44 protein-coding genes and 9 pseudogenes (1 of these 53 running past the window's edge) are annotated in these 57,671 nt (G+C 60.8%); 30 read left to right on the forward strand and 23 right to left on the reverse strand.

All coding sequences use genetic code 11. The features are described 5' to 3' along the window. Positions 1–147 precede the first annotated feature (147 nt). The 15 genes from HV773_RS30135 to HV773_RS30205 all read left to right on the forward strand — a co-directional run bounded on the left by HV773_RS30135 (position 148) and on the right by HV773_RS30205 (position 17,777). On the forward strand, positions 148–1,164 hold the full coding sequence (locus tag HV773_RS30135; RefSeq protein WP_246282502.1) for a GlxA family transcriptional regulator: 1,017 nt from the start codon (positions 148–150) through the stop codon (positions 1,162–1,164). Positions 1,165–1,412: 248 nt separating this feature from the next. Next, the gene (locus tag HV773_RS30140; protein ID WP_175197697.1) at positions 1,413–2,624 is read left to right on the forward strand and encodes a M24 family metallopeptidase; all 1,212 of its coding nucleotides are present in this window, start codon (positions 1,413–1,415) and stop codon (positions 2,622–2,624) included. 65 nt (positions 2,625–2,689) lie between these two features. Continuing rightward, on the forward strand, positions 2,690–3,949 hold the full coding sequence (gene glyA, locus HV773_RS30145; protein ID WP_175197698.1) for a serine hydroxymethyltransferase: 1,260 nt from the start codon (positions 2,690–2,692) through the stop codon (positions 3,947–3,949). Positions 3,950–3,956: 7 nt separating this feature from the next. After that, positions 3,957–5,333, forward strand: coding sequence for an L-serine ammonia-lyase (locus tag HV773_RS30150; protein WP_175197699.1), 1,377 nt, complete (start codon positions 3,957–3,959; stop codon positions 5,331–5,333). A gap of 11 nt (positions 5,334–5,344) precedes the next feature. Beyond that, a complete protein-coding gene (locus HV773_RS30155; RefSeq protein ID WP_175197700.1) occupies positions 5,345–6,589 on the forward strand; it encodes a sarcosine oxidase subunit beta family protein in 1,245 nt (414 codons plus the stop codon). 28 nt (positions 6,590–6,617) lie between these two features. Continuing rightward, on the forward strand, positions 6,618–6,977 hold the full coding sequence (locus tag HV773_RS30160) for a sarcosine oxidase subunit delta (RefSeq protein WP_175197701.1): 360 nt from the start codon (positions 6,618–6,620) through the stop codon (positions 6,975–6,977). After that, positions 6,974–9,982, forward strand: a complete 3,009-nt coding sequence (locus HV773_RS30165; protein ID WP_175197702.1) for a sarcosine oxidase subunit alpha family protein — start codon at positions 6,974–6,976, stop codon at positions 9,980–9,982. Before HV773_RS30160 ends, HV773_RS30165 begins: the two co-directional genes overlap by 4 nt. Continuing rightward, entirely contained in the window at positions 9,972–10,607 is a 636-nt protein-coding gene (locus HV773_RS30170) for a sarcosine oxidase subunit gamma (RefSeq protein WP_175197703.1), read from the forward strand. Before HV773_RS30165 ends, HV773_RS30170 begins: the two co-directional genes overlap by 11 nt. Then, the gene (locus HV773_RS30175; RefSeq protein WP_175197704.1) at positions 10,604–11,107 is read left to right on the forward strand and encodes a dihydroneopterin aldolase; all 504 of its coding nucleotides are present in this window, start codon (positions 10,604–10,606) and stop codon (positions 11,105–11,107) included. Before HV773_RS30170 ends, HV773_RS30175 begins: the two co-directional genes overlap by 4 nt. Continuing rightward, a complete protein-coding gene (purU, locus tag HV773_RS30180) occupies positions 11,104–11,991 on the forward strand; it encodes a formyltetrahydrofolate deformylase (RefSeq protein ID WP_175197705.1) in 888 nt (295 codons plus the stop codon). The genes HV773_RS30175 and purU overlap by 4 nt, the downstream gene beginning before the upstream one ends. Positions 11,992–12,112: 121 nt before the next feature. Beyond that, a complete protein-coding gene (locus HV773_RS30185) occupies positions 12,113–13,363 on the forward strand; it encodes a YbfB/YjiJ family MFS transporter (protein ID WP_175197706.1) in 1,251 nt (416 codons plus the stop codon). A 428-nt stretch (positions 13,364–13,791) separates the two neighbouring features. Next, on the forward strand, positions 13,792–14,010 hold the full coding sequence (locus tag HV773_RS30190; RefSeq protein ID WP_246282503.1) for a hypothetical protein: 219 nt from the start codon (positions 13,792–13,794) through the stop codon (positions 14,008–14,010). A 103-nt stretch (positions 14,011–14,113) separates the two neighbouring features. Then, the gene (locus HV773_RS30195) at positions 14,114–14,908 is read left to right on the forward strand and encodes a creatininase (RefSeq protein ID WP_175197707.1); all 795 of its coding nucleotides are present in this window, start codon (positions 14,114–14,116) and stop codon (positions 14,906–14,908) included. 24 nt (positions 14,909–14,932) lie between these two features. After that, positions 14,933–16,408 (forward strand): purine-cytosine permease family protein, encoded by a 1,476-nt coding sequence (locus HV773_RS30200; RefSeq protein ID WP_175197708.1) that lies wholly within the window; start codon positions 14,933–14,935, stop codon positions 16,406–16,408. Positions 16,409–16,616: 208 nt separating this feature from the next. Then, positions 16,617–17,777, forward strand: coding sequence for a porin (locus tag HV773_RS30205; RefSeq protein WP_175197709.1), 1,161 nt, complete (start codon positions 16,617–16,619; stop codon positions 17,775–17,777). A gap of 764 nt (positions 17,778–18,541) precedes the next feature. On the opposite strand, the pseudogene HV773_RS30210 reads toward HV773_RS30205, so the two are convergent. The 4 genes and pseudogenes from HV773_RS30210 to hemB form a co-directional block, all read right to left on the reverse strand. Continuing rightward, a pseudogene (locus HV773_RS30210) lies at positions 18,542–18,809 on the reverse strand (ISKra4-like element ISBte1 family transposase); the annotation flags it as partial. A gap of 82 nt (positions 18,810–18,891) precedes the next feature. Then, the gene (gene narL / locus HV773_RS30215) at positions 18,892–19,536 is read right to left on the reverse strand and encodes a two-component system response regulator NarL (RefSeq protein ID WP_175197710.1); all 645 of its coding nucleotides are present in this window, start codon (positions 19,534–19,536) and stop codon (positions 18,892–18,894) included. 213 nt (positions 19,537–19,749) lie between these two features. Next, positions 19,750–20,277, reverse strand: a pseudogene (locus tag HV773_RS30220) (M24 family metallopeptidase); the annotation flags it as partial. A 394-nt stretch (positions 20,278–20,671) separates the two neighbouring features. After that, positions 20,672–21,643: a porphobilinogen synthase gene (gene hemB / locus HV773_RS30225; RefSeq protein ID WP_175197712.1), complete on the reverse strand. Its 972-nt coding sequence runs from the start codon at positions 21,641–21,643 to the stop codon at positions 20,672–20,674. Between the two features lie 271 nt (positions 21,644–21,914). Between hemB and HV773_RS30230 the strand changes: the two genes are divergently transcribed. Beyond that, positions 21,915–22,457 carry a 2,4'-dihydroxyacetophenone dioxygenase family protein gene (locus HV773_RS30230; RefSeq protein WP_175197713.1) on the forward strand — a complete coding sequence of 181 codons (543 nt, stop codon included), beginning with the start codon at positions 21,915–21,917 and terminating at the stop codon, positions 22,455–22,457. A 47-nt stretch (positions 22,458–22,504) separates the two neighbouring features. On the opposite strand, the gene HV773_RS30235 is transcribed toward HV773_RS30230, so the two are convergent. Next, positions 22,505–23,578: a LacI family DNA-binding transcriptional regulator gene (locus HV773_RS30235; protein ID WP_246282504.1), complete on the reverse strand. Its 1,074-nt coding sequence runs from the start codon at positions 23,576–23,578 to the stop codon at positions 22,505–22,507. Between the two features lie 298 nt (positions 23,579–23,876). Between HV773_RS30235 and HV773_RS30240 the strand changes: the two genes are divergently transcribed. The 5 genes from HV773_RS30240 (at position 23,877) to HV773_RS30260 (ending at position 29,548) form a co-directional block, all read left to right on the forward strand. Next, entirely contained in the window at positions 23,877–24,638 is a 762-nt protein-coding gene (locus HV773_RS30240; RefSeq protein ID WP_175197715.1) for an SDR family oxidoreductase, read from the forward strand. A gap of 36 nt (positions 24,639–24,674) precedes the next feature. Beyond that, on the forward strand, positions 24,675–25,769 hold the full coding sequence (locus tag HV773_RS30245; protein ID WP_175197716.1) for a glycerol dehydrogenase: 1,095 nt from the start codon (positions 24,675–24,677) through the stop codon (positions 25,767–25,769). 64 nt (positions 25,770–25,833) lie between these two features. Beyond that, entirely contained in the window at positions 25,834–26,796 is a 963-nt protein-coding gene (locus HV773_RS30250; protein ID WP_175197717.1) for a cyclase family protein, read from the forward strand. A gap of 721 nt (positions 26,797–27,517) precedes the next feature. After that, entirely contained in the window at positions 27,518–28,906 is a 1,389-nt protein-coding gene (locus HV773_RS30255; protein WP_246282509.1) for an MFS transporter, read from the forward strand. Between the two features lie 99 nt (positions 28,907–29,005). Beyond that, a complete protein-coding gene (locus tag HV773_RS30260) occupies positions 29,006–29,548 on the forward strand; it encodes a 2,4'-dihydroxyacetophenone dioxygenase family protein (RefSeq protein WP_175197718.1) in 543 nt (180 codons plus the stop codon). A gap of 165 nt (positions 29,549–29,713) precedes the next feature. Here HV773_RS30260 and HV773_RS30265 read toward each other — a convergent pair whose 3' ends face one another. Continuing rightward, entirely contained in the window at positions 29,714–30,049 is a 336-nt protein-coding gene (locus HV773_RS30265) for a YecA/YgfB family protein (RefSeq protein ID WP_246282511.1), read from the reverse strand. Between HV773_RS30265 and HV773_RS30270 the strand changes: the two genes are divergently transcribed. The 4 genes from HV773_RS30270 to HV773_RS30285 all read left to right on the forward strand — a co-directional run bounded on the left by HV773_RS30270 (position 30,048) and on the right by HV773_RS30285 (position 37,357). Beyond that, the gene (locus tag HV773_RS30270; protein ID WP_175197719.1) at positions 30,048–30,206 is read left to right on the forward strand and encodes a hypothetical protein; all 159 of its coding nucleotides are present in this window, start codon (positions 30,048–30,050) and stop codon (positions 30,204–30,206) included. The two genes, HV773_RS30265 and HV773_RS30270, sit on opposite strands and share 2 nt — an antisense overlap. A 148-nt stretch (positions 30,207–30,354) precedes the next feature. Beyond that, on the forward strand, positions 30,355–32,034 hold the full coding sequence (locus tag HV773_RS30275; RefSeq protein WP_175197720.1) for a phage integrase family protein: 1,680 nt from the start codon (positions 30,355–30,357) through the stop codon (positions 32,032–32,034). Continuing rightward, the gene (locus tag HV773_RS30280) at positions 32,031–35,012 is read left to right on the forward strand and encodes a Tn3 family transposase (RefSeq protein ID WP_175197721.1); all 2,982 of its coding nucleotides are present in this window, start codon (positions 32,031–32,033) and stop codon (positions 35,010–35,012) included. Before HV773_RS30275 ends, HV773_RS30280 begins: the two co-directional genes overlap by 4 nt. A 53-nt stretch (positions 35,013–35,065) precedes the next feature. Further along, positions 35,066–37,357, forward strand: a complete 2,292-nt coding sequence (locus HV773_RS30285) for a heavy metal translocating P-type ATPase (protein ID WP_175197722.1) — start codon at positions 35,066–35,068, stop codon at positions 37,355–37,357. 58 nt (positions 37,358–37,415) lie between these two features. Here the strand turns inward: HV773_RS30285 and HV773_RS30290 are convergent, their stop codons facing one another. The 10 genes and pseudogenes from HV773_RS30290 to HV773_RS30335 all read right to left on the reverse strand — a co-directional run bounded on the left by HV773_RS30290 (position 37,416) and on the right by HV773_RS30335 (position 48,409). Next, a complete protein-coding gene (locus tag HV773_RS30290) occupies positions 37,416–37,991 on the reverse strand; it encodes a cytochrome b (RefSeq protein WP_175197723.1) in 576 nt (191 codons plus the stop codon). Positions 37,992–38,122: 131 nt separating this feature from the next. After that, positions 38,123–38,419, reverse strand: a complete 297-nt coding sequence (locus tag HV773_RS30295; RefSeq protein WP_175197724.1) for a DUF4148 domain-containing protein — start codon at positions 38,417–38,419, stop codon at positions 38,123–38,125. 218 nt (positions 38,420–38,637) lie between these two features. Next, entirely contained in the window at positions 38,638–39,882 is a 1,245-nt protein-coding gene (locus tag HV773_RS30300; RefSeq protein WP_175197725.1) for a hypothetical protein, read from the reverse strand. A 54-nt stretch (positions 39,883–39,936) separates the two neighbouring features. Continuing rightward, entirely contained in the window at positions 39,937–40,956 is a 1,020-nt protein-coding gene (locus HV773_RS30305; protein ID WP_175197726.1) for a hypothetical protein, read from the reverse strand. Positions 40,957–41,163: 207 nt separating this feature from the next. Then, the gene (locus tag HV773_RS30310; protein WP_175197727.1) at positions 41,164–42,087 is read right to left on the reverse strand and encodes a transporter; all 924 of its coding nucleotides are present in this window, start codon (positions 42,085–42,087) and stop codon (positions 41,164–41,166) included. A gap of 216 nt (positions 42,088–42,303) precedes the next feature. Then, a pseudogene (gene arcC, locus HV773_RS30315) lies at positions 42,304–43,187 on the reverse strand (carbamate kinase). Positions 43,188–43,274: 87 nt separating this feature from the next. Beyond that, complete coding sequence (locus HV773_RS30320; RefSeq protein WP_175197728.1) at positions 43,275–44,285, reverse strand: ornithine carbamoyltransferase; 1,011 nt, start codon at positions 44,283–44,285, stop codon at positions 43,275–43,277. 92 nt (positions 44,286–44,377) lie between these two features. Next, positions 44,378–45,634: pseudogene (arcA, locus tag HV773_RS30325) on the reverse strand (arginine deiminase). Positions 45,635–45,650: 16 nt separating this feature from the next. Beyond that, on the reverse strand, positions 45,651–47,132 hold the full coding sequence (gene arcD, locus HV773_RS30330) for an arginine-ornithine antiporter (RefSeq protein WP_175197729.1): 1,482 nt from the start codon (positions 47,130–47,132) through the stop codon (positions 45,651–45,653). Between the two features lie 323 nt (positions 47,133–47,455). After that, positions 47,456–48,409, reverse strand: a complete 954-nt coding sequence (locus tag HV773_RS30335; RefSeq protein ID WP_175197730.1) for an IS5 family transposase — start codon at positions 48,407–48,409, stop codon at positions 47,456–47,458. A gap of 137 nt (positions 48,410–48,546) precedes the next feature. On the opposite strand from HV773_RS30335, the pseudogene HV773_RS37080 reads away from it, so the two are divergent. Then, positions 48,547–48,780 (forward strand): annotated as a pseudogene (locus HV773_RS37080) (IS110 family transposase); the annotation flags it as partial. 909 nt (positions 48,781–49,689) lie between these two features. Here HV773_RS37080 and HV773_RS30340 read toward each other — a convergent pair. Continuing rightward, positions 49,690–50,235 (reverse strand): hemerythrin domain-containing protein, encoded by a 546-nt coding sequence (locus HV773_RS30340; RefSeq protein ID WP_175197747.1) that lies wholly within the window; start codon positions 50,233–50,235, stop codon positions 49,690–49,692. 547 nt (positions 50,236–50,782) lie between these two features. Here HV773_RS30340 and HV773_RS30345 point away from each other — a divergent pair. Then, on the forward strand, positions 50,783–51,130 hold the full coding sequence (locus tag HV773_RS30345) for a hypothetical protein (protein WP_175197731.1): 348 nt from the start codon (positions 50,783–50,785) through the stop codon (positions 51,128–51,130). 50 nt (positions 51,131–51,180) lie between these two features. Here HV773_RS30345 and HV773_RS30350 read toward each other — a convergent pair whose 3' ends face one another. From HV773_RS30350 to HV773_RS37575, 5 genes and pseudogenes are all read right to left on the reverse strand, one after another. After that, positions 51,181–51,486, reverse strand: a complete 306-nt coding sequence (locus HV773_RS30350; protein WP_175197732.1) for a chaperone modulator CbpM — start codon at positions 51,484–51,486, stop codon at positions 51,181–51,183. 5 nt (positions 51,487–51,491) lie between these two features. Beyond that, on the reverse strand, positions 51,492–52,427 hold the full coding sequence (locus HV773_RS30355) for a DnaJ C-terminal domain-containing protein (RefSeq protein WP_175197733.1): 936 nt from the start codon (positions 52,425–52,427) through the stop codon (positions 51,492–51,494). Positions 52,428–52,598: 171 nt separating this feature from the next. Next, positions 52,599–52,889, reverse strand: a complete 291-nt coding sequence (locus HV773_RS30360) for a hypothetical protein (protein ID WP_175197734.1) — start codon at positions 52,887–52,889, stop codon at positions 52,599–52,601. Between the two features lie 120 nt (positions 52,890–53,009). After that, a pseudogene (locus HV773_RS30365) lies at positions 53,010–53,505 on the reverse strand (sensor histidine kinase); the annotation flags it as partial. Beyond that, positions 53,453–53,611, reverse strand: a pseudogene (locus HV773_RS37575) (IS5/IS1182 family transposase); the annotation flags it as partial. The pseudogenes HV773_RS37575 and HV773_RS30365, both read right to left, overlap by 53 nt. On the opposite strand from HV773_RS37575, the pseudogene HV773_RS30375 reads away from it, so the two are divergent. Further along, positions 53,591–53,821 (forward strand): annotated as a pseudogene (locus HV773_RS30375) (DUF2252 family protein); the annotation flags it as partial. The pseudogenes HV773_RS37575 and HV773_RS30375 overlap by 21 nt on opposite strands. Positions 53,822–53,955: 134 nt before the next feature. After that, positions 53,956–55,752, forward strand: a complete 1,797-nt coding sequence (locus tag HV773_RS30380; RefSeq protein WP_175197736.1) for a SulP family inorganic anion transporter — start codon at positions 53,956–53,958, stop codon at positions 55,750–55,752. Between the two features lie 405 nt (positions 55,753–56,157). On the opposite strand, the gene HV773_RS30385 is transcribed toward HV773_RS30380, so the two are convergent. Next, positions 56,158–57,258, reverse strand: a complete 1,101-nt coding sequence (locus HV773_RS30385; protein ID WP_175197737.1) for an IS110 family RNA-guided transposase — start codon at positions 57,256–57,258, stop codon at positions 56,158–56,160. Between the two features lie 87 nt (positions 57,259–57,345). On the opposite strand from HV773_RS30385, the pseudogene HV773_RS30390 reads away from it, so the two are divergent. Further along, a pseudogene (locus HV773_RS30390) lies at positions 57,346–57,671 on the forward strand (IS3 family transposase); its annotated part runs 544 nt beyond the window's last position; the annotation flags it as partial.

Genomic DNA, 57,671 nt, shown 5'->3' on the forward strand with positions numbered 1-57,671 from the left:
CCACGAGCTTTCTCAGGTGGGCTTGGGTGGCTCCATCCAGTTTTCGGGCATCAGGTTTTGTCTTCATGCCCATATAACGCACCACGCACTATTTGGTGCACACGTCAGTAATTTCTGGACGAGCCAACTTTCAAGGCCACAACTCCAATGCAAACGCCCCCGCTCAAGCACTCGCCACCGTCGAGTGCCCGTGACGGCATGCATGACCTGCGTGTCATGCGTTACGGTTTTCTTCTGATCGAAAACTTCTCCCTGATTGCGCTTGGTTCAGCCATCGATCCGCTGCGGATCGCAAACATGATTCTCGGACGGCGCGTCTACGATTACAGCCTTGTTGGTCCGGGCAACGAGTTCGTCCGATCAAGCGACGGCATCCGCGTGGTTCCCGACGTGTCCATGTCGGACAGCGAGCCTTTCGACGTGGTGTTCGTCGTCGGGCCGAATCCCATTCCGAAAAAGGGGATTGGTTCAATCATCGACTGGCTGCGCAGGCAGGCTGGCAAAGGAACGGCACTCGGTGGGCTCGACACCGGCAGCTACTTTTTGGCGCGTGCGGGATTGCTGAACGGATATCGCTGCACGATTCACTGGGAAGACCAGGACGTACTTACCGAGCAATTTCCAAAACTCACGGTCTCAACCCGGCTGTTCGAAATCGACCGGGATCGCTACACCTGCAGCGGCGGCGTGGCGCCCCTCGATCTGATGGTGCATCTGCTCGCGAGTCCACCGGGCAGCCAGGCCCTGGCGGCGCGTGTTCTCGAATTGCTGGTTGCGGAGCCACGCAGTCGTGAGTACCGTCAGCAGACGTCCTTGCGCCAGTATATCGGCGCGGAGCATGCAAAGCTCGACGAAGCGCTGCAACTCATGGAGAGCAATGTCGAAGAGCCGCTCTCCGTGCCGGAGATCGCTTCCCAGCTGCGCGTCTCGCAACGACAGCTCCAGCGATGGTTTCTCGAACGGCTGGCCAAATCGCCCGCAGAGGCGTACCTCGAAATTCGTCTTCTTCGCGCTCGTCAGCTACTCTATCGCACTGCCACCTCGCTCGAGGAAGTGTGCGCGCGTACCGGCTTTACGTCGACGACTCACTTCTCCACGCGTTACAAGGCCCAATTCCAGATCTCCCCGATCGCCGACCGGCGTCGCTATCAGAGCGCGCTCTAGCGAGCACGCCGCATTGGCGTGCATAGCGATCCAGCAACGCTTCAGAATGAAATACTGTGGTAGCCGGCGGGCGTCGTCGTGGGCATAGCGGATGACATGTGTGCGCAGCACGCCTGCCGCCGGGCGTCATGGTTAACCCGTTTTGGCCATTTCAGGAACTAATACGGCCAGTTTGGAAATTCTCCGATTGGCCGAACTCCTATCATCTGCTCACACCCACCACGCTTTTTTCACCCAGGAGCGAGCTTATGAAGATGGAGAACCTGATTCGAATCGAGAATGGCGAGAAGGTGAAGCACACCTTTTCGGATGCGGAATACGCCAACCGTCAAGGCAAGCTGCGCGAACTGCTGGCGCGCGAAAACATCGACGCGGCGCTTTTCACGTCGTATCACAACATCAACTACTACTCGGACTTTCTTTATTGCTCGTTCGGCAGAAAGTACGGTCTCGTGGTCACGCCGTCCAAGGTCGTCTCGATCTCGGCCAACATCGACGGCGGCCAGCCGTGGCGGCGTACGGTCGGCGACTACAACGTGGTCTACACGGACTGGCAGCGCGACAATTTTTTCCGGGCCGTGCAGGGCGAAATCGACAACAAGGGCCGCGTGGGCATCGAGTTCGATCATGTGCCGGTCGAAGTGCTGGCCAAGCTGAAGGCGGCCCTGCCGTCGGTCGAGTTCGTCGACATCGGCGCGCAGACGATGCGCATGCGGATGATCAAGTCCGACGAGGAAATCGCGCTCATCAAGCATGGTGCGAACGTGTGCGATATCGGCGGCGCGGCGCTCGCGGCGGCCGTGCACGAAGGCGTGCCCGAGCACGAGGTGGCGCTGGCCTCCACGCAGGCGATGGTGCGCGAAATCGCGCGCCGCTTTCCCGATTCGGAGCTGATGGACACGTGGACGTGGTTCCAGTCCGGCATCAATACGGACGGCGCACACAATCCGGTCACCACGCGCAAGGTGCAAAAGGGCGACATTCTCAGCCTGAACTGCTTCTCGATGATCGCGGGCTACTACACGGCGCTTGAGCGCACGATGTTCTTCGACCATTGCCCCGAAGAACACCTGCGCCTCTGGAAGGTCAACGTCGAGGTGCACGAGGCCGGCCTGAAGCTGATCAAGCCGGGCGTCCGCTGTGGCGATATCGCGCTCGAGCTCAACAAGATCTATGCGGAATACGGGCTGCTGCAGTACCGCACGTTCGGCTATGGCCACTCGTTCGGCGTGCTCTCGCATTACTACGGCCGCGAGGCGGGCCTCGAACTCCGTGAAGACATCGATACCATTCTGGAGCCCAACATGGTCGTCTCGATGGAGCCGATGATCATGCTGCCCGAGGGCCAGCCCGGCGCCGGTGGCTACCGTGAGCACGACATCCTCGTGGTCGGTGAAAAGGGCGCCACCAACATCACCGCATTCCCGTACGGTCCGGAACACAACATCATCAAGGCCTGATCCGGGTATCGCTGCCCCGCGGCGTATGCCGCGGGTACTCTTTCGCTGTGGCAGGAGACGCTACCGTGTTTTCCAGGGAACAAACGATCGCCGGATTCGATCCGGATCTCGCCGAGGCGATGCGACTCGAACGCGCACGCCAGGAAGCGCATATCGAACTCATCGCGTCGGAGAACTACGCGAGTCCGCGGGTGCTCGAAGCGCAGGGCTCGGTGCTGACCAACAAATATGCAGAAGGCTACCCGGGCAAGCGGTACTATGGCGGCTGCGAGCACGTCGATGTCGTCGAACAACTGGCGATTGCGCGCGCCAAAGCCCTGTTTGGGGCGGACTTCTCGAACGTGCAGCCGCATAGCGGCTCGCAGGCCAACGCGGCCGTATACCTCGCCCTGCTCTCGCCCGGCGACACCATTCTCGGCATGAGCCTCGCGCACGGCGGCCATCTCACGCATGGCGCGAAGGTTTCGTTTTCCGGAAAGCTCTTCAACGCGGTGCAGTACGGGGTGGACGCGAAGACCGGTCTCATTGACTATGAGGAGGTCGAACGTCTCGCGCTCGAACATAAGCCTCGCATGATCGTTGCGGGTTTCTCCGCCTACTCGCGGGTACTGGATTTCGCCCGCTTCAGGAGCATTGCCGACAAGGTGGGGGCGTGGCTCTTCGTGGACATGGCGCATGTGGCGGGGCTGGTCGCAGCGGGGCTGTATCCGAACCCGGTGCCCTTTGCCGATGTCGTGACCACGACGACGCACAAGACGTTGCGCGGCCCGCGCGGCGGCCTGATTCTCGCGCGTGCAAACGACGAAATCGAGAAAAAGCTCAATGCGATGGTGTTTCCGGGCACGCAGGGCGGCCCGCTGATGCATGTGATCGCGGCCAAGGCGGTCGCGTTCAGGGAGGCACAGAGCCCGGAATTCAGGGCGTACCAGCAGCGCACGCTCGCCAGCGCGCGCGCCATGGTGGAGGTTTTCACCGCGCGCGGCTACGAGGTGGTTTCCGGCGGCACGGACGACCATCTGTTCCTCGTCAGTCTCGTGAAGAAAGGCATGACCGGAAAGGATGCGGACGCCGCGCTCGACCGGGTTCATATCACGGTGAACAAGAACGCCGTGCCCAACGATCCGCAATCGCCATTCGTCACGAGCGGCATCCGCATCGGCACCCCCGCGATCACGACCCGCGGCTTCAATGAGGATGACGCCGCATTGACTGCACGGCTGATCTGCGACGTGCTTGACCATCTGGGGGATGCGCAGGTGGAAGCCCGCGTACGCGACGAGGTCGCGCAGCTTTGCGCTCGTCATCCAGTCTATCAGGGCCTGTGAGAATGTCATGAATGTGAGCGTCTTCGATCTGTTCAAGGTTGGCATCGGCCCTTCGAGCTCGCACACCGTTGGCCCCATGATCGCCGCGTGCAGGTTTGGCGCCCGCCTGCGCGAGCGTGCGCTGCTCGAGCGCGTGTCCTCAATGCGGATCGAACTGTTCGGTTCGCTCGGTGCAACCGGCAAGGGACACGGGACCGACAAGGCGGTATTGCTTGGACTGGAGGGCAATCTGCCTGACACGGTTGATCCCGATTACGCGGAACAGCGCCTCGCCGTCATCCGTTCGGCGAAGGAGTTGGTTCTCGCCGGGGAGCGCCAGATCGCGTTCGACGAAAAGACCCAGATTGCCTTTCTGCGACGCGAGGTCTTGCCCCTGCATCCGAACGGCATGCGCTTTACGGCGCTCGATGCGAAGGGCGCCGTGCTGGATGCGCAGGTCTATTACTCGGTGGGCGGCGGTTTCGTGATTAACGATGCCGGCGACCGCCTCAACGGTCTGCCGGGTGCGAACGAGGTGCCGTACCCGTTCAGGAGCGGCGTGGATCTCCTGCGGCTGTGCGGCGAGAGCGGTCTGTCGATCGCCGACGTGATGCTGGCGAACGAGGCCACGTGGCGCACGCCTGAAGCGGTGCGCGCGGGCCTCCTGACGATTCGCGACGTGATGGCGGCATCGATTGCACGCGGCTGTTCGATCGAAGGCACGTTGCCCGGTCCGCTGAAGGTTCGGCGGCGCGCTTCCGCCATCTTCCAGCAGTTGAAGGCCCAGTCAGAAGAGTGTCTGCGTGATCCCCTGTCGATGATCGACTGGATCAACCTCTACGCGATGGCGGTCAACGAGGAGAACGCGGCGGGCGGGCGGATCGTAACCGCGCCGACCAACGGCGCGGCGGGCATCATTCCGGCTGTCCTGCAGTACTACGCCAAGTTCGTGCCGGGTGCGAACGATGACGGCGCCGTCGCTTTCCTGCTGACCGCTGCCGCGATTGGCCTGCTTTACAAGGAGAACGCGTCCATTTCCGGCGCGGAGGTGGGCTGCCAGGGCGAGGTGGGCGTGGCCTGTTCGATGGCCGCAGGTGCACTCGCGGCGGTATTGGGCGGGACGCCCGAGCAGGTCGAGAACGCCGCCGAGATCGGCATGGAACACAACCTGGGCATGACCTGCGATCCGGTGGGGGGCCTCGTGCAGATTCCCTGCATCGAGCGCAACGCGATGGGTGCAGTCAAGGCGCTGAACGCAGCACGCATGGCCCTCAGGGGCAACGGCAAGCATTACGTCACGCTGGACAAGGTCATCAAGACCATGCGCGAGACGGGCGCCGACATGAAAACGAAATACAAGGAAACCTCGCGCGGGGGCCTTGCGGTCAACGTGATCGAGTGCTGAGGGAGAAAGTCATGAGCCGCTATTCGATATTCAGTCTGTTCCGCAACGGGTTGTCGTATCACGAGAACTGGGAGCGGCAGTGGAGGAGCCCGGAGCCGAAGAAGGAGTACGACGTGGTGATCGTCGGCGGCGGCGGGCATGGTCTCGCCACCGCCTACTACCTCGCGAAAGAGCACGGCGTGAAGAACGTCGCGATTCTGGAGAAGGGCTGGATCGGTGGCGGCAACACGGCGCGCAACACCACCATCGTGCGCTCGAACTATCTGTGGGACGAGTCGGCGGCGCTCTACGAGAAGGCGATGAAGCTCTGGGAAGGGCTCTCGCAGGACCTCAACTACAACGTGATGTTCAGCCAGCGCGGCGTGATGAATCTCGCGCATACGCTGCAGGACGTGCGCGATACCGAGCGCCGCGTGAACGCGAACCGCCTGAACGGCGTGGACGCCGAGTTCCTCACGCCCGGGCAGATCAAGGAGATCGAGCCCACGATCAACCTGAACAGCCGCTATCCGGTCCTGGGCGCGTCCATTCAGCGCCGCGCCGGCGTGGCGCGCCATGATGCGGTGGCCTGGGGCTTCGCACGCGGCGCGGACCGCCACGGCGTGGACATCATTCAGAATTGCCAGGTCACGGGGATCCGCCGCGACGGCGGCCGCGTGACCGGCGTGGATACCGTGAAGGGCTTCATCAAGGCGAAGAAGGTGGCCGTGGTGGCGGCGGGCAACACCACGACGCTCGCCGACATGGCCGGCGTGCGCCTGCCGATCGAAAGCCATCCGCTGCAGGCGCTGGTTTCGGAGCCCATCAAGCCGGTGGTCAACTCGGTCATCATGTCGAACGCGGTGCACGCGTATATCAGCCAGTCCGACAAGGGCGACCTCGTGATCGGCGCGGGCGTCGACCAGTACACGGGTTTCGGCCAGCGCGGCAGCTATCACATCATCGAAGGCACGCTGCAGGCCATCGTCGAAATGTTCCCGGTGTTCTCGCGCGTGCGCATGAACCGCCAGTGGGGCGGTATCGTCGACGTCTCGCCCGATGCCTGCCCGATCATCAGCAAGACCGACGTGAAGGGCCTCTATTTCAACTGCGGCTGGGGCACCGGCGGCTTCAAGGCGACGCCGGGCTCGGGCTGGGTGTTCGCGCACACCATCGCGAACGACGAACCGCATCCGCTCAATGCGCCGTTCTCGCTGGACCGTTTCTACACCGGCCATCTGATCGACGAACACGGCGCGGCTGCCGTGGCGCACTGAATACGCACCGACGTTAGGAGAGCATCACATGCTGCTGATCGAATGCCCATGGTGCGGGCCGCGCGCCGAAATCGAATTCACCTGCGGAGGCGAAGCGGAAATCGCGCGCCCGCTCGACACCGACGCGCTGAGCGACCGGGAATGGGGCGAGTACCTGTTCATGCGCGATAACCCGCGCGGCGTGCACAAGGAGCAGTGGCTGCACACGCAGGGCTGCCGCCGCTGGTTCATGGCGACGCGCGACACCGTCACCTACGAGATTCAGGGATACGAAACGTTTGGCAAGGCCAATGCGCCTGTGAACGCACAGGCCAAAGCACAACACGGCGCACAAAACGGCGCACAGCTAGGTGCACAAAAGAGCACGCAAGGGAGCAAGCAGCGATGAGCCAGAAGAACCGACTCGGCGCCGGCGGGCGCATCAACCGCGCGATTGCGCTGACCTTCATGTTCAACGGGCGCACGTATCAGGGCTATCAGGGCGACACGCTCGCCTCGGCGCTGCTCGCCAATGACGTGCACTTCGTCGCGCGCAGCTTCAAGTACCACCGCCCCCGCGGCATCGTGACGGCCGACGTGGCCGAGCCGAATGCCGTGGTGCAGCTCGAGCGCGGCGCCTACACCGTGCCGAACGCGCGCGCCACCGAAATCGAGCTCTATCAGGGGCTCGTCGCGACCAGCGTGAATGCGGAGCCTAGCCTCGAGCACGACCGCATGGCGGTGAACCAGAAGTTCTCGCGCTTCCTGCCCGCGGGCTTCTACTACAAGACCTTCATGTGGCCGCGCAAGTGGTGGCCGAAGTACGAAGAGAAGATCCGCGAGGCGGCCGGTCTGGGCAAGGCGCCCGAAGTGCGCGACGGCGACCGCTACGACAAGTGCTTCGCCCATTGCGACGTGCTGGTGATCGGCGGCGGCCCCACCGGCCTGCTGGCCGCGCATACGGCGGGCCGCGCCGGCGCGCGCGTGATTCTCGTCGACGATCAGCGCGAACTGGGCGGCAGCCTCCTTTCGTGCAAGACGGAAGTCGATGGCCGACCCGCGATCCAGTGGGTCGAAAAGATCGAGGCGGAGCTCGCGGGCATGCCGGACGTGAAGGTCCTCTCGCGCAGCACGGCCTTCGGCTATCAGGATCACAATCTCGTGACCGTCACGCAGCGCCTGACCGAGCATCTGCCGGTCTCGACGCGCAAGGGCACGCGCGAGCTGCTCTGGAAGATCCGCGCGAAGCGCGTGATTCTCGCGACCGGCGCGCATGAGCGGCCGATCGTGTTCGGCAATAACGACCTGCCGGGCATCATGATGGCATCGGCGGTGTCGACCTATATCCACCGCTATGGCGTGCTGCCGGGCCGCAATGCCGTGGTGTTCGCGAACAACGACGCCGGCTATCGCTGCGCGCTCGACCTGAAGGCATGCGGTGCGAACGTGACGGTGGTCGATTCGCGTGCGCAGGGCAAAGGCGCATTGCAGGACGCGGCGCGACGCCAGGGCGTGAAGATCATGAACAACGCGGCCATCATGGCCGCACGCGGCAAGCTGCGCGTGAGCTCGGTCGAGGTGGTCGCGTACACGAACGGCCAGACGGGAGCGAAGCAGGCGGACCTGCCCTGCGATCTGGTGGCGATGTCCGGCGGCTTCAGCCCCGTGCTGCACCTGTTCGCGCAGTCGGGCGGCAAGGCGCACTGGAACGATGCGAAGGCCTGCTTCATGCCGGGCAAGCGCGTGCAGCAGGAAGTGAGCGTGGGCGCGGCGGTGGGCGAATTCAGCCTCGCACGCGGCCTTACCCAAGCGGTCGATGCGGGCGTCGACGCGACGAAGTCGCTCGGCTTCGCGGCCACGCGCCCGCAAGTGCCGAAGGCCGCGGAGATCGCCGAAACGCCGTTGCAGCCCCTGTGGCTCGTGGGCAGCCGCAAGGCCGCGCCGCGTGGTCCGAAGCAGTTCGTCGACTTCCAGAACGACGTGGCCGCATCGGACATCCTGCTCGCGGCGCGCGAAGGCTTCGAATCGGTCGAGCACGTGAAGCGCTATACCGCCATGGGCTTCGGCACCGACCAGGGCAAGCTTGGCAACATCAACGGCATGGCGATCCTCGCGGATGCGCTCGGCAAGACGATTCCCGAAACCGGCACGACCACGTTCCGACCGAACTACACGCCCGTGACGTTCGGCACCGTGGCGGGCCGCGAGCTGGGCGATTTCCTCGACCCGATCCGCAAGACCTGCATCCACGAATGGCACGAGCAGCATGGCGCGCTGTTCGAGGACGTGGGCAACTGGAAGCGCCCCTGGTATTACCCGAAGAACGGCGAGGACATGCATGCGGCGCTCAAGCGCGAGTGTCTCGCGGTGCGCAATGGCGTGGGTATTCTCGACGCCTCGACGCTCGGCAAGATCGACATTCAAGGGCCCGACGCCGCGAAGCTGCTCAACTGGGTCTACACGAATCCGTGGCTCAAGCTCGAAGTGGGCAAGTGCCGCTATGGCCTGATGCTCGACGAGAACGGCATGGTGTTCGACGACGGCGTGACGGTGCGCCTCGGACCGCAGCACTACATGATGACCACCACGACCGGCGGCGCCGCGCGCGTGCTCACGTGGCTCGAGCGCTGGCTGCAGACCGAGTGGCCCGACATGAAGGTGCGGCTCGCTTCCGTGACCGATCACTGGGCGACCTTCGCCGTGGTGGGCCCGAAGAGCCGCAAGGTCCTGCAGAAGGTGTGCAAGGACATCGACTTCGACAACGCCGCGTTCCCGTTCATGTCGTATCGAAACGGAACGGTGGCGGGCGTGAAGTCGCGCGTCATGCGCATCAGCTTCTCGGGCGAGCTCGCCTACGAAGTGAACGTGCCGGCCAACGCGGGCCGCGCCGTGTGGGAAGCGCTGATGGCGGCGGGCGCCGAGTTCAACATCACGCCGTACGGCACGGAAACGATGCACGTGCTGCGTGCGGAGAAGGGCTACATCATCGTCGGCCAGGACACCGACGGCTCGATCACGCCGTTCGATCTGGGCATGGGCGGGCTGGTTTCGCAGACCAAGGACTTCCTTGGCCGGCGCTCGCTCAAGCGCTCGGACACCGCGAAGGAAGGCCGCAAACAGTTCGTCGGACTGCTAACCGACGACGCGAAGTTCGTGCTGCCCGAAGGCGGCCAGATCGTCGCCGAGGATGCGCGCCAGCTCGCGGACGGCACCACGCCGATGCTCGGCCACGTGACGTCGAGCTATTACAGCCCGATTCTCGACCGCTCGATCGCGCTTGCCGTGGTGAAGGGCGGCCTGAACAAGACGGGCGAGCACGTCGTGATCTCGCTGGCCGATGGCCGGCGCGTGAAGGCGAAGATCGCCAGCCCGATTTTCTATGACACTGAAGGGGTGCGTCAGCATGTTGAATGAAACGATGGATACGGTGCCCCTTGCGGAGCGTTCGGTAGCGGTGCGGCTTGAGTCGCCTTTCGTCAGCGTGGCCGGCTTGCTCAAGGCCCAGGAGGGCCGCGCGTCGAAGGCGTTCGCCATGCGCGAGCTGCCGTTCCGCGATCTCGTGAACGTGCGCGGCGACCTGAGCGACCCCGCCTTCGTCGACGCGTTCGCCCAGGTGGTGGGCTGCCAGCCGCCCGCGCAGCCCAACACGGTCGCGCGCGGCAACGGCTACGACGTACTGTGGCTCGGCCCCGACGAATGGCTCGTGCGCTCGAACGCGCTCGTGCCGGCGGGCATGCTCGAAGCGAAGCTCGCCCCCGCATTCGGCGAGACGTACGCCGCCGCCGTGGACGTGGGCAGCGGCTACACGGTGGTGGAGATCGACGGCGCGCGCACGCGCGAGCTGCTCTCGCGCGGCTGTCCGCTCGATCTGCATCCGCGCCTGTTCACGCAGGGGCAATGCGCGCAGAGCGTCTTTTTCAAGGCCTCGATCGTGCTGATTCCCACCGGCGACGACCGCTTCGAGATCGTGGTGCGCCGCAGCTTCGCCGACTACTTCGGCCGCATCATGCTCGACGCCGTGGCGTCGCTTGCATCATGAAGATCGTCGACGGGACGTTCGATCCGGCGCTCACGGCGCTCGACGCACCGCCGGCGCGCGGGCGCGGCTGGAGCGTGTTCGTCGAGGGCTTGAGCGTGCCCGCGCGCATCGGCATTCATCCGCATGAGCACGGGCAGCCGCAGCCGCTCGTGATCGATGCGCAGCTCGGCTACCGCTCCATGCCGAAAGAGGAGAGCGACTGGATCGACTACGAAAGCTGGTGCGCGCGCATTGCCGAGTTTCTCGCGAAGAAGCCGCATACGCGGCTGCTGGAAACGCTGGTGGCCGATATCGCGGCGCTCTCGTTTCGCGAGTGGCCCGCGCTGGATTCGCTCACGCTTGAGGTGCACAAGCCGAAGATCCGGCCGGGTACGCGGCATATCGGCGTGTCGCTCGACTGGACGCGCGCCTATTATCTGCAGTGGGCGGCCTGCGAGCGTGGCGGATACGGGAAAAACACGGCACACATCCGATGTGCCAATGATGGGGAGCATTCATGAACGGGTCTTCTGCTGACGTGGCCGACAGCACGCGCCGCTTTATCCTGAACGTGACCTGCGCCAGTGCGCAGGGCCAGGTGGCTGCCGTCGTCGGCTTTCTCGACGGGTTTGGCTGCTATATCGACGAATTCTCCGTTTTCGACGATCCGCAGACCGACCGCTTCTTCGTGCGATGCGAGTTTCATGCTCCTGTGCCGAGGCGGCTGGACCGCGAGACGCTATCGGAAGGCTTTGCGCCGCTTGCGCGCCGGCACGCTTTCGAGTGGGCCATTTTCGACGCGCGCGTGAAGCCGAAGGTGCTGATGCTCGTTTCGAAGCTGGATCATTGCCTGGTGGATCTGCTGCATCGTTGGCGCATCAATGAGATGCCGATCGATATTGCGGGCGTGGTGTCCAATCATCGCGATCTCGAGCCCATGGTCCGATCTCACGGGATCGAGTTTCATCATCTTCCGGTGACGCCTGAAACGAAATCCGTTCAGGAGCAGGCGCTCGTCTCGCTGATCGAGCGCACGGGAACCGAACTGGTCGTGCTCGCCCGCTACATGCAGGTCTTGAGCGCTGGCCTGTGTGCGCGTCTCGCCGGCCGGGCGATCAACATCCACCATTCATTCCTGCCCGGCTTCAAGGGGGCGCGGCCCTATCACCAGGCCTACACGCGCGGCGTCAAGCTGATCGGGGCCACCGCGCACTTCGTGACCGGGGATCTCGACGAAGGGCCCATCATCGAGCAGGTGGTGGAGCGCGTGGATCACACTTACACGCCGGAGCGGCTGCTTGCGGCAGGGCGCGACATGGAGCGTGCTGCGCTCGCCCGGGCCGTGCAGGGCTTCATCGAGCGGCGCATCTTCATCCATGAAGGGCGTACGGTCGTTTTGCGCTAGCGACCCGATGCGCAGCATTTTCTGGCACTATCGCTGACCGTGCGGGCGACCAGCCGGTGTTCGGTCGCCCGGTCTGCAAAGCGCATGAGAGAGCAACGAAAATACGGAGAACACCACCTGGATGGAGGCGAATACCCGCAGGGGGGCTGCCGGACGTATCAAGCCGGCGCCGGCACGTCGCGAGGATAGCGAGTCTCCTGCGCCGCTTTGGCTGGCTGTGCGCCTGTCGCTGGGCAGTGCAATGGCCCTCGGCCTCGTGCGCTTTTCCTATGCCTTGCTCCTGCCAGCGATGAAGGCCGATCTCGGTTGGAGTTTCGCCGAGGCCGGTGCGATGAATACGGCCAACGCGGCGGGCTATCTGATCGGCGCGGCCGTGTTCCCCTGGCTCTCCCGCCATCGGTCGTCCTGCGCGCTGTTCGTTGCCGGTGCGTACGTGGTGATCGTGCTGATGGCATTGTGCGGGCTCGTGTCCGGCACGTCCGTGCTGCTCGCTCAGCGGCTGGTGGCCGGAATCGGTAGCGCGTTCATCTTCATCAGTGGTGGTGTTCTGGCCGCCCGGCTCGCGACGACCGTGCCGCGGCACGGTGGACTGATCCTGGGCCTTTATTACGGCGGGACCGGTTACGGCATTGTGCTGTCGTCCATTCTCGTGCCGGCCACGGTGCGTTCCGTGCCGCACGGCTGGCAGCCCGCGTGGTTCGCGTTGGCCGCTGCCTGTGCGGCCTGCACGCTGTTCGCGCGAGAAGCCGCCCGCACTATCGATGCAGCCGGCGCGGCCACCGCGAGTACGCCAGGAGGCGTAGTCAGACAGCGGACCGCGTGGTGGCGCTACGTTCCCGCGCTTGGCGGATACGGCCTCTTTGGCGTGGGGTATATCGGCTACATGACGTTCATCGTTGCCCTGTTGCGCAGCGAGGGCATGAGCCAGGGCGTCGTTTGCGCGTTCTATATCGCGTTGGGCGTCGCAACGGTTGCATCTGCACGAATCTGGTCGCGGTTTCTCGACCGCGCGCGCGGTGGTCTGGCGCTGGCGACCTTCAATGCGCTACTGGGCATCGCGACGCTCATGCCGGCCGTGTTTGGCCATCCCGTAGCGGCGGCCATTTCGGGCGTGATCTTTGGCTCGACATTCCTCTCCGCCGTCGCCTCGACCACTGCATTCGTCCGGCACAATCTTCCGTCTGACGAATGGACGTGCGGCATCAGCGTCTTCACGATCGTGTTCGCGTTCGGCCAGATCGCCGGGCCGATTGCGATCGGCTGGGTATCCGACAACGCGAGCCTCACGCGCGGGCTCGTCTATTCCTCCGCAGTTCTGCTCGTCGGCGCACTGTTCGCAGCGTGCCAGCGTCCGCTCAAGCGCCACCCCTGATCCGCCCGCTCACTGGCAAAGCCGTGGGCAACCGGACCCGTTCCGACTCACGCCTCACACCCCCTGTCCGCATGCACGGCAATGTCGCGTTCAAGCCCATTGCCTGTGCTTGCGTCTGCGCTATGCCCGCTTCCGATGCAGCGCCAAAGCCCCCGGAGTGTTTACCCTCGATGTCGAATGGAGAAAGTCGTTTGTCCGGAAAAGATATTTTCCACTGGCTGCAACTTCTACCATTGCCTTGAACGCGCGCAATTCGCAGCACCCGGCGATGTCCGCAGCGGTAGCGATCGAGACGCAATTGTCCTGACCCCAGAGCGAACCAGAAATGCCTTTGGATTCTTGGATGGTTACCAGAAAAGCGATGCCGGGAGGCCTGGAGGCGGTCAGCGAGTGCAGGATACGGTGACAGCGATGCGAGGCGCCTCGCGGTGAATGACGTTGGGCTCCTGACGCGGGCCGCACTGGCGAGCTTCATCGGCAACTTTGCGCTGTTTGGTGATACCGCGCCGCTGGGCGCCACCTGGCTGATTGCGGTGACGGGCGGCAACCTCGCGCCCGCGTGGTACCTCGTAGGTGCCGCAGGCGTGGCGCTCGTCGCGATGCTGGCGAGCCGCGAGACGTCGCGGCTTCGGCTGGTCGACGATTGACGGCGCGTGTTGCGGCGATCGCCGTTGCAAGCAGGGTCGTTTATTATTTGCGCATGCAACCATTTGTAGCTGCACAATTTCATTCAAACAAGGAGACGAGTTGATGGACGCAAAAGTGAGAATCGGAGATCTTGCATGGCCTGAATACGCGCGCCGCATCAAGGAGGATGCGCAGACCATCCTCATTCCGATCGGCGCGCTGGAGCAGCATGGCCCGCATATGTCGATGAATCCGGACGTGCTGCTGCCCACGGCGATTTCTGAAGAGGTGGCGCGCCGGATCGGCGCAATGGTCGCGCCCGCAATCGCATACGGCTACAAGTCGCAGCAAAAAAGCGGAGGTGGCAATCATCTTTGCGGCACCACGAGCCTGGACGGGCATACGCTTTCCATGACGGTCAAGGACGTCCTGAAAGAGTTCGCACGCCACGGCGCGCGCAAGATCTGCCTCGTCAACGGCCATTTCGAAAACTCCATGTTCGCGGTCGAAGGCGTGGATCTCGCTATTCGCGAATTGCGCTGGGAGGGCATTCACGATTTTCAGGTGGTCATGCTGTCCTACTGGGATTTCGTGACCGAGGAGACCATCGCACGCATCTATCCGGAAGGCTTTCCGGGCTGGGCGGTCGAGCACGGCGGCGTACTCGAGACCTCATTGATGCTGCTCCTGCATCCGCATCTGGTCGATATGACGTGCGTGCCCCGGCATGCCGCCGCCACATTTCCGCCCTACGACGTCTTTCCACCGATTCCCGAATGGACGCCCGCGTCGGGGTGCCTTTCGTCGGCCGCGGCGGCCTCGGGTGAGAAGGGCGCACTGCTGTACGAAGTCTGCGTGGAGGGCATCGCGCAGGCGCTTGGCGAAGCCTTCGAGGTCCGCGGGAAATTGGCTCAATGAATGTGTTGGCAACCGGAGAATGAAATGGCGAATCATGGAAAGCATGAACCGCGCAACGGTGTCGAGGCAGACAAGGCCTGGAGCGTGGAGCAGCACGGCATTGATCCGATTCCCCTGAAGGACCGGCACGGTACGCCGGCCGAGCTGTTCAAGATGTGGATCGGCGCCAACACGAATTACGTCGTGGTCGTGACGGGGGCGCTGGCCCTCTCGCAGGGCCTGTCACTGTGGCAGGCGCTCGGCGCGATCCTGGTCGGCAATCTGCTCGGCTGTTTTGTGCTCGGTCTCACGACGATTATGGGGCCGCGCACGGGCACGTCGGGCATCATGACCTCGCGCAGTTCGTTCGGCCAGCTGGGTTCGTTCCTGCCGAAGGCCGTGAGCCTGATCTCGGCGCTCAGCTGGTTCTCGATCAACTCCGTGGTCGCGACCCAGGCGCTGGAAACGCTGTTGAAGATGGGCGGGTTTCACAGCCACGCGGTGGTCTGGATATCACTGGCCATTATTCTCGTGGCGGAGATCCTGCTCGCGATCTTTGGTCATGCGACCATCATTGCGGCGGAGAAGTGGATCGCAGTGGCACTTGCGATCCTGTTCGGCGGGCTGGCAGCGTTCGTGTTGCCGCATACGAGCTTCGCTGCGGCGTCCGCCATCAATCATGGTGGTGGCTCTTTCAACACGTGGTTGATCGCGATGGGCATCGTCTTTTCCTATCCGATCGGCTGGGCCAACTTCGCTTCGGACTACAGCCGGTACTTTCCGGCCGAAACGAGCTGGAAGAAGATCGCGCTCGCGGCGGGTGGTGGCCAGTTCGTTGCGCTCGTGTTCTGCGAAGTGATCGGCGTGCTGTTTGCGACCGCGCTGGGCGGCACGCTCGGTGACGATCCGGTAAGCCAGTTGGGCCGGTTCCTGCCGACGTGGTTCATCGTACCGCTCCTGTTCGCAATCATACTCGGGGGGATTGCCGCAAACGTGCCCAACGGCTACACGGCGGGACTCGGCCTGCTGGCCCTGCGCATTCCGATCAACCGTGTGACGTCGCTCACCATCATCGCACTGTTCACGCTGTGCTTCCGGATCGTCACCGTGTTTTACGGGCAGTTCTTTGACATGTACCAGGTGTTCCTGAACTACATGGTGTTCTGGACTGCGCCATGGGCCGCCATTGTCATCGTCGACTACTTCATGCGCGATGGACGGTATCGCAGGGAAGACTGGATGAAATGGGGAAGCGGCGCCTACTGGTATAACGGTGGGATCTTCTGGCCCGGGGTCATCGCGTTGATCACAGGCACCGTGGCATGCGTCGCGTTTTCCAATTCGCCCACCTACGTCAGCCCGCTGATGCACAACGTCCTGGGATGGGGAGACCTGAGTTTCGAGGCTGGACTGCTGCTGGCCGGATTGACTTACTTCGTCCTCGCGCGCCGCCACCCGCTGTTTCATAAATCCAACTCGCACGTTCCGCTCAGCGCAGAAGTGCCTTCCCATTCGATCTGACTTCAATCCGGCGCTCAAGTGCCTGCGTAATCCTGCGACCCGCGTATCAAGCGGGTCGCACGGTAGCGTGTATGTTCCTGACGGCCTTCGTTCTATACATCGCTACACATCTGAACAAACATTTAGCTGATGTATGGCGATGTGCCATCGGCGGGTCGCCAACGACGTGAAGAATTATTCGTATAACTAATTAACGGACAATGAAACTATGAAAAAGGTGCTGATTGGGTCGACGATACTGGGGCTGTTCTCCATGTGTGCCCATGCGCAATCGAGCGTCACCCTGTACGGTCTCATCGATACCGGTCTTGTCTACTCGAACAATCAACTCGGTCATTCGAACTGGCAGATGATCAGCAGCGCTACCCAGAATACCGTCTTCGGGTTGAAGGGAGACGAAGACCTCGGCGGAGGACTGCATGCCATATTCAAGCTCGAGCAGGCTTTTGTGCTGAACAACGGTGCACAGGCACTTCCTGGCGACAGTTTTGGGTCGCAGGCTTTGATTGGCATGCAAAGCGATGCCTACGGGACGATGATGTTTGGCCGGCAGTTCGACGTGGTGAACGACCTCGTGGGGCCACTGTCCGCCGGATATAACACCTGGGGAGGCAGTATCGCCGCCCACCCGTTCGATAACGACAATCTGGCCTCCAACGCGGTCATCTTCAACAACACGGTCAAATACATCAGCCCGACATATCTGGGCGCAACGCTCGAGACGATGTATGCCTTCAGCAATGAGCCCGGAAATTTTGCCGTCAACCGCGCGTACGGGTTCGCGCTCTCTTACACGAAGGGGCCGGTCAATCTCGCCGCAGGCTATCTGCAGATGAACAACCCGGGCACCGGACTCGGTGCGGTGACGACGAATGACGGCAGCGCTAACTTCATCGCCCAACGCCAGCGAATCTGGTCGCTAGGGGGCAACCTGACCTTTGGTGCTGCCACGGTCGGTCTCTTATGGAGCCATACGCAGATTGACAACGCGGCAGGTGTACTTTCGTTTGGCACGGGTACGTATCTCGGTGCCAGCGATCCGTCCGCAGGTACGCTGGATGGATCGTTACGACTGGACAATTATGAGGTAAATGCGAAGTACTCACTGACGCCCGCCCTCAGCGTGTCGGGCGCATATACCTACACGCATGGTAGCTACAACGGCTCTTCGCCGGGGTGGAACACGGGCATGCTCCAGTGCGATTACGCTGTCAGCAAGCGTACCGATTTCTACCTTGAGGGGGTGTACCAGAATGTCCACGGAGCGCCCCCGAATTCTGTGCTTTCGCATGCAATGCTCAATACTCTGTCCCCCTCTTCGACGAGTACGCAGGTGGCCGTGACGGCGGGCATGCGTCACACGTTTTAGGCACACCACGAATTTACGCGGCCGATAAAGTCATGGCGTTTCTCGAAACCCACTGATTCTGCCCACCGTCGACGGCAGGGGTGCGGCCAGGAGCACGGCATCCCGGGCGTCACCTGGTAGTGCCGCGATAAACCAGCTGTATACGATTTCTCGTAGACACGGAGCTTGCCGTGCTCGAGCGCGTCAGGTTCGACCGCTGTCATCTGGTCGAACATTCAATGGGTGGTCTGACGGCGTTGATGCTGGCGCGCCGCCATCCTCCTTGCTGACCACGAGACGCGCGAGGATCCCGATGGGCAACAGGTGCCGCAGCCGCGGCAACCGGACTCAACCGCAATGAAGGAGAGAGTCGATGGCTAGTGCTGCAACGTCGCTGCGTCTATTGGTCAAGCGCTTGCTTGCTTCGGAGTTCATAGCCAAGGTACGCGTCACTTGGTCCAGAATCAGGCGCTCTGCTCGGGCGCGCGATGCATACGCTGAGACATTCAATGTGGCGGGGCAGGTTGCAATGCTTTTCTTTCGTCATCAGGACGGCACGTGGCGGCCCTATCCACCGAGTCCAGAACGACCAACCACGTGTACCTGGTGAATTTCGACGATCGCGCTTTCCAGCCGAGTGATCGAGTACGCGCGCGCAAACCTACCGTCTGGCATGTGCTTCGAGCGGGAAAAAACGCAACTGGTTGCCAGTTTCGTGGCTGCGGTCTCTGCGGATTTATTTAGTATTTCGTCTTTGTATAAAAATGGAGGTCTTTCGAGGCGCCCGCGGCAATATTCGCCTGCAGATACTGCAACTCAGGGCTCGTCCGCTCAGCTCACGCAGGCAACTGGTCAGTGGGCTGATGGACCGGTGCTCAGCTCCTGAACACGGCACTCGTAAAACCGCGGGGTGTCGATCGGCAACCGGCCAAATACCGAGCGGTAAACCAGACGATGGTGGCCCTTGACGGTCAAACGGGAACTGCACCGCTCACACACGTTCATTCGAGCGATCGCTTCAACGGCCTGCACGTAAATTATCGAACGCTGCAGCCCGGGCCTGTTCACTTACGCATTGATCATGAGCGACCGGGAAGCTCCGGCTACCTTGCTCGCCCCCCGGTACGGTTACGCCTCAGCACTCGCGTGAGCCGTGCTCGTGGCGCCACACCACGGCTTCGAGCCGCGAATGCAGGTCGAGCTTGCGCAGCACGTGCTTCACATGAACCTTGACGGTACCCGCGCTGATGCCGAGCTTGCGTCCGATGACCTTGTTGCACATGCCCTCGCCGAGGTAGTCGAGTACCTCCATCTCGCGCGGGGTGAGGTCCGATAGCGAAGGCGACATGCGCTGGCCGCCCGAGAGAGCCTGCATGAGGCTGCCCGTGACCGCGTCGCTTGGCACGGCCGCGCCCGCCAACGCTTTCTGGAGCGTGACGCAGAGGTCCTCGGGGTCCATGTCTTTGAGCAGATAGCCGTGAGCGCCCGCGCGCAGCGCGGCGACCACATCACGTTCGCGGTCCGAAACGGTCAGCATGATGAAGCGCGCGCTCACGCCGGCATCGCGCATCAGTTGAAGGGTCTCGATGCCACTGATTTCCGGCATGTTCAGGTCGATGAGCACGACCTCGGGTTTCAGGCGCACGGCCATCTCGACGCCTTCGCAACCAGTAGCGGCTTCGCCTGCGATCGAGAACAGCGGATTCATCTGGATGAGTTGCGCGACGCCTTTGCGAAAGAGTGCATGGTCGTCGATGAGCAGAACAGTATGGGGGGGCATGGAGCTTCCTTGGCGCGTTAGCCAGACTACCTGTCTCTACTGGAACGGCGTGCGATCCGTTTTGCAGCGCGTGCGTTCATTTTCGCATGTAGCCCACTGGAACATGATCTTTTCTTGATTCGGTAAGTTGAACGGTTCCATCGCTAGTCCAGCATCTCGTCGGAAGCAGTGCATCGCACGCTTCAGGTTCGTTGCATATGCACTGACTGCTACCTAGAGTTCGTGCAAGACGGTCCCGGCGAAGGAATAGATGTTCTCGTGTTTGAACCCATAGCGGCCGCCTTTGACACGGATCTGCGGTTCGAGGGTAAATAGGCCCGCCTCTCCGAGAGTATGCGTGACGTTCGGTGCGATGAAGTCGAGCGCGCTCATATCTGCCTGCACACTGTGGCCGAGATAGTCCAGTAGCTCACATTCGAGCCGGTCGGCTGCATCCTTCACGATCCCGTACAACTCATCGAAACGCAGTTCAGGCCTGGCCACACGCAGAAGCAGGGTGTGCAGCGATGCCTGTGCGTGGGCGCCCGCGAGAAACTCACCGTCACGGTGAGGCACGCACCGCACTTGTCCATCTTCGATGAAGTAAGTGCGGGCGAGATCGCCGCAGTATCCATTCATTGCCGGATTGAGGTCAATGGTCAGCACGTCGTGGCTTTTGAGGGGTGCACGATCGGGAACGTAGGCCTCGCGCGAAATGGCGAGGCAGGTATGCTCGCCGGCCAGCACGAGCGCAGGCAATGCGCGATACCAGTATGAGGGGCGGCCGGGATTCGCAAAAAATCCGCCATACTTCCAGTTAAATCACTGATCTATTTGGAGAAGTTGATAGACCGGTCGAGCTGCGACTACCGTTTCTGCGAGTCCATTGGATCGCCATGCCTGTACCATGCCGCGGCTGGTAAGCGCGCCGAGACAGAGTTGATGTTGCCGAAACTTGGTTCGGCGTAGCCGGGGGTAGCCAGACACCGTTGCGCAGGAAAGCTGGACGAATCCTTCGCCAATCAAATGACCGCGCCTCCCGCGTTGCTCGAATCGGGCGCGAAGGACAATGGCCAGCAGTTCCTCGCTCGTCACGGGGACCATGTTTTATGAAAATGGTGCCGCCTGCCTGTGGCGGCGTCAACGACCCGCGCCGTCAAATGCCCTGTTCGGCGAGGTCTAGTGCAAAGTAGGTGAATATCAGGTCGGCGCCCGCGCGCTTGATAGCACCGATGCTCTCCCGAACAACCCGTGATTCGTCGATTGCGTCGGCGGCGGCCGCGAATTTAATCATCGCGTATTCGCCGCTGACCTGGTAGCCGCCAAGCGGCAACCTTGTCGCTTCCCGGATGTCTCGAATGACGTCGAGGTAGGCGCCAGCCGGCTTCACCATCAACGCATCAGCCCCTTGCGCCTCGTCTGCGAGTGATTCCCGAACGGCCTCGCGCCGGTTCATTGGATTCATCTGGTAAGCCTTGCGGTCACCTTTCAACTCGCTCTCTGCTGCTTCCCTGAAAGGACCATAAAGGGCGGAAGCAAATTTTGTCGAGTAAGAAAAGACTGGGGTGTCCATCAAGCCGTTTGCGTCCAATGCCACCCTTATCGCGGCGACCTGACCGTCCATCGCAGTCGACGGCGCGATGACATCGGCGCCAGCCTGGGCCGCAATGACGGCTTGCTTTCCGAGATTCACCAGCGTCGCATCGTTCTCGACTTCACCGTCATGCACGACACCACAATGTCCGTGTGTCGTGTACTCGCAAAAACATGTGTCCGACATGACGACCATGTCCGGCGCTACCTTCTTGATTCGCGACGCCATGCGAGCAACCAGTCCGGCATGTTGCCAGGTGTCCGTGCCTACGTGGTCTTTGTGGTGAGAGATACCGAACGTCATGACTGACCTGATTCCTGCCCGCGCATATCGCTCGATTTCGCTTTCGAGCTTGCTTTCTGGGATTCGGAAAACTCCCGGCATGCTTTTGATGGGCACAAAGTCGGTGGCGCCTTCATCAACAAAAATCGGTAACACAAGGTCGTTCAGAGAGAACTCGGCTTCGGTGAAGATCTCTCGAAGCGCCGGTGACCGGCGTAGACGGCGATGCCGCGAAAACGTGGGGATATTCAACTTGTTACCTATCAAGCGATGGAGTTTTAGGCGGGGCGCATGCTGCGCCTCGCATTGCTGGGATGCGGCCGCCGCAGCTTGCCCGCTTATCAGTGTATACCCTATGGAAATTGCAATCCACCAAATACGGCCTCATAATTGAAGCGCTTCATATATGCTTTCAGGTCTTTTGCCGAATGTATGCCGGTGAACATAGCCCTTTCGTTGAAGCGTTTCAAATGTACGCATCACGGTTGCCGGCTTTCACCTCCAAACTAAACTGGAGCTTCTGATGTCCTCTGTTCTCAAACGAAAGCCAGACGAACTGGCGGTGCCGTATCAACTCCCCCAGGTGCCCTTCATGTCACCGGATATCGTCCACCTCGGCGTGCTCGATAAGTGGCTGGAAGACGACAAGCTTTGGGTTCCGATGACCGAGACGGTATCGTTCAAGCCGCTTCTGCTATGCGCGAGCCAAGGTTATTACGTGAACCTGCTCCGCGTTCGCCAGTCGGGCGTGCTGTCGCGGCACCGTCATACGGGTCCAGTGCACGCAATCGTCCTGAAGGGCCGCTGGTACTACCTCGAACACGAGTGGGTGGCAGAGGAAGGCTCATACGCGCACGAACCCGCGGGCGAGACGCATACGTTGTTCGTGCCGGAAGGCGTCGACGAAATGATTACGTGGTTCCACGTCACAGGCGGCTACACCTACGTGGACCCGCAGGGCGTTGCCGTTGGCTACGAAGATGTCTTCACGAAAATTGAAGCTGCCCGGAAATACTACGAAGAATCAGGCTTGGGTGCCGACTACGTGAAGCAGTTCATCCGCTAGGGCGGGGGCGTCAACGAGGAAAGCGCCGGCCGGTGCCGACGCCTGCTTCAACCGGTCTTGCGGCGAGGCTTCTTGATAGGCGTTGCGCTTTTCGCATCTGCCGGAGCTTCACCGAGGCTCTCCCGGATGACGATTGTGCATTCAACTGATAGCGGCTCCATACCTGTCCGTTTTTCCGCCAATTCAACGATACGACGAGCCGCCAGCACACCTATTTCCTTGGTTGGAACTCGAATCGTTGTGAGCGGAGGATGTGTCAGTTCCGCGAGTTCGATATCGTCCATGCCTGTGATTGACATATCCTCGGGCACGCGAATTCCTAGGATTCCGCACTCATGAATCGCTCCGATGGCTTGCAAGTCTGTATGGCAAATCAGCGCGGTAGGCCGTTCATCGAGTGCCGCAATTCTCCGAATTGCGTCCCGGCCGCCCTGGATAGAGAACGGCTCCTCAAATATCAAATCCTTCGAAAGCTCGAGGCGCACCTCTTTCATCGCGTCCGCAGTTCCGGCCACGCGCTGAAGCGCGCGCTGGTTGTGCTCCATGGAGCCGCAGACAATCGCTATCCTCTCATGCCCTCGCGCAAGCACTTCCTTGGTCATGTCATAGGTCGCGCGCCAGTTGTCAAAGCCAATGCACTCGCCATAACGTGGCTCGTCGCGCTGCCAGGTCAAAACAAGTGGAATACGTCGTTGACGCATCAGGTCGAAGACTCTGTCTTCGTGGGCGGTGCCCACCAGGACCACACCGTCTACCCCGCGCTCGACCACTGCTCGAACGACGTCATATTCGCGCTCAGGAATGTACTCATGTATGGCGAGAACAACCTGATAGTTCATTGCCCAGAGAGTCTGCTGCAGCGTATGGAGCGATTCGACGAACGCCGGGTTGTACATCGTCGGATAAATGGCGCCGATGGTCCGAGTTCGCTTCGATGCGAGCGCACGAGCAGCTCCGTTGCTCACATAGCCGAGCTGCTCTACCGCACGTTTCACCTGCGCGAGCGTCTTGGGCTTGACCTGATCGGGGACAGAAAGTGCGCGCGACGCGCTCCCCAGCGACACACCGGCGAGCTTCGCAACGTCTTCGAGGGTTGGGCGGGGTGGGTCGAGATTCGTCATAGAAGACATTATTGCAAAACGCGGATTGCCGCGCCCTCCGTGTTGCCCTTCGGGTATACACCCGTGTTGACAAAAGCGCTTGCGGATAAAATAATTGAAGCGCTTCAAGTAGGCTAGTAAGCCAGACTTAAGAGTCAATATAGCACCGCCTAATGGCGATTTGTTAACCCTTCAAAATGAAGCGCTTCAATAAAGGCAACGTTTCTGGATGACCTCACTGCTCGTCCAGAGCGCAAAGACGGCATGGCCCGGCGCCAAGCGGATGCGGATAACCCTCACATCAGGGAGTAGCAATCAAATGAACCACCAGAATAGAGTTGTTTTAGTGACGGGCGCGGCGGGCGGCATCGGTTCAGCAATCGTCGAGCGGTACATCCGTGAAGGGGCCAGTGTCGGCATCATCGACTTCAACGAGAAACTCGGCGCCGAGAAGACGGCCGAGTGGACCGAGGCAGGTGCGAAGGTTCATTTCGTTGCCGCAGACGTCGGCAAGTATCAGGATTGCGAGCGGGCGATCGAATCCATCGCGTCCAGGTTTGGCGACGTTGACACGCTCGTGCTGAACGCCGGTATCTCCCCAAAGCACGACGGCAAACCGAAGCGCATCTTCGAAATGGACCCTGCAGAGTGGGCTCAAGTTGTCGACGTGAACCTGAATAGCGCGTTCCACTTTTGCCGAATAGCTTCGCCTTCGATGGTGAAGCGCGGCTTTGGTCGCATCGTAACGATGTCCTCGGTTGCAGGTAAGGCGTACCTCGACATTGTGGGCGCCCACTACAGCACCACCAAAGGGGCACTGATTGCGTTCACGCGCCACCTTGCCGGCGAACTTGGGCCCCATGGAATTACCGTGAACGGTCTGGCACCGGGCCGAATTGACACACCGCTGCTGAGAACCGTTTCCGGCGATGCGAATGCAGCCGTCGTCGACGTCACCCCACTGCGACGGCTCGGCACCACCGACGAAGTTGCGTCGGTATGTGCATTCCTGACCTCACCCGACGCGAGCTTTGTTACCGGCCAAATCATCGATGTCGCAGGCGGATGGCTGATGACCTGAACCCAGGTCGTCCGCCAGTCAAATTAGGAGACGGATATGTTGCGCACAATGGGATTCCCCGGTCAGTACCTGCAGGGACCAAAAGCTCTGCTCGAGCTTGGTCCACTGCTCAGGAAGATGGGCTTCAGGCGCCCATTGACTGTTTGCGACGCGGTTGTTGGCGAAAAAGTGTGGCCGCTCGTATCGTCGGCGATGTCTGAAGCCGGGCTCGCTGCGGAGCGAATGGTCTTCCCAGGTGAATGCACGAAGGCTGCGATTAACGACCTGTCGGAAGAAGCGAAGAAACATCAGCCCGACGTCATTATCGGGCTCGGCGGCGGCAAGACCATTGACTCGTCCAAGGGGGTGGCCGCGAATCTCGATATTGATGTCGTGATTTGCCCGACCATCGCTTCCAACGACGCACCCACCAGTCGCCTGATTGTGCTGTACGACAACACTCACCGGGTCGCTGGCGTCGAGTATCTGAAGAGCAATCCTTCCGCGGTTGTCGTCGACACCGAGATTATCGTCCAGGCCCCCGCCCGATTCTTCGCTGCTGGCATCGGCGATGCCGTCAGCAAAAAGTTCGAAGCAAACCAGTGCAAAGGCGCGCATGGAAACAACTCGTTCGGTACGCCCCCACTAGATACGGCGCTGCTTCTCGCGAATGCGACCTACAACACGCTGGTCAATCATGGGCCGGCCGCATACGCATCCATTCTGGATGGCGAACTCGATGACGAAGTCGAACGAGTGGTCGAGGCGACGGTGCTCCTGAGTGGCATTGGCTTCGAAAGCGGAGGCCTCTCGCTCGCGCACGCCCTCATCCGGGGGCTCACTGCAGTACCCACGATGGCAGCAATGCTTCACGGCGAGCTCGTCGCATTCGGCACTCTTGTTCAGGCTGTCATCGAGGAGCGAAGCGAAGCGGAGGTGTCGGAGCTGCTAGGTCTGCTGCTGGCTGTGAAGCTTCCGGTCACATTCAAGCAGTTGGGTCAGGCTGAGGCACTTACTCCTGACGAGATGTCGACTGTCGTGAATGCGACGCTGGCCGCCGCATACAGCAAGAACATGAACCCGCCGCTCACCGCTGAGCGCCTCACGAATGCGCTGCTGGCCGCGGACCGAATCGGCGCAGCCGCCTTGTAGTTCCCACACCCCCCCGAGGGCATCGCCCCTTAGACGTATCGTCTGCAATTTTTAGGAGACAGACATGGAATCCAGAAACGTACCGTACATCGGTGAGCTTTTGAAAGAGTCGCCAAGGAACTGGGGAAAGTGGGGACCAAACGACGAAGTGGGCTCACTGAATTATCTCGGCCCGGCAGAGATTCTCAAGGGCATTGCGACTGTTAAGCAGGGTAAGACGTTCACCCTGCAAGTTCGGATGGGCGACCCGGATGGCGACCCCGTCTGGCCAGGTCGGCAAGGCGCCAAGCGCATGAGCGTGATGGACCGGGGGCATTACAACTGCGGCAAGGGTCCGGTTTTCCCCGGCTCGTATCAATACGCCGACGATGTGATGTTCATGTACCTGCAGGGCTCGACGCAATATGACGCGCTTGGCCACGTCTGGTACGACGACCAGATTTGGAACGGGTACGACGCCGACACGACCATCGGCGGTCTCGCCAAGGCGAGCGTCTGCCCGATTGGCGAGCGCGGTGTCGTCGGGCGCGGCATCCTCATCGACATTGCAAGGTATCGCAATAAAGAGGTGCTCGATCCGGGCGAAACGTTCACTCACCTCGATTTGATGGCTGCGGCAGAAGCTCAGGGCGTGACCATTGAGAAGCGCGACATCCTCATCATCCGGACGGGCTGGATTGGCTCCTTCTACAAGAAGGACCATGCCGAGTTCTACGCGAACTTCAAGGAACCGGGTCTCACCTACAGCCCCGAGCTGGTTCAATGGTTCCAGGACATGGAGATTCCGAACCTGGTCACCGACACCATTGCCAATGAGGTGACGTCGGACCCGGTGTCAGGTGTAGACCTCCCGCTGCACAATGCTTTGATGCGCAACCTCGGCATCACGCTGACCGAGATTGCGCAATTAGACCCGCTCGCCGATGACTGTGCGGCTGACGGTCAATACACGTTCCTCTACACGGCGGCCCCGCTCAAGGTCGTTGGCGGTACCGGTGCACCAGTCAATCCGATTGTCTTGAAGTGAAGAAGTGAGAGTCAGGAGAATAAGGCGCTCCTCACAAGAGCAGCGCCCCTTGCATTTGCAAATCGCATCAACCTGACCGTGCTGTAGTGCTCTCGCGATACAAGCCAGTCAAAGTCGGGGCATTCATTCGCGCCGGTATCCCTTTAATTTCGGCGCCTAAGCGACATCATCGGCATGCTCGCCGCCTCTTGGCGGGCGGCCCCAAGCACCCGACAGTACGCTCCGCTCATTGCCTGGCCATGCGCATGCCGCGCAATCGCCGGGGCCAATCCTGTCAGCTGCGCCGCCTCTGCACGGCAATCATCGTTCGCTCCGGGGCGGTCTTATGCCCGCGGAGCGGTCGATGATATATCCGAGCCGCCATTCATGTGAAGCGCTTCACTTGCTAAAAGAGTCGCTCGTGAGCCTAAAAGAACACGTTTAAGTTGACACAAATGAAGCGCAACTAAAAAACCATGTAACCCGTACCTGTCCATATACAGGTAAACACCGAGCCTGTTTACGGACATTACAGGCGAATTCTAGGGAAAACCCCGTTTGCAACAGAGCCTTCATTGACTCAAACTTGAAGCGCTTCAAATACAACCGTGGCGCTCTTGATATACCGTCTTTCGTCTTATATATGAAGCGCTTCATATACATTCTGGGCTTACAGCAGGGGATTGCTGATTGAGCCAACCAACGGTCGGCGGCGTCATTCTCAGAGTTCGTGGAGGAGTCAATGGAAACAGTCAACAAGGGCGTGGCGCCGGCGCAGGTTCGCACGGGGCCAAAAAAGCGGGGAGTCGCCTCAGAGTCGTGGATGGCACTTCTACTTCTGTGGTTGGTATATGCGATGGACGCCAACTCGCGTCAGATGTTTTTTTCGGTCTTGCCATCGATTACAAAGGAGTTCGGCACCAGCGCGGCAACGATTGGTCTCTACGCGACCGTCATCACCATGTCGACGGCACTCATTGCAATCCCCGCCATGGTCTGGGCGGACAAAGGGGGGCACGGATGGCGGCGCAAGTATCGACACCTCCCGATTGTGATTGGTTACACGCTGTTCACCTGCCTGACAGGCTTCAACGTTCTGACTGGCACGATAGGCGTCCTGGTAGCGATGCAGGTTCTGTCGCATGCCTTTGGCGGCGCCGGCGAAGCCATCGAAGTCACTTCGCTCGCAGAATGGTGGTCGAAAGAGCGTCGCGGTCTCGCTCTGGGCATTCACCACACTGGCTATCCTTGGGGCACGCTGATTGGCGGCTTCGCCATCAGCGGCTTGCTGAGCATCTACGGACCGGAGAACTGGCGTATCGCGTTCAGGCTGTTTCCGATTCCGATGGTGATTGTGTTCGCGCTCTACTGGTGGTATGCCAGCGAGAAGCGCTATGAGAAGCTGCATGCGCATATCACCGAAGCAGGTGAAACGCCGCCGCTTTCGCCGGACCTGGAGCATGGGGCAGGCGCACCAAAGGGTTCGTTTGGTGTTGCCATGCGCAACCCGAACATCGGGGTCATCGCGCTGGTTTCTCTGCTCGCCATCGTGGGATATTTTGGCATCAGTTTCTGGTTGCCGCAGTACCTGGCCTTCGTGGCGCACTACAACTTTGCAGAAGCGGCGGCCTATAGCGTCCTGTTCACAATTACAGGTGGCATCGGTCAGATTGTGTGGGGCTGGATTTCGGACCGGCTCGGTCGTAAGTTCTGCCTCATGATTGTGTTTGTCTGGCTGGCCATCGGCATGTGGCTCTTCAAGTTTTCATACATGGGCCTGGGGACGCTTGTTGCCATCCAGTTGTTCGCAGGCTTCGTGCTGAACGCCCCTTACACGCTTGTCTACGCGATTGCATTCGACTCGACCAAACCGGGTACCACCGGCATTGCTGGTTCGATAATCAACGTGGGCATCTATCTCGGCGGCTTCGGACCGTATGTTATCGGTGCGCTGATTGGCGCGGGCGGTGGATTTGGTCACGCGTCGGGCTACAACAATGCACTGTATTTCATCGCAGGACTGATGGGCATCGCGTTCTTGCTGACGGCGTTCTTCACTCGCGAGACGACTGGTTGGTTCCGGACCTATGACCGGGCGTTGGTATCCAAACAGGCGTGTAACGTCCAGTAAAAACTTCGGACAGCGAACGCGTAGTTCCAAGGGCGCCGCTCTCGATGCCCGAGTCTACCGGCGCCGGAAATTTGAGTTATGGAAAGCAAGGAGTAAAGCATGTCTACTATTTCAGAAAAGCGCGGCGACGAATCGGCCATCCCGTATCAACTTCCACAGCCGCCGTTTATGTCGCCCGACATCGTGCATCTCGGTGTTCTCGATAAATGGCTTGAGGACGATAACCTCTGGGTGCCGATGACCAAGACCGTGTCGTTCAAGCCGTTGTTGCTGTGCGCGAGCCAAGGCTACTACGTCAATCTTCTTCGTGTTCGCCAGTCGGGAGTCCTCTCACGTCATCGACACACTGGGCCGGTCCACGCAATGGTGCTGAGGGGACGCTGGTACTACCTCGAACACGACTGGATTGCCGAGGAGATGTCGTACGCACACGAACCCGCTGGCGAAACACATACGCTGTTCGTTCCCGAGGGCGTAACCGAGATGATTACGTGGTTTCACGTCACTGGCGGCTATACGTATGTTGACCCGCAAGGGGTCGCCGTCGGCTACGAGGATGTGTTCACAAAAATCGAAGCTGCTCGAGCTCACTATGACAACATCGGATTGGGCGAGGACTATGTGAAGCGTTTTGTTCGGTAGCAGATTGCCGCCGGTCCTCGCAAGTTCAATTCTTCACTTGAAAATTCATCGTCGCCGCGACCGCATCAACCTGCGCGGTGGACCGGCGATGCTTCTTGCTGCCGCGTCATATCATGTTATCGAGTGCTGCAAGGCCAGAGCCACGTGCAAGCGGATATTTTCAATTCAAGCGACACAGCCTAAAGAATTCTGGAGAACTCGGTTTTCTCGGCCGATGACTATCGGCACGTGCGATTTTGAATAACCTTGCCCACGAGACGCTGCTTGCCCTTGATCTGACAGAAATCTGGGCTGACGTGTTGCTTGCCTTGCATCCCAGATCCACGGAAGAACTGTGCATGGCATGATCACGTTCGGTCCAGAGATGACGGCGGTCAGAAAGCCGTGCAACATGACGGCGTCCATCGCATCGTCGCAAACGGCATTGCTCGAAAGAAAGCGTTCGAGGAAATCAAACTCTTTGTCAGTTAACGGCTCGTCGAATTCGGAATCGGGATTCATGGCGTTCCCACCGTGGTACACGGTAGACGCGATGCTGATCGCCTGTGCTGTCATTGTCGCTGACGTGCAACTCGATGCAGCGCTCGCACGCAATCATTTCGGCGAGCGGCGGGGTGACGACATTTTATCCGATGGGGCGATGTGTGAATCGAGCTGACGGTCCGCACACCGACGAATTTCGATGCACCCCTATCGCTAACCCTTATTATCGATAGGGATACATTTTTCGATGAAACTCCCGTTTCGGGAAACGTGCCACACCTGACGTGCCGCTCCGCTGCCATCACGTTGCCTATAATCTCCGGATGCCGAACGTTCCGTTGCCCCCGTCCTTTCCTGACATTGCGTCCCTGTCCGCGCTGCGCGCGTGGTACGCAGGCGTCGGCGCGCGCGAGGTGGTCGAACGTTATTGCCCGCAGGCGCTCGAAGGCGGCCAGTCGGCGCGCGGCGTGATCGGCCGGATTCGCCGGCAGCTTGCCGGTTTCGCCCTCAGCCGGCATCGTGCCGATCTGGCCCGGCTGTTCCAGTGCGCGGTGGGCGAACGGTCCCGTCACCGCAAGGCCGCGACCCGGGCACTGGATGTCCTGCCAACGCTTGCGATCCCGCAACCGCAGGTGAGCGATGCGGTCGATGTCTGGCTGCCAGCCCGTGTTGTCCCTATGCTGCATCAGCATGGCATCCGGACGCTGGCTGATTTGACCGTGCGCATCCCTCGTCGGCAGCGCTGGTGGCGCACGATTGCCGGACTCGGCGTGCGCAGCGCACGTCATATTGAGGCCTTCTTTGCCTCTCACCCGGAGCTCACCGAGCGCGCCCGCGCGCTGATCGTGGTGGCGACGCCGGAACCCGTGGTGCCGTGGGAAAACATTCGCGTGCCACATGACGTCGATGGCTCGCGCGGCATCTTCCGAGCTCCCAGGCCCATGTGTGCGCTCGAGGCCAATAACGACTATCAGGCGATCAGCGCCTGGCTCGAACGGCACGAAGCCGCCGAAACGCAGCGCGCCTATCGACGGGAAGCCGAGCGTCTACTGCTGTGGGCGATTGCCGAGCGCGGCAAAGCGTTGTCTTCGCTCACGAGCGAGGATGCGACCGCTTATCGCGCCTTCCTGCGCCATCCCACACCCCGCGCCCGGTGGGTCGCGCCGGCGCGCCCGCGATCGTCGTCCGAGTGGCGGCCGTTCACGGGCGCGCTGTCGCCAGATTCCATCGCCTATGCGCTGTCAGTTCTGAGTGCAATGTTTCGCTGGCTGATCGAGCAGCGCTACGTGCTCGCGAATCCGTTTGCCGGCCTTAGGGTGCGCGGCGCGCAGCGCAATGGCGAGTTGGACATCTCGCGCGCCTTTACGGCCGGAGAGTGGGAGTTGATCCGCACGATTGCCGATGGCCTGGAATGGTCGCATGGCTGGGCGGTTCCCGCCGCACAGCGTCTGCGTTTTCTGCTCGATTTCGGTTACGCGACCGGCCTGCGCGCAGGCGAACTGGTCAGCGTTACACTCGGCGGCATCATGACCGGCACGCGCGGCGAGCGGTGGCTTCACCTCACCGGTAAGGGGGCGAAGGCTGGCAAGGTGGTGCTGCCGCCGCTCGCACGATTTGCGTTGGACCAGTACCTGATGCAGCGCGGTCTGCCCGTGAGTCCCGCACGCTGGGCACCGGATACGCCGCTGCTCGGCCATCTCGATGAACCCGGCGGCATCACCACGCCGCGTCTGAGGGAGGTGCTGCGCCGGTTCTTCCGGACCGCCGCCGACGCAATTCGGGCCGACCACCCGGCACTCGCCGACAAGCTGCAGCGCGCGACGCCACACTGGCTGCGCCACACGCACGCGACAAATGCTCTCGCGCAGGGCGCCACGCTAACGACTGTGCGCGACAATCTGCGTCACGCGTCGATCACAACGACCTCGATCTACCTGGACGACGACGAAGTTCAGCGTACCCGGCAGATCGAGCAGATCTTTGCGCGGCGGCAGCCAACGTGACGACTGTCCACGAGACCATCTATCCGGTGCTGCCTGCGGAGCCGGGCGCGGCGGAGCTGAAAGCGGCGTTCACGCCGAGCGCCGCGGAAATCCGCTTCGTGCGCCGGCAATCCCGGCAGGAAGCCTCCGCCGTATTGATCATGGTGCAGCTGAAGCTGCTGCAGCGTCTAGGTTACTTCCCGATGCTCGCGGAGGTACCGCCCGCCATTATTGATCACATCCGGACGTCGATGCGGGCCCGCGTCCTGTCCCGGACGGCGATCGCACGGTATGACGTGTCGGGCACCCGCATTCGTCACCAGAAACTGCTGCGCGGCTGGCTTGACATCCGGGCGTTCGATGCGAGTGAGGCGGCGTCGCTTGCTGAACTGGCATCGGCGGAAGCCCGGACAAAGATCGAACTGCCCGATATCATCAACGTGCTGATCGAGGAACTGGTCCGGCGCCGGTACGAGCTGCCGCCACTGGCAACGCTGCAGCGCATCGCCACGCAGGCGCGCAACGATCACAACGAGGCGATCTATGGGGCCATCACCGGCGCACTCGACCCTGCGCTCGTCGAACGCATCGACGCGCTTCTCGTCGTCAAGGCCGGCAAGTCCGGTTGGGACGATCTGAAACAGGAGCCGAAGCGACCCGCCGCGCGGGCGATCGCCAGCTTCCTCAAACATATCAACGGGATCAGGACACTGGCGGAAGGCTTGCCGGCGCCACCCTCGATCCTGTCTGTTAGCAAACGAGCCCAACTGGTCACCGAAGCGCGGGCCTTGGACGTCGCGGAACTGCGTTCGCTCAAGACCGCGAAGCGTCACGCGCTTGCGGTACTGTTCATCCAGGCGCAGTTGCAGAAGGCGCTTGATGACGTCGCTGAGATCTTCATCAAGGTGGTGCGCAAGCTGGAGTCCTACGCAAAGGTCCGACTGCAAAAATACCAGCTTGAACACGCCGGTATGCTGGAGGGGCTGGTCGGGCAGTTCCGGGACGTCCTGCAGATTCTCCAGGATGAGGGCGTACCGGAGCCTAAGCGGTTACCGAAAATCCGCGAGGCGCTCGGCGACCCGGCCGAAGCGCTCGCGCAATGCAACGAGCACATCGCCTATGCCGGGCAGTTCGATCTGCCGTTCATGCTCGTGCCATACCGCACCCAGCGCTCGCTGCTGTTCCAGTGCCTGGACGTGCTGCCGCTGCAATCGAGCTCGCAGGACCGCGCGGTGCTGGTCGCGCTTGCGTGGCTGCAAGGTTTCCGGAACGCGCACCGCGAATACTTGCTGCTGACCGACAACGACCTCGCGAACCTGCCGCTGGAGTGGTTGCCGGAGAAGTGGGAGCGCGCGGTGTTCCCGCACGGACGGGACAGCCGGATGCTGCACCGCCGGTTCTTCGAGCTGGGCGTCTTCAGCCAGATCATGCGGGAACTCAATTCCGGCGACCTCTATGTGGAGGGCAGCGACCGCTTCGACGATTATCGGGCGCATCAGGTCACCGACGAGGAATTCCGGCGTGAGCTGCCGCGCTACTGCGAGATCGTGGGCTTGCCCACGGACGGCAAGAGCTTCGCGAAGGATCTGCGAGACAGGCTGAACGCGGCGCTCGACGAGGCCGACGCGAACTTCCCGGCAAACGACAGCATCGAGTTCGTCAATGAGGAACTCGTCATTCACAAGCCGGGCAAGGAGCCCGAGCCGCCGAACCGCACGCTGATCGATCAGGCCGTCACGGCATCGATGCCGCAGCTCAGCATCCTGGATCTGCTCACCGAAACCGAGCAGTGGCTCGACCTGCATAAACTGTTTGGACCGCTGTCCGGGTTTGATACGAAGATCGACGATCCGCGCAAGCGTTTCATCACGACGCTGTTCTGCTACGGCTGCAACCTGGGGCCGAGCCAGACGGCGCGCTCGGTGAAAGGGCTCACCCGCAAACAGGTCGCCTGGCTGAACCTGAAACACGTCACGGAGGAGCGGCTCGACAAGGCGAACGTGAAGGTGATCAACGCGTACAACCAGTTCGCGTTGCCAAAATACTGGGGCAGCGGCAAGCGCGCGTCGGCCGACGGCACCAAGTGGAGTCTGTACGAGCAGAACCTGCTGTCCGAGTATCACGTTCGCTATGGGGGATACGGCGGGATCGGCTACTATCACGTATCCGACATGTACATCGCGCTGTTCAGTCACTTCATCCCGTGCGGCGTCCACGAAGCCGTCTACATCCTCGATGGGCTGATCCTGAACGGCGCCGACGTCAAGCCCGATACGATCCACGGCGATACGCAGGCACAAAGCGGTCCGGTCTTCGGTCTGTCGTACGTGGTGGGTATCAACCTGATGCCGCGCATGCGCAACATCAAGGATCTCGTGCTGTACAAGGCTGACCGGCGGCGCAAATACAAGCACATCGACAGCTTGTGCCGTCAGGCGATTGACTGGGCACTGATCGAACGTCACTATGCCGACATGATGCGCGTTGCGGTGTCGATCAAGGCAGGCAAGATGACGCCGTCGACGATCCTGCGCCGCCTCGGATCGGAGAGCACGAAAAACAAGCTCTACTTCGCATTCCGGGAGCTGGGACGCGTGATCCGGACGCTGTTCCTGCTGAAATATCTCAATGAACCGGACCTGCGGCGCACGATTCACGCGGCGACCAACAAGAGCGAGCAGTTCAATGACTTCGCTCAATGGCTGATGTTCGGTGGCGAAGGCGTGATCGCCGAAAACGTCCGACATGAGCAGCGCAAGGTGATCAAGTACAACCACCTCGTCGCGAACATGGTGATCCTGTACAACGTGCAGTGGATGTCGCGCAAGTTGAAGGAACTGCAGGCGAAGGGGCATCCGGTCGATGCCGAGGTCCTCAAGGTGCTGTCGCCGTACCGGCGCGAGCACATCAACCGGTTCGGCGACTATCTGCTGGATCTCTTGCGTTCCGTCCCACCGCTCGATCCGACGATTGATTTCGCATTCAAATCAGCAGCTTAGATTGAGATGTGGCGGATTTTTAATGAATCCCGGCCAGGCCTCGCATAGCGGCTATGCGAGACGTCATCCATTCACTGAACTTTGTCTGGCTTGCAGCGTGCGTGACCGGCTTGTTTGCCGGGCTTGCGCTGGATGGAGCCGGCTTTGCCGACGCCGCGCGCCTGTCGTGGATGGCCGGCGCTTTGCCGGTTCTGGCGTCGCTCGGTGTCTCGACGGTCAGGGCGTTGCGTCGCCGCGAGGGCGGTGTCGACATTCTTTCGGTGCTCGCCATAACCTTCGCGCTGTTTTTGGGCGAATGGCTGACCGCTGCGGTTATCGCCCTGATGCTTGCGAGCGGCCGGGCTCTGGAGGCCTATGCGGACAATCGCGCGCGCTCTGAAATGACCGCGCTGCTGAGCCATGCGCCACGAAACGCGACCCGGCTGGAAGCGGGACAGTGGAACAGGGTGTCGCTGGAGCAGATCGGAGTTGGCGACCGCTTGGTGGTGCGTCACGCGGACATCGTGCCGGTCGACGGAACGCTGGCCAGCAATGCCGAGCTGGACGAGTCGACGCTGACTGGAGAGTCGCGTCTGTGCACGCGCGAATCTGGCGCGGCGGTGCGAAGCGGCGCGATCAATGCGGGTTCGACGTTCGAGATGATCGCGTCGGCCACGGCGGCGGGCAGCACCTTTGCCGGCATCGTGCGCATGGTGGAAATGGCGCAGCGCGACCGCAGTCCGGCCGCGCGGCTCGCGGACCGCTACGCCTGGTGGTTTGTCGCCTGCACACTCGTGATGGCGGGGGGAAGCTGGATCGGTACCGGCGAGATCGAGCGGGCGCTCGCCGTGCTCGTGGTCGCCACGCCTTGCCCCCTCATCCTGGCCGTGCCGGTGGCCATTGTTTCGGGAATCTCGCGATGTGCGCGTCGCGGCGTGCTGATCAAAGGCGGAGCAGCGCTCGAACAGCTGGCAACGGCGCGAACGCTTTTCTTCGACAAGACCGGAACGCTGACCGGCGGCGCTGCGCGTGTCGTTGCTATCGAGGCGGGCCCCACCGGCACTCCCGAACGCGTGCTGCGTGTGGCCGCGTCGCTCGTGCAGGCCTCGAACCACGCCATCTCCGACGCGCTCGCGGCAGAGGCACGCACGCGCCAACTGTTGCTGACTGCGCCTCTCGACGTGCGCGAGACGGCCGGAGCAGGGATGCGCGGCAACGTCGACGGGCACGCCGTGGTTATAGGCAGCTTTGATTTCGTGAGCTCGGCGTCGACCGTTGCGCCGTGGGCCGAACGGTTTCTTCGCCGCATTGCCTATGAAGGCGCTTCGTCCGTCTTCGTCGGTGAGGACGGCGTCATGACCGGCGCTATCCAGATGGCCGACAGCATTCGCATGGAGACGCCGCGCGCATTGCGTTTGCTGCGGCGGGAAGGCATCACTCGCATCGAGATGTTGACCGGCGACCGCGCCGATGTCGCCCAAACCGTGGGGGCCGTCCTGCAAGTCGACGCGGTGCGTGCGGGCCAGACGCCTGCCGGCAAGCTCGCCGCGATTCAGGAAGCCCAACGGCAGGGGCCCGTCATCATGGTCGGCGACGGCGTGAACGATGCGCCCGCACTGGCGACCGCTGACGTGGGTGTCGCGATGGGCGCGCGCGGCGCCGCCGCATCAGCCGAAGCGGCCGATGTTGTCCTGCTCGTCGACCGTCTCGACAGGCTCGTTGACGCACGCCGCGTTGCTCGCCGGACGCGTCGCATTGCGATCGAAAGCGTATTGGTCGGCATGGGACTTTCTCTGATCGCGATGACTTTTGCCGCGCTCGGCTTTCTGCCGCCACTGGCTGGCGCGATCCTTCAGGAGGTGATCGATGTCGCGGCCATCGCGAACGCGCTGCGGGCGCTGGGAGGCACGCCCCGACGCGCGGCCGGTGTTCTGGCGCCCGATGACGTCGCGCGCCTGCGAGGCGAGCATGCGCAACTCGAACCGGTGATGGAACAGATACGCCGGCTCGCCGACGAGCTGCCGCGGTTGTCCTCCGCGGCCGTCAAAGACCGGCTGGCGCATGTCAATGACTCGCTGAGACTCATACTCGTACCGCATGAGGTGAGCGACGACACCCATCTTTATCCCCGAATCGCCGAATTGCTGGAAGGCGAGGACCCTTTGTCAACCATGAGCGCGATGCATCGGGAAATATTTCGCTTGACACAGGCCCTGGATCGTATGGCAAAAGACCTGTCCGAAGATTGCACGGGCGCCGACTGGCTGCGCGAAGCCCAGCGACTGCTGTACGGGCTCGATGCGATCATCCGGTTGCACTGTGCACAAGAGGACGAGCTGTTTCATGCACTTGCCAAGGATGCCTGAAAGATCAGGCGACCAGGAGTGCCAGACGAAGTGCAGCGATGTCACCAGGATTCGGGACCTAACGGCCCGCCCGTGCGCGTCCCACCGGAATCCAGCGTGGGAGCATGGCGATCAGGACTTCGTCCTTGAGAACGGCATGATGGAAAAGCGCTGCGACAGCATGAAATCCCGCAAGCCACATGATCGCGTCGCCAAGCCATTTGTGGACCGATGCGAGTGCAGTGCCCACTGCATGGGAAGCGCTGACCGGGGGCGGGATTTCGTTGCCGACGACGAGCGTCAGCGGATGACCCTCGAGCCATGCGCCTGCGATGGCGGTCAGCGGAAGTACAAGAAGGAGCAGATACAGTGTCCATTGAACAGTCGTAGACATGACAACCATCCAGCGAGAAATGCGCGGCGGCTCGGGGCGCGTATCGATCGCTCTCCACAGCAGCCGGATAAGGGTAAGCGCGAGCACGCACAAACCCAGCGTCTCATGCAGGCGCCTGTCGAATTCATGCATCGGCGAATAGACGCGTTGTTCAGGCCCGCCGGGCCCATAGACGAACGCCACGAGGACAACAATCGCCGTGCACCAGTGGAGAAATTGGGCGACCGAACCATATCGGCGGTTGAGAGCGGTTTTCATCATGAGGCTTCCAGAGCATCAACCAGGATCGACCGTATTATGTCCCCCCACCCGATTCGGAACGGCGTCGCGGGCGATGACGACAATGACGGAAGTGTCGTCGTCTCGCTCGCGTAACCGGGTTCCGCTTGTCGTCAATGGTGGCCGTACTCCGTATTCCACGTGTGATGCGTGATGTGGTCGCTGGATTGCGAGGTGCTGGTTGCAGTGCCACCGTAGCCCGCATCAGATTGCGCTGCCACGCGGGCTTCGGCTGCCTGAATGTCAGCAGGATACTGCGATCTGTTCTCCCTGTAACCCGCATGTTCGAGCTGGATCAGTTGCCCCTCGACCTGCGCGCGGGTCAATGAATCGTTTGCATCTTGTGCAAACGACAATATCGGCGTGGCGACGGCAAGCGACAGGACAAGCGCCTTGATGAGAGTGTTCATGACAAATACCTCCGTGGTTAGCCTATTGGGGTGTGCTGGTCTCTATGTTCCAGCAATTGCAGTTTGAAACCCCCAGACTTAAGACACGGTTAACACGGTGCCTGAGGTATTGGCCTGCATATTGCACTATGCCGGTAACGGTGTCCGTGGATATCGAGCGTCTGGATGCGGGATTGCTCAGGCAGTACGCGCGTTTGTCCACGCCATCCGGCCTGCTTTCAGAATACCAATCCGAACAGTCTTTTCAGCAGATCCTCTAGCGACATCATCGTGAGTGCCAGCGGCACGATTGGCACAAGTACTGCGGCTGCGAGGCGAACGATGGCATCTTTGGTAATGGGCGCGATACGCATGGTTCGGATAACGTCGAAACTGTTGGCGAGATCCGCAAGCGACTGAATATCGGCGCTGCCTACCAATGCCTCGTCATTGGGCGAGCCGGCCCGCAGCCACTTGGCGTCGAATTCGCGCACGTACCGTTGCGCCAGGTTGCCGTATTCGCTCAGGCCTGTCCGCTTCGCCTGGGCCAGTTGTGGCGCGAAGACCAGCAAAGGACCGAAGACCAGACACAGCAGGAAGAGAACCATCGTTGCGGTCTCCACCTTGAATTCGGTGAGTGCGACCCCGGCGTAGAAAATGCGGTTGGCGAACTGGGCAGCGAGCATTGCGCCGTGCGCGGCAAGAAGGGCCGTGAAGGCATAGACGGTATTGGCAAGGAATCCCAGACCGCCGACGCGATCGGGATGAGTCGGAACGAGGCTTAGTTCGATGCGCGACACCTGCCAGAGAAAACGCGTCCAGACGAACAGCCGGAAATACCAGCGGATCAACAGAAACTGGAATAACGGAACGCTCACGTAGGCATACCAGCATCCGGCGAGCGAAAGCTTCAAGCCTCCTGGGGTGGGTGCTGCGTACCATGTCGAAGTCGTTTGCATTGCGGTGTATTGGCGCCACACGACAAGGACGCCAACACCGTACACCAGAGCGATCATCAGCAACTCGGCAACCACGGAATTGCGCAGACGGAATACCGACCTGATTGCCTCGTCGAACCGTGCCGCCGACGCTTCCGGAATGATCTTCCGGTCGATGAATGCCCGCGCGATCGAACGCAGGCGCCGATGCACAACCAGCTCAGCGATGATCAAAAGGGGCACTGCCACAAGGAAGCGGATGTGAACTTCGAGGTCCAACAGGAACGGTACGGCCACGCGCTTGTCCAGCAAATGCCTGTCCAGAGCGGCCAGCACCAGTAGCGGCAGCCACGCCACGAGCGAGATGACGATAACCCGCTGGCGCACCAGCTCCAGCGCATCATCGGCCATGCGCGTGCGGCGCAGAAGCTGGAAAAGGGGGCCGCCCAGCACCAGCGAAAAATTCTGCGTATCCAGCAGAATATCCGCTGCGGTCGGCGCCGTGTGCTCTATGTTTCGTGATCCTGAATGATGTAAGCGATTCATCGCTCGGCACCCTTGCTCGAATTCGAATTTATTCCTGGACCGGACAGGCCTTCTTCAGTGCCATGACGCGAGTGTTGCGGCGTCAATATGCAGCCCGCCCGGCAGGAGTTCTGCACGTGGAAATCGCACGAGTGCGAACGCACGCATACGAGGCGGATCACCAGGGATCCGTGCGAGGCGAAACTCCATGGCGCGGCTGGCTTGCGTTTCGTCGTTTCTCACCACGTTCATCAGGTCCAGGCGAACACTGCGTTTCTCGACATAGATATGCTTCGCAGGCGTGGAAAACACCTCGCAGACCCGCTCCAGTTCGAGTTCGATCGCCTCGGTCGGGACGCGAAGCGCAGCCAGGTCGCACGCGTTTTCTTCGATTTGGGCCTGTAGTTGTTTCAGTTCGTCCGCTGCGGTGTCTGGTGCGTCGCCTACCAGAAAGCGAATACCCGTACCCCGCTGTTCCAGCAACTTCACGCGCGCCTCGAGCAGTTCGCGTCCTTTCTCGACCAGCTCACGCCGGTCGGCGGCGAGTTTCGCCAGTCCTTCCAGCGCCAGCTGATCGATCAGTCGGCGCACAATTTCCTCCCGCAGATCCGGGTCCGAGCGCGCGCAGATGCTGACGCGGTGGTCCATGAAACAAAGCTTGGTTTGCGGCACATCATGACGCACCGAATCGCCTTCGAGGGCCACACCCAGCACGTGCCGCTCGATCATCGCCATCCCTAGCGTGACGTAGGCGTGCGTCATATCGAGATTCTGAGCGAAGTATTCGCGCAACATCTCCGAGCGGCTGAGCGCCTTTGGCAGGTCTTCTGACGTCGCAAAGAATGCGCGAATCAACGGGTCGGTCGCCCAGGCTGCCATGCTGGCCTCGTGAGGCGCGGGCAACGAACCGGTTAGATCGTCGATGTAGCGAAGCGAGATGCAGATCGATTCGCCAAGGCGTTTGCGGTAACGCTGCGCTAACCGCAGACGGGGCTCCATGGTCACGACACGTTCGATCATTTCGTCCAGGCGCGCGCCTTCGTCGTGCGTGCCCGAGGCCCGCGAGGGACGCATAAAGCGAGCAAGAAAGCCCATATCCCTACCTTTCAAGAGTGTCGTGCAACGAAGACCGCCTGCAATGTCGGCAATCCCACGGACCGGTCCGGCGCAATGAAGAACGGCGCATCGGAAACCGGGAAGCCGTTCGCCCCCACTCTAGTATTTCGCTTCTTCTACTCGTTGATCTCCGTCAATCGCGCGCCTTTGCCGCAAACGCTGCGATAAAGGGGCAGCGATGAGCGTTCACCGGTCGAACCAGCGATATTGAAGCGCCACCGTCACGATCTGGTAGTTGCCCGCTGCCCGTGCGACGAAGCCGCGCGACCAGGCGAGCTTGGCCGACCAGCCGCGTGCGATCGGCACCGCGAGCGTGACTCCGCCGCGCAGGTTCGCCTGGGAACTGCCGCTCGACGCGCCGTCGACGCTGGCGCCGCCGCCCAGGGCATAACCGAGATCGACGGCGAGCCATAAGCCGGGACGGAAGGTGTAGCCGCCATGGAGCTGCGTGAGCGCGAGCGGCGCCTGGCTCTTCTCATGTCCGTTGAAGAAGCTCGTGTTGGCAGTGAAGAAAAAAACGCCTACCGAAGCCTCGAAGAACCAGTTTCCCCATGGTTGCGACACGCCGATTTCAGGTTTGAATGCCCAGCGGTTGTTACCCAGATTGACGAGACGCGCAGGAGCGTACTGGCCGGTGGGCGCCTGGACCGTCAGGCTGATGCCCAGCGAGGTGCGAGGCGGCGCTTGCGCGAATTCCTCCGGCGAAAGCGGGGGATTGCCGAACAGGTTGAGGGCGAATCGCATTTGCATGTCGCCAACGCCGCCGCGATGGACCTGGGTCGGCGCGTCGATCACGAGTCCGCTCAGGTCTGCGCGCTGGAACGGCACACCCAGACCAAACGACGCCGTGTGGCCCGCGAGCGCGAATGTGTGGACGTAGCCGAGCACAAAATTGTCGATCTGCGCGCGCACGCCGCTGATCGGGAGAGAAGGTTCGGTGAGAACGTCTCCGCTCACATGCGAGTAGCCCGCGACAATGAAGTTCGTGCCGACCGGGGAGGCGGAGTAGGTTCGAGGTTCCAGTTCTTGGGCGTGCAGCGCACCCGCCTGCCAGAGCAGCACAGCGGTGCCGAAGCACGCACGCCTCCAGTGAGAGGCTCGCCTGCTCATCGCAGTTCAGTTCGGAGTATCGGAAATGGTGCCGTGCGGCGCTGCACGTCGAGGTCCAGCATAGCAGCGCAATTCGACACGATGAATAAGACTTTGGTCGGATCTCCGTTTGTGACATCGGGGGTTTCACTGGAGGCATGATGCGCTGCGGCGTTAGCTGGCCGCTGCCGCCCGATACTGGATGCCCCGTTCGGCGATGCTAACGCGGGTGCCGGCCTAGCGCTTCGTAATTGCCACGATGTCCGATAACGAACCGATCACCGCGTCCTTGCCGGTAGTGCGGGCGAACTCCATCGCCGCCTGAACCTTGGGCCCCATCGATCCGGCGGCGAAGCCCAGCTTCTCGAGCGCGTCGGGATGGGCCTGCGCGATGGCCTTCTGGCCCGGCTTGCCCCAGTCGACATAGGCGGCATCGACGTCGGTGGCGATGATCAGCAGGTCGGCGCCCAGCTCCACGGCAAGCAGCGCGGAGCAAAGGTCCTTGTCGATCACGGCTTCGACTCCGGTCAGGTGCTGGCGCGTTTCGTCGTAGCAGGTCGGTATGCCCCCGCCGCCCGCGCAGATGACGATCGTGCCGTGATCGAGCAGCCACTTGACCGGCCGGATTTCGAAGATGTGTTTCGGCCGGGGGCTCGCAACGACGCGACGAAACTTGTCGCCGTCCGGCGCGATGCTCCAGCCGCTTTCTTGGCAAGACGTTCGGCCTCCGCTTTGTCATAGACCGGACCGATCGGCTTGGTCGGGTTGCTGAACGCGGGATCGCGCGCGTCGACTTCGACCTGGGTGAGAATCGTCGCGAACGGTACTTCATAGGGCAGCAGGTTGCCGAGTTCCTGCTCGATCAGATAGCCGATCATGCCTTCGGTCTGCGCGCCGAGCACGTCGAGCGGATAGGCTTCGACTTCCTTGTAGGCTGCGCCCTGCAGCGCGAGCAGGCCGACTTGCGGGCCGTTGCCGTGCGCGATCACGAGCTCGTTGTCTGGCGCGATCTGCGCGATCTGCTGCGCTGCGATGCGCACATTTTCGCGCTGGTTGCCGGACGTCATCGGCTCACCGCGCCGCAAGAGGGCGTTCCCGCCCAACGCTATGACGATACGCATAATGCTGCCCCTTTCAAAATTCGTTTCGATGGCGCGCGGCGCGCCCTTCCATCGGGCGCACCGCGTCAACCGGGGTCACGCGGCTGCTCAGAGGTCGGCAAGCGTGGATACGAGGATCGCCTTGATCGTATGCATACGGTTCTCGGCTCGCTCGAAGGCGATATTGATCGGCGACTCGAAGACCTCCTCGGTCACTTCGATCCCGTTAGCGAGCGCCGGGTATTGCTGGGCGATTTTCTTGCCGACCTCGGTCTCGCTGTTATGGAACGCGGGCAGGCAGTGCATGAACTTCACCTGCGCGTTTTGCGCGGCCTTCATCAACGCCATGTTGACCTGGTAAGGAAGCAGCTCGCCGATGCGCTCTCCCCACGCCTCAACGGGTTCGCCCATCGAAACCCAGACGTCCGTATGCACGAAGTCCACGCCATTGACGGCGGCGTTCGCATCCTCGGTCAGGGTGAGACGGGCGCCGCTTTCGGCGGCAAAGCGCTGGCAAGCCTCGATGTGCTCCGTGTTCGGCCAAAGAGCCTTCGGCGCGCCAATGCGCACATCCATGCCGAGCTTCGCGCCGATCAGAAGCAGCGAGTTGCCCATATTGTTGCGCGCGTCGCCGAGGTACGCATAGCTGATCTGGGGCAGCGGCTTGTCGCTGTGTTCGCGCATCGTCAGTACGTCGGCGAGCATCTGGGTCGGCGGATATTCGTCGGTGAGACCGTTGAAGACAGGAACACCTGCGTACTTCGCAAGCTCTTCGACGATGTCCTGTCTGAAGCCCCGGTACTTGATGGCGTCGTACATGCGGCCGAGCACGCGAGCCGTGTCCTTCATGCTCTCCTTGTGTCCGATCTGCGAGGAATGCGGATCGATGTAGGTGACGTTCGCGCCCTGGTCGTAGGCGGCGACTTCGAATGCACAGCGCGTGCGCGTGGACGTTTTCTCGAAGATCAGCGCGATGTTCACGCCCTTCAGATGCTGCTGCTCGGTGCCGGTGTACTTGGCGCGCTTCAGGTCGCGCGAGAGGTCGAGAAGATAACGCAGCTCGCGGGGCGTGTGGTGCATCAGGCTGAGGAGACTTCGATTGCGCAAATTGAAACTCATAGCGGTTCTCCAACGTAATAGGGCCGGCTGGAAGTAAGTTGTCGAGTGCAGGGCGCATCGTCGGCGGGGACAGGCCCAGGTGCGCGGGTGAGTCAGTAATCGATTGGGTCACGCACGATCGGGCATGTCATGCAGTGGCCGCCGCCCCGGCCGCGACCCAGCTCGCTCGCGCTGATCGTGATGACCTCGATGCCGGCCTTGCGCAACAGTGTGTTCGTGTAGGTGTTGCGGCCGTAGCCGACGACAACGCCGGGCTCGAGGCATACGACGTTATTGCCGTCGTCCCACTGTTCGCGCTCGGCAGCGAAGCTGTTGCCGCCCGTCTCCACGACGCGCAGTTTTGGAAGACCGAGCGCCTCTCCCACGACGTCGATGAACGGCTTTCCCTCGTGGCGGATGCTCAGATTCGAAGGCTGCGATTCGTCGGGCCGTACCGAGAACGCGACGATTTCATTCACGACTTCGGGGAACACCGTGACGAGATCGCGATCGCAGAAGGTGAATACCGTGTCGAGATGCATTGCCGCGCAGGACTTCGGCAATCCGGCGACAATGATGCGTTGCGCCGCGCCCTTCGCGAACAGGCTCTGCGCAAGCGCGCCGATTGCCTGCCGCGACGTGCGCTCGCCCGTGCCGATCAGGACGACGCCGCGGCCGATCGGCATCACGTCGCCACCTTCGAGCGTCGCCGCGCCGTGATCCTCGTCCGGGTCGCCGTACCAGAACTCGAACGGGTGATCGACGAAGTCGGGATGGAACTAGTAGATCGCCGTCGCCAGCAGCGTTTCCTGCCTGCGGGCCGGCCAGTACATCGGGTTAAGGCTCACGCCTCCGTAGATCCAGCAAGTCGTATCGCGCGTGAAAAGCGTGTTCGGCAGCGGCGGCAGCACGAAGCTCGAGTAACCCAGATACTGGCGATACAGCTTGAGGACGTTGCTGTGGGCGGTGTCGGGAATGTCCTCCGCGACGACGCCACCGATCAGAAACTCAGCCTGCTTGCGCGGCTCGAGGCTTTCCATCCACGACCGAACCTCGTTGGCGAGGCCGACGCCGACCGTGTTCGGGCGCACCTTGCGGTCAAGGATCCACATCAGCGCCTCCGGATTCTGCACCGTCTCCGTGAGGAGGTTATGCAACTCCAGCACCTCGACATCGCGCTCGCGCATCTTGGTGACGAAGTCGAAATGATCGCGCTTGGCCTGGTTCAGCCAGATGACGTCATCGAATAGCAGTTCGTCGCAGTTGCTCGGGGTTAGGCGTTGGTGTGCGAGACGGGGAGAGCACACCATCACCTTGCGCAGCTTGCCCGCTTCGGAATGAACGCCATATCGGGGTGTTTCCGTGCCCATCATGTCTCTCCTGAAACTAAAGCGTGAGGTATCCCTGGTACAGCCCGAATGCGGCAGCGCCTGCGCCGACCAGCACCACCGCGAAAATAAGTTTTTCGATCTGTGTGAAGACCGGTTGTCCGGCTTCGCGCTTCGCCTTAGCGAACAGCACGACGCCTGGCGCATAAAGCAGTGCCGACAGCAGGACATACTTGAGCCCGCCTGCATAGAGCAGCCAGAGCGCGTAGAGCACCGAGATCGCCGAGATCATGAGGTCCTTGGTGCGCTCCTTCGGTTCGCGCTCATAGGTCTCCCGGCGCCAGACGAGGAGCAGTGCGTAGGCAGCCGACCAGAAGTACGGCAGCAGGATCATGGACGTTGCCAGGTAAATCAGAGACAGGTACGTCCCCTTCGAGAACAGCGTGATCAGCAGAAAGATCTGGGTCAGGCCGTTGGTCAGCCGGAGCGCGTTCGCCGGCACACGCTTCGCGTTCTCCTTGCGCACGAACCAGGGCATCGTGCTGTCGCGCGCCGCAGAGAAGATAATTTCGGCGCACAGCAGGACCCACGACAGCAATGCGCCTGCCAGCGAGATCACGAGCCCCACGCTGATCAATATTGCGCCCCAGTGGCCAACGACATGCTCGAGCACGCCGGCCATCGATGGGTTTTGCAAGGAGGCGAGCTGCGGCTGGGTCATGATGCCGAGCGACAGGATGTTCACCAGCACGAGCACGAGCAGCACGCCCACGAAACCGATGACGGTTGCCTTGCCGACATTGGTGCGCCTTTCCGCGCGCGCGGAGAAGATACTTGCACCTTCGACCCCGATGAATACCCAGACGGTCACGAGCATCATGTTGCGGACCTGATTCGTTATGCTGCCGAGCTTCGGATTGCCGAATCCGAAGAAGTCATTCGCGAAGACGCGCGACTTGAAAGCGAAGGCGCAGATCAGAATGAACAGGACGATCGGGACAATCTTCGCAATCGTGGTGATCAGATTGACGAAGGCCGCTTCCTTGATGCCTCGCAGTACGAGGAAATGCACGCCCCATAGCAGCGCGGACGCGCACACGATGGCGATTGGCGTGTTGCCTTCGCCGAAGACCGGGAAGAAATAGCCAAATGTGCTGAAGAGGAGAACGAAGTAGCCGACGTTTCCGAGCCACGCGCTGATCCAGTACCCCCACGCGGAGGAAAAGCCCATGTAATCGCCGAAGCCTTCTTTCGCGTAGATGTAGACGCCGCCGTCGAGCTCGGGCTTGCGGTTGGCGAGCGTCTGGAAGACAAACGCAAGGGTCAGCATGCCGACCGCCGTGATGGCCCAGCCGATCAGCACGGCGCCGGCGTCTGCGCTGACCGCCATGTTTTGCGGCAGAGAGAAGATGCCGCCGCCGATCATTGATCCCACGACCAGCGCGGTTAGCGCACCAAGACGCAGTTTCGGGGCGGGCGCGGCAGCGGCGGCTGGCTTGGCCGCCGGGCCGGAGCCGGTTGCGGATACGGAATCAGACATGAAAGGTCTCCTTTAATCCGATAACGGAGCCCCTTTGGTTCGCAGTTCGATAACCGGGGGCATCACACATCGAGCGGCCTCAACAATCGACCGTCTCGTCGGGGGTGCTTAAACTTTCCAAAGAACGTTTTCTATGTTTAATCGATATTTGCAATATTTAATTTGATTGCTAAGGAAGGTCTGCACAACTCGTTTTCAGAGCGCCGACTTTTTGCCACTTGACCGAATTCGCCATGAGAATCTGCTGACAGGTTGGTCGTCCGGCTTTTGACCCGCGACGCCCCCCTGTTTGCTGGGACTTATGGCCTCAATCTGCGAGCATTTCAAGCTTTCCGCAAAGCCTTGCGTGCCATCCACAGGTTGCCCAGCGCAAATAGTGTCGTGATCTGGGCGGTGTTTTTCATCAAACCCCGGTACCGAGTTTTCGTGTAGCCAAACTGCTGTTTGAGGACTCGGAACGGATGTTCGACCTTGGCGCGGATACCGGCCTTCAGGCGTTCAATCTGATCGAAGATCGCGTCCAGACGATCGTTCAGGTCCAGTTGTCTACGCCTGCCTGGCCGCATCGCGACATGCCATCGAACCGCGTTTGCCTTGCAACGCTTTTCGATGCCCTGATATCCGGCGGCAGCGTACACATCCGTTTCCTGGCCGTGCAACAAGGCTTCGGCCGCATTGATGTCGTGAACGTTGGCCGCAGTACCGATGACGGTGTGCACCAGACCCGACTCTGCGTCCACGCCGACATGCGCTTTCATCCCGAAGTACCACTGATTTCCCTTCTTCGTCTGGTGCATTTCCGGGTCTCGCGTACCGGAGCCGTTCTTCGTCGAGCTGGGTGCAGAGATCAAGGTAGCATCGACCGCCGACCCTGTTTTAAGCATCAAGCCTTTCTCGCTCAGGATCTCGTTGACCAGCGTGAGCATCTGCGCAGCCAGGCCGTGCGTTTCGAGCAGGTGGCGGAACCGGAGAATCGTGCTCTCGTCCGGCAAACGCGTCATCCCCTCATCCAGCCCCGCAAACTTGCGATACAGTGGTACGTCATAAAGCGCCTCTTCCATCACCGGGTCTGACAGACCAAACCACTGCTGCATAAAATGGATCTGCAGCATCGTCGCAATCGGGAACGGCGGCCGTCCAGTCTTACCCTTCGGATAGTGCGGTTCGATCAACGCAATCAACCTCGACCATGGCACAACGCGCCTCATCTCATCGAGAAATTCCCGTTTGCGAGTACGTTTCGTTGACAGATCCAGACCAAGACCAAGTTGCGTCATCGAAGAACCTCTTAAACTTTCCTATCTCCCAGGATAGTCCACCCGTACGTCGACGCCAGGACTTTTGCAGACCTTCCCTAGGTGATGTCGGAGCACACAAAAGCCTCGCAAAAGGGAGGCGTTCATATAAGTCATATCAAAGGGGTGACACGTATTTTCTAACCTTGTTGATCCACGGGGGGCGCGCCGTTATCCAGGCTGCCCGACGCAGGAGCGACAAGGAAGGATGGATACCCCGTCTATTGCAGCGTCGTAATTCCAATGTGGCCGCCGTCGCGCTGGCTAACAAGAACGCGCGAATCGTATGGGCTCTGCTGACAAATGACCGAACATATCGGCGTGACCATGAATCTGCGTTACCAGCTATGTAGTTCCAGACAGCATCAGGTTTGTAGCAAACAGAAGGACACTTCCACCGATTGCCAGGGCAATCATGACGTGATGGCAAGATAGGTCAGACCGTGACGGGCCAAACCCGACTCTGTCAAGGAGCTCCAAGCTCGCCGACTTGATCGGGACCTCGTCAGCATATTCCATCAGGGACAGCCGGCCTGCGCTCGGCACTGAAGTCCGGATGCATGGCTGCAATCAAGACCTTTGAATCATCGCAACATGAAAGCTTGGCAAACCGGGGGCGTCCATGCATGACAGAGCCTACGAACAATGTGCAGGGGCGGGGGGCGCACAACGTGCCTGCCTTATGGGGCGCTCGCCTGTTCAGCCGATCGACCGGATCAGGCTACGTAGTCTTTCGCCTACGGCAGCGGGCAGTCGACTACATGATTTCCAGTTCGCGCTGATACCGGATGCTCGATGCACGAACCATACTGGAATTGACGCCATGCTATTGCAGCAGAGTCATCGAAAAACGGATCGTGAGGAATGTGATATGGGCACCGCCGCTTACTCTCTGCGCTCCCTCGTCGACAAGTGGCTCGCGCCGACTCAACGAAAACCTGCACACCTAGTGCAGATCGGTCGCACTCAGGTGTCACGCTCCCGATTCGTCCGCTTTGCGGGGCAAACATCCGTGGGGTTTGTCACGATCGTATTCTTCCGTCACGATGACGGTTCATGGTGCGTGTTCCCGCCGAGGGGAAAAGTACCTGCAATGCGCCAGATCCGCAGTGATCGTTGAAACCAGCAGCCAAACCCATATTCCCGGAGGGGGCGTCGAATGGTCTCCAGCGATTGCCGCCCAAACTTGTGCTCTGCCGCCGCAGAGAAGTCAAACTCTGAAGTACTAACGACAAGATATCCGAAAACAGAGAAAATTATGCTCAGGACTGCGCGTCGGGCATCGTTTGAACGATCAGCGCATAAAGATCACGAAGATTGCACTCGTTTTCGAGACGCTCGAACGGATCGCGATTTGCGCCGAACGCCTCATCGATTTCCACCCAGTCGGCGGCAGTCAGATAGCGCTGCGCGGCGGGCAGGATCACGGACTCTTCAAGATGCCGGTGTCGGGCGTAGAAGTCTGCATAATTCATGACTTCCTCACGCAAGGCAGGCAGCATGTCGGCCCCTACCAGTTCATAGCGTGTGAGCGCACGTTCGAGTGCGTGAATACGCTGTCCACCTTCTTCGTGCTGACGCTCTAGTTCCTCGATGACGCTGTCGCACTCGTCGGTACGCTCGCGGAGTCGTCTAAACAGATATTGCTCTTCCTTCGGATGGTGAATCTGGTCGGGAAATTCCTGTATGTAATAGAGCATCGCGCGCATGAGCATTGCGCTGGTCGAGCCGGCACTGCATGCCGTTTCATCGACCGCGCGGCGCATGCCGTCGACAATGCGCGTAAGGCCTCTGTGTTCGCTCAGCATCACTTGTATCGCACTACGTCGGGTGGCATGTTCCACGTCAGGCTCCGTGACAAGGGTGGTCGGCCAGGTAAAGGGTGGGGCGATGGGGTACGCTGGGACGGCACCTCAAGGACGGCCACAAGTTTTATTCAATATGCGCGTCGCACGACGTGGGGATTTGATTTTTGTCAATTTCAGCGGTTGGCTCGGCTGGCTGTTTCGACGAATCCATCGATGTGACTTCGCTCGGATCGAACTCGGCCACCGATCATTGAGTCCTTTCCCGTCATGAGCTGTCACTCGGCAACTGCGTCTATCGGACGTTCAAGCGACCGCTATGCTCAGGGCCACCCCGTCGAACTGTAACGCTGCCCGTGCAATCTCCGGTTAGCTGTATCGGATCTCGATCGGGATCTGACTTTGATCCAAATCAATGCGTCGTCGCGCAAACAGGAACATGGTGTATTAATGGCCGACTCGTATTGGAGTCGGCGAATTGCGAATGTGCCACGTTCCCAAAAGCAGCCGTGACGTGATTCGCGACCGCGAGACGTGTGGAGGAATGACCATGCAAGCCACTCATCATTTCAATATCGAATTGCGGCATGCAACGGTGCCGACTTACGCCGTCAGCTACGTCTTTCCGATCCTCCTGTTGCTCTATGAGATTCATCGAGTGGGCAGGTGGATCTATGACTACGGAATGCAATTCTCAAATTTCAGGTCCATGGGTTATGAGTTCCTGCTCATGCTCGTGTTCGTTGGAATTCAGGCCGTTGTCGGGGTCATTTTCCTGACTGGCGCGTCCATCGGCCGACATCACGATTTCCGGCACCGCGTTTCGAATCTTCTGGCCGGTCTGAGTTGTTCGATGGCTGTGATTGCGTTTGATCTTGCGCTGCAGTACGTCTCGTAGTACAGGTAGAAAATGGGGTCGGTTCTGCTCGCGCGTTAACAGTTGCCAGACTAACGTTTAGATTTTGTCTTCAGCGCCTCGATTTCGTCGAGCAGATCGAGCGCGAGCGCAATGCCCGGTGCATTGATCTGAAGGTCACGAGCCAGCCGAAAAGCGGTGAGTGCGCGGCACAGCGAAGCGCCGCTAAATCGCCATTCTTGCGGCCCGGCGCCTTTCGGCTCGAAGGCGCCCTCAGCAACCCAAAGGGTTATTTCCTCGGCCGACGCGCCACTTATCCGGCTCATGTCGACGAGCGTGAGCTCGACGTCATCATCGACGATCTGGCCTGCCATATAGATCACCGCAGAGTTTTTCATAGTAGCTACCCATAAAACCGCGCACGCGGGTCAAAGTTGAACGCTTGCCGCATCGTGTTGTAGGCCGCTTTAGCCGCCTCGCTGTCGGCCGGCGGCAATACGATGTTCAAGATCACATACAGGTCCCCGGGCGGGTTCCCAGGAATTCCCTTGCCCTTGAGCCGCAATCGCCTGCCGCCCGCCGAACCCATTGGTACAGTCATTTCGACCCTTCCATCGGGCGTCGGCACTGTTACGTGCCCGCCAAGCGCCGCTTCCCAGGGAGCCACCGGCAAGTCGAGCAAGACGTCAGATCCATCGACGCGAAAGTGCGGATGCGCGCGAAACGCAATCTCCAGGTAGAGGTCCCCTGCTGGCCCGCCTCCAACGCCGCCCCCTCCCTGGCCTGCGAGCCGCAGGTGCTGCCCGGCCCGCACGCCCTTCGGAATGGAAACGTTCAACGTATGTGATTGCAGCGATACATGGCCCTGTGCATCAAGGGCCGGCAATTGCAGCGAGATCGAGCGCTGTGCCCCTCGATAGGCATCTTCGATATCGATGAACACCCTGGCGTGATGGTCCTGTCCCATCGCATGCGAGGGCCACACATGCTCCGCCCGTGCACCGCCAAACATCGCCTCGAAAAAATCGTTGAGGTCAGCATGCGCGCCGGCGTGCTCGCCCGTGCCGCTGAATTCGAAACCTTCGTCCCAGTTCGGTGGGGGCTGGAAGTCCTCTCCGTTGCGCCAGTGAGTGCCCATGCGATCGTAGGCGGCGCGCTTTTCCGGATCCTTGAGCACCTCATAGGCTTCGCCCAATTCCTTGAAACGATCCTCCGCATCGGTATGTTTGCTGACGTCTGGATGGTATTTGCGGGCGAGCTTACGATACGCGCGCTTGATGTCGTCCTGAGCCGCCGTGCGCTCCACACCCAGGATCGCGTAATAGTCTTTGTATTTCATTTCGAGAACACGCCAATAGCGAGTGGAAATAGCAATGTGCCCGGGCAACACCGCTCTTTTGCCGTGAGTCAACTCTACATGAATATGGCGCGGGGTTGACGCGCACTCCTGTCATTCCACCCATGGACTACCACTGCGCGAAGAAGCCACGGGACGGGGACTTTCAACGGCTCATTTCGTGTCGGGTCGTTCGATGCCAGCCATCGTCAGCGGGAGTGAGAGTGCGCCACCGCGCGTTGCTGGCATGGGCGCTCTGGCCGCCGATTTCTGGCGTTGCCAGCCGGGTGCCAGCAAACGGTTCATTGCGTCAGTCAGCGCGGCGCGCCAGCGCCGCTTCATTTCCGATGGAGAAATAGCCGAGCGATTGGCCGGCACACAAGGCTTGTGGAAGCCATCGGCGGACTTCGCCTGTCCATCGGGTTCAAGCGGAATGCCAGGGTCAACGTGTTCGTAACCGCTCATGGTCCGCCTTCCTGCACGAGATCGCGACCAACGGCCAGTCAAACAGCCATCGAACCGGCTTCGATCGCCTTCATGGTCAAGCGGCGGCTCTGATTCATTGATGTTCCACCGGCGCGCCGTTCATCCCGTAGACGAGCCCCCAGTAACCGGCAACGAAACGGATAGCGTAAATCCCTGCCCAGGTGCTGTCTGTATCCACAGTTCGCCACCGAGCGCCGCGGCACGCTCACGCGTGCCCAGCAGGCGCAAACGAATTGCGCGCAGGACGCTTGTCGCTCGCGCAGCCTCGGCCATTGTCTGCGACGCTCACGATACAGTTCGGTCCGTCCCGCGCAATTTCGAGCATCACCTCGGGCGCACCCGAATGGCGGGCGATGTTGGACATCGCTTCCTGCACGACGCGGAACACCACAGTCGCAGTTTCGGGTTGAAAGTCGATGTCATCTGCGTCGACCTGGCGGATGACGCGCACCCCATATCGCGCCGAGAACTGGCCGCTGAACCATTCAGCTGCGGGGACCAACCCGAGGTCGTCAAGCATGGCGGGACGCAGATCCGCAGCAATTCGCCTCACGGACACAACGAGCTGATCGATCAGCCGCAGCGTCACGTTCGGCCGTACCGCTGGCCTGCGTCACCTGCGCGTTTACCATCAGACCATGCCGGTTATCCGTGAGCAGGTGTCCGATGTAGCAAAGCATCGCATCGGTGCGCCGGCTCTCGCACGCGCTCATGCCCGTTCGGGCGATGCGGCGATGATGGCCGGTTATATGGGTTCGGGTCAAACCTTCGACGACGCGATCGGCGAATTCGCGATGGAATACCGGTCGCAAAACCGGCTCGACTACCGTGCATTTATTCAGGCTATCCGGGAAGGTAAGATTCAGGATTCAGGCCACGAGAGAAGACTAGATGGACTGAGCGCCTGCTGAGGCGGCCGCTCATGCAGGCGGAGACGCAGAGTCAAGGGGAGAGGGACGCCCCCTGGAGCAACGGTGGCCCGAAACAACGGCCGAAACGATTGATACGGTTCCATTCCGGTTGAGCTACCGGAGAGGAGAACGCGATGGATAAAGAGCATGTTCCCGTCGTGAGTACTGACGCGACTGCCCCTGCCAGAGGCTGGCGCGCGATACTCGTGCCAGCGCAATGGCTGCCGGATTACAGGCTGCAATGGCTTTCTTCCGATATTGTCGCGGGGGTTACGCTCGCTGCGTATGGAATACCTGTATCGCTTGCGTACGCAACGCTCGCCGGGTTACCGGCCCAATTCGGCATTTACTGCTACCTGGTCGGCGGTCTCTTTTACGCCCTGTTTGGCACCTCCCGACAACTAGCCATTGGGCCTACTTCGGCGATTTCGATGCTGGTGGGGATGACAGTCGTGGACATGGCAGGCGGTGATCCTGAGCGGTTCGCTTCCATTGCCGCATTGACAGCGATCCTTATCGCGGCCATGTGCCTGCTCGGCTGGATACTGCGACTAAGCTCGCTCGTTAACTTCATCAGCGAAACCATACTGCTTGGCTTCAAGGCGGGTGCTGCACTGACCATCGCGCTCACCCAGTTGCCGAAACTTTTCGGGGTTAAAGGAGGCGGGGAGAAGTTCTTCGAACGCATCTCGATTCTGCTTGGGCAGCTTCCAGACACCCAGCTTGTTGTGCTCGCCTTTGGGATCGGCGCGCTAGCCCTATTGGTTCTTGGCGAAAAATATTTGCCAGGGCGCCCGGTCGCATTATTCGTGGTAGCGCTGTCCATCGCTCTGCTGTCGCTGACGCCGTTGGGTGCGATGGGATTTAAGGTCGTCGGAGCATTGCCCCGCGGCCTGCCAATTTTTCACCTGCCCTCGCTCCGCGTTCGGGATGTAGACGGCATCGTCCCATTGGCGTTTGCCTGTCTGCTGTTGTCCTACGTGGAAAGCGTGTCGGCTGCGCGCGCAATTGCCCGGAAAAACGGCTACGAAATCGATCCTCGTCAGGAACTGCTGGGACTCGGCGCGGCAAACCTGGCCGCGGGTCTCTTCCAGGGGTATCCCGTCGCGGGTGGCTTGTCCCAGTCGTCGGTCAACGACAAGGCTGGCGCAAAGACCCCGCTCGCGCTGGTATTCGCTTCGATCGCTATCGGACTGTGTCTGATGTTCCTCACTGGCCTGCTGACCAACCTGCCCAACGTCGTACTGGCAGCCATCGTGCTGGTGGCCGTGAAGGGCCTCATTGACATCCGCGAGTTGCGTCATCTCTGGCGAGTCAGTCGCTATGAGTTCATGGTGTCGATGGTCGCATTCGTAGCAGTCCTGTTGCTGGGAATTCTCAAAGGGGTGATCTTCGCCGTGCTCGCGTCAATGCTTCTGCTAATCAGGCGTGCCGCGCATCCGCATGTGGCGGTTCTTGGACGTATTCCCGGCATGCACCGCTATTCGGATATCGAGCGCCATGCCGACAACGTGCAAGTTCCCGGTGTGCTGATGTTCCGCATTGAGGCGTCACTGCTTTACTTCAACGCCGACCACGTGCGCGCGGCGATCACGGAGAGCATCCTGTCGGCGACTTGCCCCTTGAAGCTGGTGATACTGGATCTTTCAAACTCTCCTGCGGTGGACATCGCGGGCGCGAGGATGCTGGTGACGTTGCACACGGACCTCGTCGACGCAGGAAGACGGTTGCGAATCGTGGCTGCTCATGGCAGCGCGCGCGATATACTGCGCGCCGAAGGGCTGGGCGAACTCGTTGGCGACATTAGCCGACGGGTCTCGGTGGACGACGCGATCGAGACTTACCTGCACGAAATGGATACGACGAGCATCGATGCCGCTGAGACGGCGTCGAGAACGCAGCCGGGCGCTGGGGCGACGCTTCAAGACTGAAGCACTCCGACGTAACGGTACCATGCGGTGAGAAGGAAACCGGACGACATTGCACTGCACCAGAAGAATGTTCATATGGCCTGTTTTTGCAAGCAGGACGAGCGCCGCTCTCGCTGCCGCGATCCGGAATATCAACGTATCCGACCTGATGGGTAACGCGGCAGACGGGCGATTTATCGACGATGGATCAAGCTCATATCCGCGGGCTGATTACCGCATTTCATCTTTCCGTCACGGGGCTACCTCGCTCTTAACCACGGAGATCACGCAGTCGCGTGCTCGCAAAAAAATCTCGAGGATTCCCCTCATCGTGCCCGATGCCGCGTTACCGATCAGGTGGAGGTTAAAGGTCCTTTCGATAAACAATCCTGAATAAAAATCGGCGAACAAGAGTTATCGGTGTGCTCAGGCCGGCTGCAGTCGCGTCCCTATGTCCCAGATGAATCCACATAGTTCGCGCGCGATTGCGGCACAGGTCTTGTTCTGATGCAGTCCTCGTGCGCGAAGCCGGCGAAATCTGTGGCAGAGCCGAACCTGCGCTTTCCAAGCGATGTCGATGATATATCGAGGTTGTCCTTCCAGCCGAGGCTGGAGCGATTCACCGATTCTCGCAGGCAACCGATAATTCCATGCCGCCTCGACCAGTATCCTGCGCACGTGCGTGTTGCCCGTCTTGGTCAGACTGCCGCGTTGCTTTGAGTTCCCGCTGGAATGTTCCGACGGCACAAGTCCCAGATAGCCCATGAATTCGCGTGGATGCGGGAAGCGACGCAAGTCGCCAAGTTCGGCGACAATGGTCAGCGCAGAGATGAAGTCAATGCTGCGAAGGGTCATCAAGCCTTTGACCGTTGGCAACCAGCGCCAGGTTTCAGCGTGATCGCGCAGCGACTGTGTGAGGCGTACGGCGAGTTCAGTAGCAAACCGCACCGCCATCCGATACTCAGTGAAGACGATATGCTGGGCGGAATCCTCGAACTTGATCGTGGAGAGAAAGAGCTCATGCTTCGGTCCCCAGCGCGTGCCCGTATAGGCATGACCATGGCGAAGCAGGAAGGATTTTAGCCTCTGGCGCACTCTGCGCTGGTCGCTTACCGCATCCTCGCGAGCGCGAACCAGGTCGCGGATGGCTTCATCTTGCGGCTCAGGAACGGCGACAGGCACAAGTTCTCCAGCCCTATGCAGTCTCGCTAACAGCAGCGCGTCGCGACGGTCCGTCTTGATTCTGTCAGCCGGCCGGCGGGCGACTCGCGATGGAGCAACCACTTCACAGTGATAGCCCTGCTCGCGCAGTGCCCGGACTAACCCATAGCCGCAGGGGCCTGCCTCATGACAAATGCTGATGTCCGATGGCGACCCAAGCTTCGAAAGCGCTTTGGTTAGCGAAATGACGCTGTAACGGGTCGTTCCGACGAACTGGGGATCGTCCCGTGAATGCGCCTTCGCGAATGCGATTGCAATCGAGTCCTTATGCACGTCGAGCCCGACATAAACCTTGACCTTATCCATGACTGTCTCCGCCGTTCAGTGAAGGTCGTCCGATTATCGGATGTGAACGCCTCCGCTGCGTTTCCCTGAAGGCCATCATGTCTTAAGCGGCGCGCTCACCAAGGCGGGATTGCTGAGCGCAAAGCGATGATTGACCGTGGCCATGCGTTGCCTGTTTCGCAACAAGTCCGGCTTGTTGGTATCGCGAGATCGAGCGCGTATTACCGGGCGAGGCCTGTGAGCGAAGCCGATCAACGGCTGATGCGCCGGATCGACGAACTGCATCTGGAGTTCCCGTTTGCCGGTGCACGGATGCTGGCGCGCCTGCTGCGCCGGGAAGACCACGCGGTCGGCCGCCGCCGCGTGCGCACGCTCATGAAGCGCATGGGCGTGGAGGCGTTGTACTGCAGGCCGAACACGAGTCGACGCAACGC

The sequence above is a fragment of the Paraburkholderia caffeinitolerans genome (assembly GCF_902859945.1).
Lineage (GTDB): Bacteria > Pseudomonadota > Gammaproteobacteria > Burkholderiales > Burkholderiaceae > Paraburkholderia > Paraburkholderia caffeinitolerans.

What these genes read in the sequence shown, in the direction of transcription:
- HV773_RS30275 (WP_175197720.1), top strand. Translation starts at nt 30,355, where the DNA reads ATGCCGAACGTTCCGTTGCCCCCGTCCTTTCCTGACATTGCGTCCCTG.
- HV773_RS30380 (WP_175197736.1), top strand. Translation starts at nt 53,956, where the DNA reads ATGGATAAAGAGCATGTTCCCGTCGTGAGTACTGACGCGACTGCCCCT.
- HV773_RS30195 (WP_175197707.1), top strand. Translation starts at nt 14,114, where the DNA reads ATGGACGCAAAAGTGAGAATCGGAGATCTTGCATGGCCTGAATACGCG.
- purU (WP_175197705.1), top strand. Translation starts at nt 11,104, where the DNA reads ATGAACGGGTCTTCTGCTGACGTGGCCGACAGCACGCGCCGCTTTATC.
- HV773_RS30165 (WP_175197702.1), top strand. Translation starts at nt 6,974, where the DNA reads ATGAGCCAGAAGAACCGACTCGGCGCCGGCGGGCGCATCAACCGCGCG.
- HV773_RS30140 (WP_175197697.1), top strand. Translation starts at nt 1,413, where the DNA reads ATGAAGATGGAGAACCTGATTCGAATCGAGAATGGCGAGAAGGTGAAG.
- HV773_RS30385 (WP_175197737.1), bottom strand. Translation starts at nt 57,258, where the DNA reads ATGGATAAGGTCAAGGTTTATGTCGGGCTCGACGTGCATAAGGACTCG.
- HV773_RS30230 (WP_175197713.1), top strand. Translation starts at nt 21,915, where the DNA reads ATGTCCTCTGTTCTCAAACGAAAGCCAGACGAACTGGCGGTGCCGTAT.
- HV773_RS30320 (WP_175197728.1), bottom strand. Translation starts at nt 44,285, where the DNA reads ATGAGTTTCAATTTGCGCAATCGAAGTCTCCTCAGCCTGATGCACCAC.
- HV773_RS30235 (WP_246282504.1), bottom strand. Translation starts at nt 23,578, where the DNA reads ATGACGAATCTCGACCCACCCCGCCCAACCCTCGAAGACGTTGCGAAG.
- HV773_RS30340 (WP_175197747.1), bottom strand. Translation starts at nt 50,235, where the DNA reads ATGCTGAGCGAACACAGAGGCCTTACGCGCATTGTCGACGGCATGCGC.
- HV773_RS30285 (WP_175197722.1), top strand. Translation starts at nt 35,066, where the DNA reads ATGCGAGACGTCATCCATTCACTGAACTTTGTCTGGCTTGCAGCGTGC.
- HV773_RS30135 (WP_246282502.1), top strand. Translation starts at nt 148, where the DNA reads ATGCAAACGCCCCCGCTCAAGCACTCGCCACCGTCGAGTGCCCGTGAC.
- HV773_RS30345 (WP_175197731.1), top strand. Translation starts at nt 50,783, where the DNA reads ATGCAAGCCACTCATCATTTCAATATCGAATTGCGGCATGCAACGGTG.
- arcD (WP_175197729.1), bottom strand. Translation starts at nt 47,132, where the DNA reads ATGTCTGATTCCGTATCCGCAACCGGCTCCGGCCCGGCGGCCAAGCCA.
- HV773_RS30175 (WP_175197704.1), top strand. Translation starts at nt 10,604, where the DNA reads ATGAAGATCGTCGACGGGACGTTCGATCCGGCGCTCACGGCGCTCGAC.
- HV773_RS30260 (WP_175197718.1), top strand. Translation starts at nt 29,006, where the DNA reads ATGTCTACTATTTCAGAAAAGCGCGGCGACGAATCGGCCATCCCGTAT.
- HV773_RS30150 (WP_175197699.1), top strand. Translation starts at nt 3,957, where the DNA reads ATGAATGTGAGCGTCTTCGATCTGTTCAAGGTTGGCATCGGCCCTTCG.
- narL (WP_175197710.1), bottom strand. Translation starts at nt 19,536, where the DNA reads ATGCCCCCCCATACTGTTCTGCTCATCGACGACCATGCACTCTTTCGC.
- HV773_RS30305 (WP_175197726.1), bottom strand. Translation starts at nt 40,956, where the DNA reads ATGGGCTTTCTTGCTCGCTTTATGCGTCCCTCGCGGGCCTCGGGCACG.
- HV773_RS30355 (WP_175197733.1), bottom strand. Translation starts at nt 52,427, where the DNA reads ATGAAATACAAAGACTATTACGCGATCCTGGGTGTGGAGCGCACGGCG.
- HV773_RS30360 (WP_175197734.1), bottom strand. Translation starts at nt 52,889, where the DNA reads ATGAGCGGTTACGAACACGTTGACCCTGGCATTCCGCTTGAACCCGAT.
- HV773_RS30290 (WP_175197723.1), bottom strand. Translation starts at nt 37,991, where the DNA reads ATGATGAAAACCGCTCTCAACCGCCGATATGGTTCGGTCGCCCAATTT.
- HV773_RS30270 (WP_175197719.1), top strand. Translation starts at nt 30,048, where the DNA reads ATGGCGTTCCCACCGTGGTACACGGTAGACGCGATGCTGATCGCCTGT.
- HV773_RS30335 (WP_175197730.1), bottom strand. Translation starts at nt 48,409, where the DNA reads ATGACGCAACTTGGTCTTGGTCTGGATCTGTCAACGAAACGTACTCGC.
- HV773_RS30350 (WP_175197732.1), bottom strand. Translation starts at nt 51,486, where the DNA reads ATGAAAAACTCTGCGGTGATCTATATGGCAGGCCAGATCGTCGATGAT.
- HV773_RS30200 (WP_175197708.1), top strand. Translation starts at nt 14,933, where the DNA reads ATGGCGAATCATGGAAAGCATGAACCGCGCAACGGTGTCGAGGCAGAC.
- HV773_RS30255 (WP_246282509.1), top strand. Translation starts at nt 27,518, where the DNA reads ATGGAAACAGTCAACAAGGGCGTGGCGCCGGCGCAGGTTCGCACGGGG.
- HV773_RS30265 (WP_246282511.1), bottom strand. Translation starts at nt 30,049, where the DNA reads ATGAATCCCGATTCCGAATTCGACGAGCCGTTAACTGACAAAGAGTTT.
- HV773_RS30295 (WP_175197724.1), bottom strand. Translation starts at nt 38,419, where the DNA reads ATGAACACTCTCATCAAGGCGCTTGTCCTGTCGCTTGCCGTCGCCACG.
- HV773_RS30205 (WP_175197709.1), top strand. Translation starts at nt 16,617, where the DNA reads ATGAAAAAGGTGCTGATTGGGTCGACGATACTGGGGCTGTTCTCCATG.
- HV773_RS30185 (WP_175197706.1), top strand. Translation starts at nt 12,113, where the DNA reads ATGGAGGCGAATACCCGCAGGGGGGCTGCCGGACGTATCAAGCCGGCG.
- HV773_RS30300 (WP_175197725.1), bottom strand. Translation starts at nt 39,882, where the DNA reads ATGAATCGCTTACATCATTCAGGATCACGAAACATAGAGCACACGGCG.
- HV773_RS30310 (WP_175197727.1), bottom strand. Translation starts at nt 42,087, where the DNA reads ATGAGCAGGCGAGCCTCTCACTGGAGGCGTGCGTGCTTCGGCACCGCT.
- HV773_RS30170 (WP_175197703.1), top strand. Translation starts at nt 9,972, where the DNA reads ATGTTGAATGAAACGATGGATACGGTGCCCCTTGCGGAGCGTTCGGTA.
- HV773_RS30160 (WP_175197701.1), top strand. Translation starts at nt 6,618, where the DNA reads ATGCTGCTGATCGAATGCCCATGGTGCGGGCCGCGCGCCGAAATCGAA.
- HV773_RS30155 (WP_175197700.1), top strand. Translation starts at nt 5,345, where the DNA reads ATGAGCCGCTATTCGATATTCAGTCTGTTCCGCAACGGGTTGTCGTAT.
- HV773_RS30240 (WP_175197715.1), top strand. Translation starts at nt 23,877, where the DNA reads ATGAACCACCAGAATAGAGTTGTTTTAGTGACGGGCGCGGCGGGCGGC.
- HV773_RS30245 (WP_175197716.1), top strand. Translation starts at nt 24,675, where the DNA reads ATGTTGCGCACAATGGGATTCCCCGGTCAGTACCTGCAGGGACCAAAA.
- HV773_RS30250 (WP_175197717.1), top strand. Translation starts at nt 25,834, where the DNA reads ATGGAATCCAGAAACGTACCGTACATCGGTGAGCTTTTGAAAGAGTCG.